Origin of the sequence: Gracilibacillus timonensis, from assembly GCF_900086715.1 — a bacterium.
In the GTDB taxonomy this organism is placed as follows: Bacteria; Bacillota; Bacilli; order Bacillales; family Amphibacillaceae; genus Gracilibacillus; species Gracilibacillus timonensis.
This window is the reverse complement of sequence record NZ_FLKH01000010.1, coordinates 1-57,671: the sequence shown is the minus strand read 5'-3', so window position 1 is coordinate 57,671 and position 57,671 is coordinate 1. Positions and strand designations below refer to the sequence as shown.

The following is a 57,671-nucleotide window of genomic DNA, read 5'->3' as shown; positions in this document are numbered from 1 at the left end:
AAGAGCATGGCATTCCGATCCCGATTGATTTGGACAGCCCGTATAGTGTGGACCAGAACCTTTGGGGACGTGCTAATGAATGTGGCATACTAGAAGATCCATGGGCAGAGGCACCAGAGGATGCTTTTGAATTGACGGTATCTCCTCTTGAGGCACCTGACGAGCCAGAAACGATTGAAATTGAGTTTCAACAAGGTAAACCAGTTGCACTAAATGGTCAAACTTATCCATTACATGAGTTAATCTTGAAGTTAAATGATATTGCTGGTAAGCACGGTGTTGGCCGAATTGACCATGTTGAAAATCGTTTGGTTGGTATTAAATCACGTGAAATCTATGAGGCCCCTGCTGCGATCACCTTAATTAAGGCACATCAGGAGATTGAATCGATCACCTTGCCAAGAGAGGTAACGAAATTCAAGCCAGTCGTAGAGCAGCAATTAGAACAAGCGATTTATGACGGTCTATGGTTTACGCAATTAACAGACGCTTTAAAAGCATTTATTGAAGAAACACAGACATATGTCAATGGTGTAGCCAAGGTACAGTTATATAAAGGACAGGCTTTTGTGACAGGACGTAAATCAGATAATTCCTTATATGATCTAGAACTGGCAACATACAGCCATGGTGATCAATTTGACCATGAAGCGGCCTTAGGATTTATCAAATTATGGGGCTTACCAACGAAAATGCATTCCACGGTTAACAATGTACACGCCGATAAGGCAAAGATTATGGAAAAAACAAAAATTGATATGAAGGAATCTGTGAAGCAATGAAATTATGGGGCGGACGTTTTACCAAACCAACCAATGAATTAGTAGATGAATACACGGCTTCGATCGGCTTTGATCAAAAGTTGGCGCAGTATGATATTCAAGGCAGTTTGGCGCATGTAGAAATGCTGGCAAAATGCGAGATTATCTCACAAGCAGACGCCGAAACGATTAAGCAGGGGCTGGAGAAAGTCGCTAAGAAAATCGAAGCAGGTGAGGCGGAATTAAGCGAGATCAACGAAGATATTCATATGAATGTCGAGAAGCTGTTGACCGATGAAGTCGGTGCTGTTGGTGGTAAATTACACACTGGCAGAAGCCGGAATGACCAAGTGGCCTTAGATATGCGTTTATACTTGCGGGATTCTTTAGTAACACTGGTTGATCTATTGGCTGCCTTACAGCAGGCGCTGTTAAAACAAGCAAATGCCAATCTTGATACGATTCTGCCGGGGTACACACACCTGCAGCGGGCACAGCCTGTCTTGTTCGCCCACCATATGATGGCCTATGTATCGATGTTTGAACGTGATATCGAACGTTTGCGAGACAGTTTTAAGCGAGTGAATCGCTCTCCCCTTGGTGCGGGGGCACTAGCGGGGACTACCTTCCCGATCGACCGTCATTATGTGGCTGACAAGCTCCATTTTGATGGAGTCGTTGAGAACAGCCTGGACGCAGTAAGTGATCGTGACTTTGTCGTGGAATTCTTATCCAATGCTTCCTTAGTCATTATGCACTTATCTCGTCTTAGTGAAGAGTTTGTTCAGTGGTCCAGTGCCGAGTTCAAGTTTATTGAACTAGATGATGCCTTCTGTACGGGAAGCAGTATGATGCCGCAGAAAAAGAATCCGGATGTGGCTGAACTGGTAAGAGGCAAATCAGGCCGTGTCTATGGCAATCTTATCGGTATGCTGACAACACTAAAAGGCCTGCCGATTGCCTATAATAAAGATATGCAGGAAGACAAAGAAGGCATGTTCGATACCTTTGAAACAGTAAAAGGAGCGTTGGCGTTGTTCGCTCCGATGGTGGAAACGATGGATGTAAAGAAAGACAATATGTATGCCGCCGTCGCAGAAGATTTCTCCAATGCTACCGATTTGGCAGACTATTTGGTCAACAAGGACCTGCCATTCCGCGAGGCCCATGCGGTGGTTGGACAAGTCGTCTTGCATTGTATTCAGGAAAATAAGTATCTATTAGATTTAAGTCTAGCCGATTTTAAAGGATTTTCTGACTATATTGAAGAAGATATCTACCACGTATTAGCGCCAGAAACCGTGGTGAACGCTCGTGATATCGTGGGCGGGACCGCCAAGAATCGAGTAGAAGATCAGATCAGCAATGCCGAGCAGCGGCTAAGCGATACCCAGTCGTGGGTCAAGACCTATGAGGAAAAAGTGAACGTGCTGAAAAAAGCTTCTTCTTAAGGAAAAACGATAATTACTAGACAAAAAAGACAGTTCCAGATTAGCGGAGCTGTCTTTTTTCATCAAATAAAATTCCTATCTGTAAAAGATGTGATTTTCTGTACGATAATAATGATTCTTATCATTGTGTTGACCATCCATAAACTCTCCTCTTTCAGATTCCAGAAGATCAAAGAAATGAAGTGAAGCATAAAGGAAGTTTCTACTTTGACAGACTCCACAGTTCAGTAAAATGAAGCTAAAGTTATGTGCAAAGCAAAATTTCTCAAAAAAATTTGCTGAAATAAATGCATAAATATAAATTATATAGTATAATTATAAATATAGAAAAAAAGGGATGTTATTTTGCTAGTTAGGGGAGGAAATAGATCATGCAAACAACAAAAGGTTATCTTGTGTTAAATACAGGGGATGTATTAGAAGGTAAGTGGATCGGATCACCAATACACACCGAGGGTGAATTGGTGTTTAATACAGCGATGACAGGATACCAGGAAGTCATGACAGACCCTTCTTACGCAGGTCAAATCGTTACGATGACCTATCCATTGATCGGGAACTATGGCTGGAATGATATGGATTATGAAAGTATCAAGCCATCTTTAAAGGGGTTCCTTGTATCAACAATCAGTCAGAATCCAGAACATTATGAATCAACCCATACATTAATAAATATGCTGGAAGAATATCAGATTCCAGCCTTAGCAGAGATTGACACCCGGGCGTTAACACGTATTATTCGGGAGCATGGCGAGGTGTATGGTAAGATCACCTCTTATGTAAACGATCAGCCGGCCGTGACGGAAGTTGAATCCAATCTTGTTTCCACCGTATCGATTGCAGAAAAGGTAACGTATCACACGGGATTGCCAGAGGCACCACATGTGGTCGTTATCGATTTTGGCTATAAGCATTCGATCGCCAAGTCATTAGTAAAACTAGGCTGCGACGTAACGGTTGTGCCATACCACACGTCCTTTATTGAGATTCAATCGATCGATCCAGATGGGGTGCTATTATCCAATGGACCTGGTGATCCACAGGCACTTGCTCATCTGTCGTCGAACATTAAACAGATATCGGAAAACTTCCCGACCATGGGGATCTGCCTGGGTCATCAATTGATTGCCCTAGCACATGGTGCGACGACCAAGCGTTTACCATATGGTCATCGAGGAAGTAATCATCCGGTCAAGGATTTGCAGACAGGCAAGGTGATGATGACCTCACAGAATCATGGCTATGTCGTCGATGATACAACCGTGAATATCGAACAATGGGACGTATCCCATATTAATGTGAATGATCAATCCGTGGAAGGATTAAAACATAAAACCAAACCCTTGATGAGTGTTCAATTTCACCCGGAGGCACATCCAGGTCCGATTGACGCCCACCATTTATTCGTCGACTTTATCCAGCAGTACATTACCAAGGGAGAGAAACAGCATGCCTAAGAAAGAAGATATGAGAAAAGTACTTGTAATCGGCTCCGGTCCAATTATCATCGGGCAGGCCGCCGAATTTGATTATGCCGGCACACAGGCATGTTTAGCCTTAAAAGAAGAAGGGGTAGAAGTTATCCTAGTCAACAACAATCCGGCAACGATTATGACGGATGAGAATATTGCCGACAAGGTATACTTAGAACCGCTTACTTGTGAGTCGATTACCAATATTATTGAAAAAGAACGACCGGATGGCATCTTGCCGACATTAGGAGGCCAGACAGGTTTAAATATGGCGATCTCATTAGGCGACGCCGGAGTATTAGAGAAGTATGGCGTCACCTTATTAGGGACCCCGCTGGAAACGATCCAGAAAGGGGAAGACAGAGAAATTTTTAAATCGATGATGAAAGAGATTAACGAACCTATCGCCGAAAGCTTATCTACGTCATCGATGGAGGAAGCTGTCAGCTTTGCTGAGCAAATCGGCTATCCCATTATCGTTCGTCCTGCTTATACACTTGGTGGGGCAGGGGGAGGCATCGCCAATGATGAATCTGAATTACGCACGATTGTAAAAAATGGTTTGCATTACAGCCCGATTGATCAAATCCTGATTGAACAGAGTGTGAAGGGATGGAAGGAAATCGAATATGAAGTCATGCGTGATGACAATGATACTTGCATTATCGTTTGTAATATGGAAAACTTTGATCCAGTCGGTGTACACACCGGTGACAGTATTGTTGTGGCACCATCGCAGACATTGACGGATCGCCAGTATCAAATGTTACGAACCTCATCCGTAAAAGTTATTCAAGAACTTGGTGTGATAGGCGGATGCAACATTCAATTTGCCCTTAATCCAGACAATGATGACTATATTATTATCGAGGTAAACCCGCGAGTGAGCCGTTCGAGTGCCCTAGCGTCGAAAGCAACGGGGTATCCAATTGCCCGTATTGCGGCCAAAGTGGCACTAGGCTATCGCTTGGATGAAGTACTTAATCCGATTACGGGTGACACTTATGCAAGCTTCGAGCCATCGATTGATTATATTGCAGCCAAGATTCCGCGCTGGCCTTTCGATAAATTCACGCAGGCCGATCGTCTCTTAGGAACGCAAATGAAAGCAACCGGTGAGGTGATGGCCTTGGCCCGTAACTTCCCCATGGCAATTAATAAGGCGATCCGCTCCTTAGAGATTGGCCTGGATTCCTTGCATTTACCAGGCATAGAAAAGCTGTCCGATCAAGCATTAGAACGGGCATTAGACCAAGCAACCGACCAGCGTCTGTTTATGGTAGCAGAGGCATTACGAAGAGGAATGAGCGTGGAACAGATCCATACGATTACGCTGATTAATAACTACTTTTTATATGAACTGGCCGCCATGATCGAGAAAGAACAGGCCATCAAGGAAAAACAATGGCAGCATATGACGGCAACAGATATCAAAGAAGCCAAGTCTTTTGGTATTTCTGACCAGACACTGGCAGATCTGCTTCAAGTAAATGTGCAGCAGATCCAGCAGAAGATCAAGGAAGAGCAGCTAGCCCCTTCCTATAAAATGGTGGATACCTGTGCGGCTGAGTTTTCAGCAGAAACCCCTTATTTCTACAGCACATGGAATGAGTATGATGAAGTAGAGCCGCTTAGCGGAGAAAAGCGAATGGTAGTGCTCGGTTCGGGTCCGATTCGGATTGGCCAAGGGGTGGAATTTGATTATTGTTCGGTACACGCAGCAAAATCCTTACAAGGTCAAGGCGTAGATGCCGTCGTGATTAATAACAACCCCGAGACGGTTAGTACCGATTTTAATACGGCAGATCACCTGTATTTTGAACCTTTGACGACAGAAGATGTCTTACATGTGGTGGAAAAAGAACAAGCAGAAGGAGTACTGGTTCAGTTTGGTGGACAAACTGCTATCAATCTGGCAGATGGACTGCAGAAGGCCGGTGTACCGATTGCCGGTACTGCATTATCGGCGATTGAAGCGGTAGAAGATCGTGACCTATTCTATCAATTATTGCAACAATTAAATATACCACATATTCCCGGAGATACGGTTACAGCAGTATCTGAAGCCAAGGCCGTTGCACGGCAAATCGGTTACCCTGTGTTAATGCGCCCTTCCTACGTTATTGGCGGACAAGGAATGGTGATCCTATATCATGAGGAACAGCTAAGCGCCTACTTGGAAGAATTACAATCTAATGCCCAAGGGCAGCGGATTTTTCCATTATTGATTGACCGTTATGTGGAAGGATATGAGGTGGAAATCGATGCCATTTGTGATGGGGAAGATGTTATCATACCAGGTATCTTTGAACATGTAGAAAAAGCCGGCATCCACTCCGGTGACAGTGTCGCTATTTTTCCAGCACCAAACTTGACGGTCAGCCATAAGAAACAAATTGAGCAGTATACGCAGGCTATTTCTAAAGAATTGTCTGTCAAAGGGATTATGAATATTCAATTCGTTTTGAGTGCCGATCGGGAAACGATGTATGTGTTGGAAGTCAATCCACGTGCTTCGCGTACGGTGCCCATCGCCAGTAAGGTGACAGGCGTGCCGATGGTCGATCTCGCTACTCGGGTACAAATGGGCGAAGCCTTAAACGAGCAGGAATGGAAGCTTGGCTTACATGAAGAAGTTCCTTTCTATGCCGTGAAAATGCCGGTATTCTCCTCGAATAAACTACCAGGCTTGGATCCCATCCTTGGACCAGAGATGAAATCAACAGGTGAAGCCATTGGTTTAGGCTCTACAGTAGATCAGGCAATGTCCAAGGCATTTGGTTGGAAAGAAGGCAGTTTGAAGCAAGTTACTAGTGAGGATGTCATTTTCTTATCATTGCAGCAACTGGATGAGAGCCTAGCTGTTCAGTTACAATCGGTCGAAGCGGTATTGGAAACGGATCAAGCTACCTCTGTTTTATTAGCTGAAAAGGGCATCCAGCATCAGGTCATTTCGTTGGCCAGCGCAGAACAGCATTGCCTCGACGAAAGCTATGCCTTGATTGCCGATACCCATCGTAACGGGGAAAGGGATGAGCATATGTTATTACGTGAAGCGGCTTTACGATCAGATACCCTGCATTTCACCGCCAATGATACGTTAACGGCATATCTTACAGCAACAAAGAAAACGTGGGAGACGCCAATTTCCATGCAAATGTATCGGAGCAACAAACCAGATTTGAATAAAAAGGAGCGGATAAAGTCGTGAGTTTTAAAGAACAATTAAAAGGAAAAGATATGCTGACATTGGCCGACTACTCCAAGGCAGAGATTGCTTATTTGTTGGAACTAGCAGCTCAAATAAAGAAAAAACATAAAAACGGAATACCTTATCAGCCACTAAACGGAAAAACATTGGGAATGATCTTTGAAAAGTCCTCGACTCGAACGCGGGTATCGTTTGAGACAGGGATCTATCAACTTGGAGGAATGGGTTTATTCCTGAGCTCCAATGATATTCAGCTTGGCAGGGGGGAGACTATCTCCGACACGGCCAAGATATTATCCGGTTATCTTGACGGAATCATGATCCGTACCTTTTCTCAGCAGGATGTCGAAGATCTAGCCGAAAACGCCACGGTTCCAGTCATTAATGGTCTGACTGATGATTATCATCCATGCCAAGTATTAGCGGATTTACAGACGATTCAAGAAGAGAAGGGTTCTTTAGAAGGTCGTAAGCTTGCTTATATAGGGGATGGCAACAATATGGCCCACTCACTGATGATCGGCTGTGCCAAAATGGGGCTGGATGTCGCCATTGCTGCACCGAAAGACTATCAGCCAAAGTCTGAGATCATCGAGCTGGCTTCTTCTTTCGCTAACGGCAGTGAGGTAATAGTAACCGAAGATGCAACAGAAGCAGTAAAGGATGCCGATGTGATTTATTCGGATGTTTGGGCCAGTATGGGGCAGGAAGCCGAGCAAAAGGAACGAGAAAAGTCTTTTGCTAACTATCAGGTCAATGATGCATTATTTGCCCAGGCAAAAGCAGACGCCATCTTTATGCATTGCTTACCAGCACATCGCGGGGAAGAAGTAACGGCATCGATTATTGATGGTCCGCAATCCGTGGTCTTCCAGGAAGCGGAAAATAGACTTCATGCGCAAAAGGCGTTAATGGTGGCATTAATGAGCTAGATCTCTTAGGAGGTCTAGTTTTTTTATGTCAGATGTGTCATCTTTTTAACATCATTCGATAAGCTAGCAGCAAGTGAAGCAAAGCCGTCATAATTTTTAGCACGCTGACGAAGCATTTCAATCGATTGCTTTTTGGTATGTGGAGGTCTGTTTTTTTATCTTTAACAAGGATGAAATGAAATTTGCAGTTCACAATCGCTTCTTGCTATAATATAGATTAATTGTGACAAAGACCAAGCATGATGATCAAGCATAGGTCATATAATAAATCAATATGCAAAGAAGACGCAAGGGGAGGCGTATATCCTCGCTGTGTCCACTTATATATGTGTTTTTTGCTAGAGAAAACTAAAGGATGGATTACCATGAATAAACAGTTAATTATAAAAGAATTAGAAAAAATAGTACGGGAAGGGCACATCTTGATCGATGAACCTTTAAAGAATCATACCTATACCATGTTAGGCGGGGAAGCCGATTTTTTTGTGATGCCAACAACAGTGGAAGAGGTGCAGGCGGTGATTCGTTATGCTAATCAATCAGCGGTACCCTTCACATTGCTCGGAAACGGCTCCAATGTCATCGTGCGAGATGGTGGTATCCGTGGCATTGTGATGAGTCTGAAGCAATTCAAAGATATATACAGCGAAGGTAATAAAGTAATAGCAGGAAGCGGTGCGCGTATTATTGACGCCTCCCGTTTTGCCTTGGACCAGAGCCTGAGTGGTTTGGAGTTTGCCTGTGGTATTCCAGGTACCGTTGGCGGCGCTTTGTATATGAATGCCGGCGCTTATGGTGGAGAAATCAAAGATTGTTTAGAGAGTGCACTGATCGTTGATGCAGCAGGTGATCTTTATCGTTTGCCGGCGGAATCCTTTGATCTGTCCTATCGCACAAGTAACATTCCAACGAAAAACTACATCGTATTAGAGGCCACCTTTTGTTTAGAGCAAGCCAATTATGATGAAATCAAGGCAGTGATGGACGATCTAACTTATAAAAGAGAGTCGAAACAACCGCTAGAATACCCTTCTTGCGGTAGTGTCTTTAAGCGGCCGCCGGGTTATTTTGCCGGAAAGTTGATTCAAGATAGTGAATTACAGGGAAAAGGGATAGGTGGCGCCGAGGTATCGATGAAACACGCAGGATTTATTGTGAATAAACATAATGCCACGGCAACCGAGTATATTGCCGTGATCGAAATGGTTCAACGTGAAGTAAAAAACAAATTTGGCGTTGAACTAGAGCGGGAAGTTCGGATTCTGGGGGAGGACTGAGTTTTATTAGGTAGAAGATGAAACGAGAAGTAACCCTTTAATTAACCTGGTTTTCTTTGTACGACTTTTTTTTGATACGATACCTTTAACTTTTGGGAAAACGTTTTTCACCGTTTGATAGTGCTGCTTGTTATCAGAGGTTGGAAATGGGTCGAGGATAATCTGCGGCAACAAAAGGACGAATGATTGGAGGGTTGATGATGGATATTAGAAAGGTGAAACGATTGGATTATGATAGATTATCCCCATTAATCAATCAATGGTGGGGTGGACGGCAAATGTCAGAAAAACTGCCGAAATTATTTTTTGACCACTTTACTGATACAAGCTTTATCGTTGAGGAGGATGGGGAAATTATCGGTTTTCTGATTGGTTTCTTATCACAAACGTATGCAAAGGAAGCGTATATCCATTTTGTAGGTATTCACCCGGAGCAGCGCAAACGAGGGATCGGTAAGGAACTTTATCACCGCTTTTTCTCCAAAGTGCAAACTGAAAATAGAACCAAAATACGATGCGTCACTTCTCCCGTCAATAAAACATCGATTGCCTATCATACAAAAATGGGTTTTGCTATCGAACAAGGGAATAAAATCGTAGACGGTATATCGGTGCATGCGAATTATGATGGCGCTGGTCAAGATAGGGTGTTGTTTGTAAAAGAGCTTGTTACGTAGTGATTAGCACAATGATGCAAGTTGGCGTGTGTCTTTGGCGATAACTAATCTAAGAAGGATGGTTTTTCAAGCATGCACCAACATTGAGGGAACAATCATCTGTTGTCCTTGAAGAAAGCGAAAACGAGCCAGCATATTTTGACTATGAAACATTTGAATCGATACGTCATGAAAAAGATCCCCATTTTGATGATTTTTTCATGTATTGGTACCAATTCGTGACTAATCTGCCTAGAAAATAAAAGAGGAGCGATCAAATGAGCGATTATTTCCGCATGATAAAAGATGGAGAGAAACAGCCGCAAGTTACTTCTGATAAGATCGACTGGGAAGTCTTGGCTAAATCCGAAAGAGACTATGAAAAACACCTACAGGAGAGAGAATGCGAGGAAAATAAGACTGGAAAATGATAAGGTTATCATAAAGGAAGTAGAGCACGAAATGGTTGGAAAAATCCACTGCTATATCGTTGACAATTATCCAGTTATCCTATAATTTATAAAGAATAGAACGCACCACGCCTCTTAACAATGCGAACCAGGGTGGGTTATTTTTTAACATCGTTTAGAAAAATATTGCCCCAATTTAATGAAAAGGAGCATACATGTTTAAAAGACTTAACCGCTATCTTATATTTTTATTATTCACATTTTTATTGTTAGGAACACAGACGGGTGTATGGGCAGTTTTGTTAGCAGACTTAGTGGCAGCAATACAAATCAGCGAAAGTCAAATTGGTATAGGCTTGATGATACACTCTTTGATAGGTCTGTTGAGTGCTTATATCGGTGGAAAGATAGCTGATAAAGTTAGCAGAAAAGTGGTCTTGCTGTTTGCATTTTTTGGAGCGGCTGTATTTTATGTCGCGTTAACCTTTATTGATAGTTTCTATCTGTTACTGCTTATTTTTGCGGTAGGTGATATTTTCGTTAGTTTCTACGATCTAATTGCAAATACACTCGGTGGTGATTATGAAAGCGATCACAATCAGCCGATATTAGGGCATTTACCCTGCTTATAGGTTGTGCAATGTTCATCATCTTGTTGTCCTTATTTGTCTACAAGAGAAAGGAACTGCGTGTTGGGTGATCCAATTTTAATACCGAAAAAACCGACTTCCAGAAAACCGCCATGGTTGCTAAAAAAATCGTATACGAAATAACAGAGCAAAAATCCGAATGTGCATTCCATTCTGGATTAGTATGATGCATGTAGAAAAGAGGTGATTACATGCATCAACCATCCATTGGGGTGTTTCAAGGTATTGCTTTATATATGGCGACGGTTTTAGGATCAGGTGTGCTTTTTTTATCAGGAGTTACGGCTTCCATAGCTGGACCAGCCTCCATTGTCGCTTGGCTTATGGTGATCCTTATCAGCTTTCCGCTTGCGTATTCCTTTGCTTGCTTAGCGAGAGAGCATCCAGACGCTGGAGGAGCTGCCACGTTTGTACGCTATGCATTTGGGAAGCATGCAGGAAATATGGTAGGCTGGTTTTATTTTGTTACGGCAGCAGTTGGACAAACGATCGTTGCCTTAACCGGTGCCTATTATTTGGGCAATGCTCTGAATTTTTCTTCGCTACACATAACTTTATCTGCGGTGTTGATACTGGTTATTGCCGGCAGCACTAATTATTTTGGTATTCAAGTAAGTGGCAAACTAGCATTATGGTTAAGTGGATGTTTATTTCTTTTGTTAATAACAGCGATTGTATTGGCTCTCCCCCATATCAGCTGGCAGTCATTCAGTCCTTTTTTGCCTCATGGAATTGGTTCAGTAGGGGCTAGTATAACTGTTATTTTTTGGGCATTTTTTGGTTGGGAGGCCATTTGTAATCTTGCCAATCATTTTAAACAACCGAAACAAAATATCGTAAGAAGTACGATGTATAGTGTCATCATCATCGGTGTCCTTTTTCTTGCTCTTAGCTTTATTACTATTGGAACGGGAACGTATGGTGAGGAGGAGAGTGATCTATCTCCAATCGCGATAATGATAAATGACGCACTGGGGTTAAACGCCCAATTGCTTACTGGTATTCTTGCTTTCATCATTTGCACAGGAACAGCGAATGCATTTGTTGCAAGCCTGACCCAGCTTGGTTATTCCCTAAGCAGAGACGGTGCCTTTCCTGCTTATTTTTCTAAACGGCATCCAACTATCCATCTATCTAGACCTATGGTTTGCTTTGTTGTGATGTTTGCTGGTGCTGGAGTTTTGATGACAAGTGCTCTTTCACTTTCGTTTAACGATGTCTTATTTATTCCTACATCTTTAGGAATAATCGTGTATATTCTATCAATGGCTGCGGGTGTTAAACTGTTTAAAAAAGGAACATGGCCATGGTGGTGTTCACTAACTGCCTTTGTTTTATGTATGCTGGTTTTTCCGTTCTTTCAATCCTATATCATGGTTCCTTTCATCGTAATGTTCATCTATATCGCTTATATGTTTTATAAGAAAAACAGAGACAGGAGGTGAACAAGTTGGTGTTCCCTACCACATTTTCTTTTAACGAGATGGTCAAAATCGCTAATAACTGTGACGATGCCTATGATGGTCTATTTTTCTACGCAGTGAAAACAACAGGAATCTTTTGTCGTCCGTCTTGTAAATCCAGAAGTCCTAAAACAGAAAATATCACCTTTTTTCAAACGGTGGAGGAGGCAAAAAAAGCAGGTTTCCGTCCTTGCAAAAAATGTCAGCCGGATAAGATACATTTTAATCCCATGATGGATATCGTTCATGACGCAGAGAGATATATTCTAGGACACTACACAGAAAATCTTACTTGGAAACAAATAGCGCAAAACATCGGCATAAGCCCCTATCATCTAGGACGGATCTTCAAAAAACAGACAGCCAGAACGCTACGTGTTTACCTAGAGAATATTCGTGTGAATAAGGCCGTTCATCTGTTGAGAAACACAAATTTATCCCTTAGTGATATTTGTTATGAAGTAGGATTTCAAAGTTACTCCAGTTTTTATCATGCGTTTCAAAAACAGACACAGTATGCACCGCAGCAATATAGAAAGCAAATAGATAAGTGAAATGGTTTGCCGTTGCTGACGGATTAAGTATGGTGAATAGTATTGTATTAAATGGTAAAGCGAAAGAAAATAAAGAAGCGAAATAACCCTTTTTACATAAAGGTTAATAAGGCCGTAGCATAAACCATTAATCAAATAAATGTTTTCATGCCCAACTGTCCAATGGTTTGTCAGTTGGGTTTGTTTTAGCCATCTTGCCATCAACTAAAAGTAAGGGTTGAGTGATCATAAATAAGGGATTAGAATGTAAATAAGGAGGTAAGCAACTAATATGAAAAAATTCATTAACCTATCCATGTCATCATTCTTTATTTCCCTTATCCTTTTGTCCGTTTGGTTAGATCGAGAAACACTTACAATCGATACGAATGGGTTATCTTCCCTATCAACGATGTCTTACTCCAGTTATTTCTATATGCTATTACAATATTCTATTGGCATCACGATCCTTGTCGTAATGATTCGTTTCCTATTAAGTTGGATAAAAAAGAAGGGTAAAGAAGATAATAAACATCCACTTAGAACTTATCACTAACATGATGGAGCACTTAAGTAATGTTGTGTAGAACCCTTTTTACAATCGCTGAGCAGTGAAAAGAAGGGTTAGTTCTAACAACGTCTACTTTAACATTTGATAAAAAACTTCTCATGCATGAAAAAGCACGCTCTTGTATGCTAAAATAATGATAAAAATAAACGGGAGGATGGTTATGATCAGAATAATCGACAACAGAGGAGAAGATCATGAATGGACACTTATCGTTATCACCATCTTATCCTTACTTACGTTCAAGAAAATAAAAAGATTAGAACGGTACAAACATAAATTAAAAGGTACATTCACGCCATACTAAACGCCAAGGATTAGAAGAACATCAGGTCATCTTCCCTTGGCGTTTCGTATAAGGGAAACGACTACTCAATAGAAAAGGGTGAAGAATGTTGCAAGGATATGAGAATAAACAGGCTTTAATCGATGAAATGACGAAAAGAGCAACCCTATTTATAGATGAATTTGATTCTATTGATGATCATGATAAAGATACGCTTGTAAATGAAGTGGACAGAACACCAGCACAAATGATTGCCTACCAATTGGGGTGGATGAACCTGATTCTGTCTTGGGAAGATGATAACAAAAACGGAAAAGAGGTTATCACGCCGACAAAAGACTATAAATGGAACAAGCTTGGCGGCCTTTATCAGCACTTTTATGATCAATATGCTGATTATTCACTAGAAAAATTAAAAGCTATGTTTCAACGTGATGTGAAGAAAATGATAGACTTGGTAGATAGCTATAAGGATACTGAATTATTTGAACAAGGTGGCAGACAATGGGCTACAACCACGCCGTCTAGCTGGCCGATCTGGAAGTGGGTACATATCAATACCGTTGCACCATTCCAATCGTTTAGGACGAAAATTAGGAAATGGAAAAAGGTCAGAGGGGTATAAATTATTGGGAGTGGTATAGATGGATATGGAAGGAAAAAGTGCGTTTGTTACTGGTGCAAGTTCGGGAATAGGACGAACAGTCGCTATCGAATTGGCAAATCGAGGGGCAAGTGTTCTTATTGCAGATATTGATGAGGAAGGTGGACAAGAAACAGTCTCCATCATAAAGGATAATGGAGGAAAAAGCCAATTTCAACGAACAGATATTACCAATGAACAAGATGTTATCGACTCTATTTCCCTGTGCTATCAACTGTATAATAAAATGGACATTGCTATAAATAATGCCGGTATTTTAATCGGTTCCAAGTTAGCTGATTATCACGAAGCGGATTGGGATAACGTCATCCAGGTTAATTTAAAGGGGACTTGGCTGTGTATGAAGCACGAAATTCAATCGATGAAAAAACAGCAATTTGGTTCCATTGTAAATACATCGTCAATAGCGGGACAAATTGGATTAAATCAACATGCAGCATACGTCGCTAGTAAACATGGGATGATTGGCTTGACTAAGACTGCAGCCATAGAATATGGTGAATATGGTATCCGAGTGAATGCCGTTTGTCCGGGTACGGTACATACTTCTTGGGTTGGCCGGGTAACCAAAAAAATGAATAACAAGCATCCATTAGGCAGGCTAGGTACAACGGGAGAGATAGCAGAAGCCATCATCTGGCTTAGCTCGGATAAAGCGTCTTATGTAACTGGACATTCATTGGTGGTTGACGGAGGGCGAACGGCTGGTGAATAATATAATATCATGCTAAAAGTAGGATTCGTATGAAACAATTAACATTTCATGAGCTACAGAACTATCTATCATTAAAGTATAAAGACGGCCGAACGTCGACTGCATTATTTATGAAACTAGTGGAAGAGGTTGGTGAGGTAGCAGAGGTACTTAATCAATTAGAGGGAAGAAAAGAGAATACTGGGAACGAATCACTAGAAAAAGAATTAGTAGACGTTATACATTATGCAGTAGCTATTGCTAGTATAAATAATATCGATTTAACGGAAGCTATGGTAATAAAGGATAAACAAGCAGCAGTGAAATATAATCAATCGCCAAATTTAGAAGCGTTTTTAACAGTAAAAAATGAAGGCCGTTAAGTAATGAAGTGAATAAAGCAGCATAATCTATTAGAGTTTTTTAGACAATATATTAGATAAAGAGGTGACGCATGGTTGATAAAAGGAATAAACCATTTTCTATTTTCTGTTTCTGATTTGGAGAAATCGATCCAATTTTATCAAGAAGTCTTTGAGGCAAAATTATTGGTCAAAGGGAAAAATACAGCCTATTTTGATTTGAATGGTCTCTGGCTGGCGCTTAATATGGAAAAAGATATCCCTCGGAATGAAATAAAACAGTCCTATACACATATTGCCTTTTCCATAGAAGAAACTGCGTTTGACCGTATGTATGATCAATTAGAGAAATTAGGTGTTAACATCTTAACGGGTCGTCCCAGAGATGAAAAGGATAAAAAGTCCATTTATTTTACCGATCCTGATGGTCATAAGTTTGAATTTCATACCGGCACATTGCAAGATCGATTGAATTATTATAAACAGGAGAAGCCATATATGGATTTTTACATATAAACAGTATGTCGGAATACTATCTAATGGATCTCCACATACTATTTTTGTTCAGCATAAGCAATCATATAAAAAAATACTCTGGTCCATTTTCTATTGGATCTTGTTTTCATTTCATGTAAATAAGATGAAGTGTAATCTTTTAAGGAGAGTTTGACATGAGTGCTACATTCTATAAACGGGCTTTTATCATTGATTTAATCATGATTGGTATTATTCGATTCGCTGAGATAACTTTTTTTGATTTTTCAAATACTGGAAAAATAACGAAGGCGATCTTATATATCATTGCTATTTTTCTTCTGGTAATGTTTGTTTGGAAAAAATCAAAGTCTTCAAAGTCAAATGTTGAATAGCCAATCTTGCTAAAAATAAGGATATCGTATTACCTAAAGGAGATGGCCCTAATGATAACAGAATGGAATAAAGCCGATTTTCATAAATGCAGGAAGCTGCTTCATGAACAATCTCACTTAGAAGCAATGGCCGTTGTGGAGAAAATAAATCCCGGTCGTATTTTTGTCGATGATGTTGATCATCCTGCATCCGGAGTTATTTGGCTGGGGAATAATGATGGGTTTATATTTTTCGGAAGCGAACAAAATGAAGGATTTAACCATCCATTAAACCAGTTTATTGATCATGTAATCATACCAGAAGCAAAAAAGGTTGGATTAAAAGAGTTTGAGGCCATTGGAAATCATCAAAAATGGAATGAAACAATCGAAAGAATTTTTGCACATCGCAAGCTGGGGAGTTGGAATCAAAGGGTTTACTCCTTGCCTCAAGACAGTGATATAACGAGCAATAAGCCTGCCATAGAGCAAGGATATCAAATGGTATCTATCACAGAAAAACTATTGAAAAATACGGATAATGCTGTAACAAACATCGAGTTTTTGCAGGCAAAGATAACAGAATTCTGGTCATCGACGGAAGATTTTTTACGTAATGGAATGGGATATGGTATGGCTTATCAACGTGAGCTAGTTAGTGTGTGCTTCTCTGGTTTTGTCGCTGGTAATATACATTGCATAGATATTGAAACATTAGAGGCACATCAAGGGAAGAAGCTCGCTCAAATACTTGCTCATTGTTTTGTAGAAGAGTGTTTAGAAAATAATAAACTTCCATATTGGGATTGCATGGAAATGAATAAAGCCTCTGTTGCTGTTGCTGAACATATAGGGTTAAGAAATGTATGGAATTATGTGGGGTATGATTTTTCGCTTGAATCAACTTGATAGTACAGTCGCTAAATTTGACAATGGACCGCTAACATCATATAGTGGTGAACACTTCGTTTCATGTAAATGAAAAAATATCTATAGGAGGTGAAAAAAACGAATGATAAGTTTAGCGAAGGAGGCCGATGCTTCGATTGTTCATCAGATAATGAGAAGTGCCTTTTCAGAGTACCAAGATAAAATACCTCCATCGAGCGCTTTAGAAGAAACGGTGCAATCTGTATCAGAATCCATACAAAATGGAGAAAATGTATTCATTGCCTATGATGAGAAAGAGCCTGTTGGTATGGTTCGCTTTAAACAAGAAAAAAATGCATTATATTTTTACCGCTTGTCTGTTGTACCAGAAAAACAAGGCAAAGGAGTTGCAAAAAAACTACTGAAATCCTTGGAAGAAACTGCTTTAAAAAAGAATATAAACGAAATTCAATGCAAGGTTCGCATGGATGTTCAGAAGAATGTAGTGTTATATAGCTCCTTAGGTTACACTATTTTTGATGAAGAAGTGGTACATAAGCCAAATGGAATAAAACTCCATGTGGTTTCCATGAAGAAAGAGCTTTAGTAGGTAAACTTATGGGAATGAGAATATGAGGTAATTAATGATGAGTCCACACGTACGCGCATTAAACCTATCCCAAGACCCAAAACGGGACTTGGGATTTAGAGTCTCTCTATTAACGTTTCCATCATGTCTCGGCGATTTCAGAAATTAAATCTAAAGAAAATCTTTCCTTCCAGATCACTACAACATCCTCTTTTTTGGCTAAGTACGGTTTTACTATTTATAATATTTTAACAGCAAACACTTGTTCTTTTTGATTGGTGATGTTATACTAGGTTCAAGAACTTCATCATTGTTATTCCTCAATCATTCCACAAGGGACGTGTTACAATGACCGTATTACTACTAGTCTGTGAAGCCTCTCTATGTTCAGAAATGATCAACTATTCCAAGCAATAATCCACAAAGTTTTTGAATGAGACCATTATTTTTAGCTGTATTCCGTTTATGCATAATATATTACGTTCATTATACGAAAAGCATAAACGTAAGTCAGTCATTATGAGGAGTGATGCATGATGAAAAGGTAATAACATCTACTATATTGACATCAACTATCCATCATATAACTTCATGTGAAAACAGGAATATTTTAAGCTGCACTGGATGAATGGTATCGTATGAAAGAAGAGCTTTATCATAGTGCAACCACAGTGAAGAACGGGGAAAAGTCCTCACTGATGGAGAGCTTACTTTACCTTTTGCCCATTTTCATTTTGTGTTATGATAGATTAAATAATGCTAAAGGTAGAGAATTTGAGAACTCTTGTTTATCATCAAAATAATGGATTTTACAGGAATAACTTATTATCGGTCAAAAAATAGAAATGTAGATATGAATGGATCTCTTACGATTGATTAAGGTTTGGTTTTAATGGAAAAACCCGAAAAAAATATAGGAGCTGATACGATTGGATGATTTTCAAAAAGTGGTCAAGTTGTTAGGCGATATGAACCAACGTCAGAAAGAAATGCAAAATGATATAACAGATATGAAAAGCGATATGTCCAGAATGAATGGCGACATAACGAATATGAAAAACGACATAACGAATATGAAAAGCGACATGTCCAAAATGAATGGCGACATAACGAATATGAAAAGTGACATATCAGAAATGAAAGAGGAACTTGCTACCGCAAAGCAGGAGAGAGAAGTGATTAGGAAAACCGTTGTTCAAAATGTGGAAAACATCGAAGAATTAAAAACGACTGTAAATGAAATAAAGGACGACCAAAAATCTTTTTTCGAGATTGTAGGCGAACACGAAGTCGCCATTAGAACATTGCGAAGAAAACCAGTTTAATCTTTTTAAGGAAGGGCAGGGGAAATCTGCTCTTTCTTTGTTACAAGCGTCGTTCATAGTGTGATCATTCAACACATTTTTATCAACTGCCACGATTTCGATTTAATGAAATACCCAAATAGATACGCTTCAAAAATAAAAGACCTTTGATGGCACCTCTTTTCTTTTCCCCAAACATCATTTTTTAGCATGTTGGTAACTCTGAATAGCAATATAAACGAGGCACAAAATAAATAAAACAGTATACACCATACGTAATGGAATATGATTATTTTTGTGTGATGAAGCATCTTTTTGTATTTTAAAAGGGTCACTCATTTGTAACCACCATTTTAACCAAAGTGCTAACCTGCTTGCTCATGGTACGCTATTTGTGCAGATGGAGCTCCTAAAGTTTGTTTTTCTTCTTCCGCCAGTAAAAAAACACTACCATGGATACAAACAAGGTCACGGGTGGTGGAAGTATTAATTAAATATATTGGATGAAAGGTAAGGAAGTTTCAAATTAGCGGGTGGCCCAAAACCACTCGGAATAATCATATATTTCCCTTCCTTAGTAAACCATATCTATGTATTATCCGTATCGCTCATTCCGTCCAGCTTTCATAAAAACTACATCTTTTGTTTTTTTACATTGGCATGATCCTTGTCTTTATGTTTTTCCCCGTACCATTCGCTCTTGTCGACTCCAAATTTTATTCTAAACTCTTCAGAGTATTTATTAAGGTAGTAGCTTCGGAGCATGACACGATTTAAATACAGAAATCCTAGGATAGCTAGACAGGCAGATAACGGAACAAAATCGATCAGCCCTCCCATTAAACGGGTTTCCAAGTCTCCTGCTGAAGGAAAAATAACCTTGCCAAGATAATACAGACCACCAGCACCTGCCAATACACTTAGAATACTTTTCCTATTTCTGCTAAAGCCTTCCACGATAGCACTTCTTTTCTTTTTCTCTCCAAATACCATTTCTTTAGCATTCTGGTAACTCCGAATAGAAACATAAACGAGACAGAAGATAAATAAAACAGTGTACACCATACGCAATGGAAAAGAATAAACGATTAATTGTGTAAACTTAAAATATAAGAACATAAACAGGAGTACAAAAACTGTAAAAGAAGTATTATAAATAATATACCCTTTTACATTGTTTTTTTTCCTATAATATAAGCCTCCAAATAAAGTAATTACCATTAATATACTTTGTAAGATTAGGTACCAAATGTTTGATAAAAATGGGACGTACTCATTATTCGTATCAAGCACAATTGTGCCGGTATCCAAATTGCCTCCCATCCATATACTAACTCCATAAAAAGCTGAGAACCCACCCATAAAAAATAGGATAAATATAATAGATTTTCCAAAAGAAAACCTCTCTATCGTATCAATAGAATTTTTTGCAAAGCTCTCACTAACTGTGTCTTCCACCTGTGAGAAAGAGCCTGAGAATATGTTTTTCATATAACCTTTCCTTTCCTCCGTAAAACGTATCTATGTATTATTCGTATCGCTCATTCCGTCTTGATTTTTTACATTGGTATGATCCTTATCTTTATGTTTTTCCCCGTACCATTCGCTCTTATCTACTCCGAATTTTATTCTGAACTCTTCGGCGTATTTATTAAGATAGTAGCTTCTGATTACAACATTATTAAAGTACAGAAATAATAAAATACCACCACATACAAACAACGGCAAGAAATCGATCAACCCTCCCATTAAACGGGTTTCCAAGTCTCCTGCTGCAGGAAAAATAACCTTGCCAAGATAATACAGGCCACCAATACCTGCCAACACACTTAGAATAGTTTTCCTATTTCTACTGAAGCCTTCTACGATGGCACTTCTTTTCTTTTTCTCTCCAAATACCATTTCTTTTGCATTTTGATAACTTCGAATAGAAACATAAACGAGACAGTAGATAAATAAAAGAGTGTACACCATACGCAATGGAAAAGAATATACAGCTAATTGTGTTATTTTAAAAACCAAGAATAGAAATAGAAGTAAAAAAATTGCAAGCAAAGTATTGGAAATAAAAAATGCTTTTACACTATTTTTCCTTCTAAAATATAGAATGTTAACCAAGGTAATTAAAATTACTATCCCTTGTACGATTGGATACCAAATATTTGTTAAGAATGGAATGTACTCGTTATTCAAGTCTAGTGACACGGACGTCCCATCCATATTGTTTCCAAAGTATATACTAAATCCATATACAGCATAGAAGACATCCGTTAAAAAAATGAGTAGAATAATAATTCTTCCAAAAGAAAACTCCTTCATTCCATTAACTATATTTTTTACATAACTTTTACTAACTGTGTCTTCTACTTGACCGAAAGAGCCTGAGAATATATTTCTCATGTAACATTCCCATCCTTTTTTAAACATGTATTGCTTATAGTCATCCAAATGTAGTATAAAAAATCCCCATTTAGTATGTCCAATGATTCGACTAACATCATTTAATAATGATTAATAGCCCTTTTGAGTCACGTAATATAAGGTATCGATCATTTATCTAATCGGCGGAAAAATATGGTGAAAATGTTTAAAGTGAAGCTGATTTTCCAATCTTAATACTAAATTATTTCAACGCTTAAACATGGATCTAATCCCTTGCATTTAGATTTTTATACTGCTATTATAGAGGGGAACATAATAGTATATGTGGCAATCATATTGGCAGGGTTTTAGCTGATACATCAGGATATTGTCGAATGCGGATAATTTGTTCAAAAGCTTGCAAATCCTGATAGAATGCCACTTCAGAGTGTGTAAAGTAACAAGAGGAAATCAAAAAATTGAATACAAGCGATAAGATTCCTTTGGGGCAGGGTGTAATTCCCGACCGACGGTGATAAAGTGGAGAACCGCTTTTCAGTCCGTGACCCGGAACACTTGCAAGAGTGTGAAGGTGGATTTGGTGAAAATCCAAAGCCGACAGTGATAGTCTGGATGGGAAAAGGAATTGGCGGAATAGTGTTCTTTTCAGATAGGAAAGGTTTATTTCTGTTAGCCAACTATTAAGGTAATGGAAAAAATGAAGATGCCTATCAGAGGAAGAAGCTGTTTTCTTAATGATGGAAAAAATCCACCATGAGGGCCCACTATCCAGCCAACTTTTTTTACAATATCTGAATCTATAAAACCCCAGGTCGAATCGCCTGGGGTTTTTTGTGTATAAAAAAAGGAGAGCGACCTATGAAAACAAAACAGGAATGGATGAATCTGGCATTGAACCTGGCCGAGGCAACGATTGGCCAGACTAGCCCCAATCCATCAGTGGGGGCAGTGATGGTCAAAAACGGTGAATTGCTAGGCGTAGGCACACATCTGAAGGCAGGAGAAGCTCATGCCGAGGTGCACGCCATCGAACAAGCCGGTTCAAAGGCCAAAGGGGCAGAGCTGTATGTCACCTTAGAACCTTGCGCCCATTATGGTCAAACACCGCCCTGTGCAGAGCTGATTGTACATCATCAATTGAAAAAGGTCTATATCGCTTGCCTTGATCCTAACCCTAAAGTAGCGGGAAAAGGTGTGGAAATACTCGAACATGCCGGTGTGGAGGTTGAAGTGGGATTGCTGGAACAGCGTGCCTTAACGATCAACCAACATTTCTTCCATTACCAGCGTAAGCGTCGTCCTTTTGTTACCTTGAAGGCGGCAATGACATTGGATGGAAAAACAGCGACCAGCACAGGGGACAGCAAGTGGATTACCTCAGAGTTGGCTCGTATCGATGTGCATCGGCAACGCCATCGTCATGATGCGATTTTGGTTGGGCGCAACACTGTCATCGAGGATAATCCCAGCCTGACTACCCGTTTAGCCGGTGGTGGGAAAGATCCGATCCGGGTGATTCTGGATACCAATCTATCGCTGCAAGGGGATCTTGCTATCTTTGACGAGCAGGCAGATACGTGGTTGGTTTGCGGCAATCAAGCAGACAAGGAAGCTTTTTGCCAGCAACACCCTGATGTGAAAGTGATTCAGCTGTCAAGCGCTCGGATCGATATGACGGATCTGCTGGAAATATTAGCAGAAGAAGGTATTCAATCTCTCTATGTCGAAGGTGGAGCCACCGTCCATCGCAGTTTTTTGGAAGAGCAATTAGTCGACGAATGTCATTGGTACATTGCCCCGAAACTGCTAGGTGGCCAAGACGCACAAGCGGTAATCGGCGGAATATCGCCACAATGGATGCAAGAAGCAAGCGACTTTACCTTTTCCCAAATCGAACAGATCGGGCCTGATCTGAAAATTATCGCAACACCAAAGGAGGATGTCTGATGTTTACTGGCATTATTGAAGAAAAAGGGCGTCTGCAAGCCATCAAGCAGGATAATCAATCCCTGCAACTAGTCATGCAAGCTAGCAAGGTTACCACTGATTTGAAGGTGGGGGACAGTATCTCGGTTAATGGTGTCTGCCTAACGGTCACCGATTTTACGGCTACCAGTTTTCAAGTAGATGTGATTCCTGAAACCTTTCGTGGTTCCTCATTGGCGCAACTTTCTCGGCAGTCATCGGTTAATTTGGAAAGGGCGATGGCTGCAAATGGCCGCTTTGGTGGTCATTTTGTCTCGGGTCATGTCGATGCAACAGGGAAAATCACTCGGGTTTGGCAGGAGGATAACGCGAAATATTATCAAATAGCCGTGCCAGATTCCCGCTATATTTCTAATAAAGGCTCGGTGGCGGTCGATGGCACGTCATTGACGGTCTTTGGCGTGACGGATCACCATTTTACGATTTCGTTAATCCCTGAAACGCAGCAGGCGACCGTATTGGGAGAGAAAAAAATCGGAGATACCGTCAATGTCGAATTTGATATGCTGGCCAAATATATGGAGCGACTACTGCAGCAACCTGCCGAGGGATTAACGGAAGATAAGCTTGAGCAATATGGATTTTAGGAGGTGCATCAATGAAACATTCTGTAGAAACTGCCATTACGGCGTTACAACAAGGGAAAGTCATTATTGTGGTGGACGCACAGGATCGGGAAAATGAAGGAGATTTTGTTGCCTTAGCAGATCACACGACTCCCGAGGTTATCAATTTTATGGCGAGGGAAGGGCGCGGGTTAATCTGTGTGCCAATGGCTAAGCAATATGCCGATCATTTCCAGCTGAAACAGATGGTCAGCCATAACACCGATGACTATGGCACCAATTTCACCGTGAGTATTGATTATAAACAGACACATACCGGTATTAGCGCGCAGGAACGGGCCTTAACTGTACAAAAATTGGTCGATCCAACCGCTCAGGCGGCTGACTTTAACCGTCCGGGTCATATTTTTCCTTTGATCGCCAGAGAGGCAGGGGTATTGGAACGTACGGGGCACACGGAAGCGGCTGTTGATTTGGCGCGATTAGCTGGGGCCAGTCCAGTAAGTGTGATTTGTGAGGTAATGAAGGAAGACGGTACAATGGCTCGTCAACCAGATTTGGAAGAGATCGCCGAACAATATGATATGCCGCTGATCACGATTCAAGAGTTGATTCAATACCGCAAACGTTATGATCAACTGATTATCAAGGAGGCAGATATTCATTTGCCTACTGCCTTTGGCGATTTTCGCTTAGCGGCCTATACGGAGAAGTATACTGGTCAAGAACATGTCGCCTTATATACTGGAGAGATTATGGCAGAAGAGCCGACGCTTGTCCGCGTGCATTCGGAATGTCTAACCGGGGATGCCTTTAGCTCGGAGCGTTGTGACTGCGGCCCGCAATTGGTCAAGGCCTTGGAGGAGATCCAAGCCGCTGGAACCGGAGTCCTTGTTTATATGCGCCAGGAAGGCAGGGGGATCGGCTTGGTGAATAAAATGAAGGCTTATCACTTACAGGAGCAGGGTTTTGATACGGTGGAGGCTAATCATCAGTTGGGCTTTCCGGATGATTTAAGGGATTATGCCATCAGCGCACAGATATTGCGAGATTTAGGTGTGGGTAAGCTGCATTTACTAACCAATAATCCGCGTAAGCTTTCCAGTATCGAGTCCTATGGTTTGGAGTTAGTTGGGCGAAAAGCGATTGAAATGCCCCCTAATAAAAATAATCAAAAATATTTAGCTACTAAAGCAGAAAAATTGAACCATCTTTTGCAACTATAAATGAGTGGAGGAATGTAACATGGGAAGAATATTAGAAGGAAATCTAGTCGGAACAGATCTGAAGGTAGGCATTGTCGTGGGAAGGTTTAATGAATTTATTACTGGAAAATTGCTAAATGGTGCAGAGGATGCCTTGCGCCGGCATGGTGTGGCAGAAGTAGATGTCGATATTGCCTGGGTGCCGGGGGCTTTTGAGATTCCCTTGGCGGCGAAGAAGCTGGCGGATTCTGGCAAGTATGATGCGGTGATTACTTTGGGAACGGTCATTCGTGGTTCAACACCGCATTTTGATTATGTCAGCAATGAGGTATCCAAAGGGGTGGCCAGTGTCTCCATGGACGCCGGTCTTCCTGTTATCTTCGGTGTACTTACAACCGATACGATTGAACAGGCAATTGAGCGTGCCGGTACGAAGGCTGGTAATAAAGGAGCAGAAGCTGCCGTAGCGGCGATTGAAATGGCAAATCTGCTGCGTGAAATGTAACCAATCCCATACCTGATCGCAGACCACCTTTTGAGCAGGGTGGTCTGCTTCCTGTTTACAACAAGGTTTGAATATCCTTTTCCATATCCTTAGGTTCCGTTTTGGGCGCATATCGTTTGATGACCTGGCCCTCTTCATCGATTAAAAATTTGGTGAAATTCCATTTGACTTGATCAGAAATAATCCCAGGTGCTTCTTTGGTTAAATGCTGAAACAGTGGGTGTGCGTTTTTGCCACGTACGTCAACCTTGGCAAACATCGGAAAGCTGACACCATAATGTTGTCGGCAATATTCCTCGGCCTCTTGACTAGTCCCTGGTTCTTGATTCATAAATTGATTGCTGGGAAAACCTAGTACTTCTAAGCCTTGATCTTTATATTTTTTATATAATTCCTGCAAACCATCAAATTGAGGGGTGAAGCCGCATTTACTAGCCGTATTGACCACAATCATCGCTTTACTTTGATAATCGGCTAGCTTCTTTTCCTCTCCCTGGATAGTTGTAATAGGAATATCATAAATAGACATAAGATCGCCTCCTTGCTCCTAAGGATAGCACATGTTAGAATACGTTTTCAAAAAAATCGTGTCTGGACATAACGTAAGGGACTGGAAACCAGTATAAAAACATGATAAAATAATTCCTTGCAAGATTATAAAAGATTAACCAACCTAAAAAGATTTATATCTTGCAAATATGAATTGATAGGTGGTAAAAAACGAATGGAAAAGTATCAAGTATTATTGTATTACAAATTTGTAACGATGGAAGATCCGGAGACCTTTGCGCAAGAGCACTTACGTTTTTGTAAGGAGCTTGGTTTGAAAGGTCGTATCCTCGTTGCGGAAGAAGGAATTAATGGTACCGTGTCGGGAACGGTGGAGCAGACGAACCAGTACATGGAAGCGATGCACGCCGATCCGAAATTTGCCGATATGATGTTCAAGGTGGACGAAGCAGAACAGCATGCCTTTAAGAAAATGCATTGCCGACCACGTGCTGAATTGGTCAGCTTGCGTTTAGGTGAAGAATATGTTGACCCTCGCGATGATAATGCGGAATTGTTAGATCCACAAGCCTTCTATGAGGCGATGCAAGAGGAAGATACGGTGATTTTGGATACGCGTAATGATTATGAATATGAATTAGGTCATTTCCGTGGTGCGATTAATCCAGATATCGAGACGTTCCGTGATTTACCGGAATGGATTGAAGAGCACCGGAAAGAGCTAGAGGATAAAAAGGTATTGATGTATTGTACAGGCGGGATTCGCTGTGAGAAATTTTCGGGCTGGATGAAACAGAAAGGCTTTGATGATATCGGCCAACTGCATGGTGGTGTGGTCACTTACGGTAAAGATCCAGAGATACAAGGGGAACTTTGGGACGGTCAGCTTTATGTCTTTGACGAACGTATCTCCGTACCCGTTAATCGCAAGGAGCATAACGTTGTCGGGCGCGATTATTTTGACGGGAAGCCTTGTGAACGTTATGCCAACTGTGCCAATCCAGATTGCAATCGCCAAATCCTCTGCTCTGAGGAAAATGAGCATAAATATATGCGCGGCTGCACTCATGAGTGCCGTGTTCATCCGCGTAATTTATATGTGCAGGAACACAACTTGTCCGAGGAAGATATCCAAGCACGGCTAGATCGGATTACCAAAGAAGATGGTGTGACGCAAGAAGCTTAATAGGAAACAGCAAACACAAAGGAGAATGGTTCCTTTGTGTTTTTGTTAGAAATGCAATGGGATGATCAATTTTTTAATTCTGTCCGTAAGAAAACGTGTGAATCTCGCGGACTGAAGAAAGCAAATTCCGTTCTACAGTCCGTAAGAATGAATCTAACGGACAAAAACCGGCCAACCAGCAAAGTTTTGTCCGTAAGAATGGATCTAACGGACAGAAACCGACCGACCAGCAAAGTTTTGTCCGTAAGAATGGATCTAACGGACAGAAACCGACCGACCAGCAAAGTTTTGTCCGTAAGAATGGATCTAATGGACAAAAACTGGCCAATCAGCAAAGTTTTGTCCGTAAGAATGAATCTAACGGACAAAAACTGGCCGACCCGCAAAGTTTTGTCCGTAAGATAAAGTCGATTCCACGGTTCCCACCACAACCGTCATTCGTAACGGTAAGCCTTGTTTCATTATTCTGTTTCTTCCCAGTTCCTTGTATACCACTTGATCAAGGCCTGTGTACCGCGATCTTCCATGCCTCTTGCCGCCAACTCTTCATAAAGCTCTAAGGAAAGCGCAAGACCAGGAGTATCCAAACCTAATTTTTTCGCATTTTGCAGGGCGATTTTCATATCCTTAATAAAATGTTTGATATAAAAGCCGGGATCTGTATCGTTTTTGATCATACGGGGTCCCAGATTAGAGAGGGACCAGCTTCCGGCCGCACCGGTGGCAATACTCTTCAAGACACGTACCGGATCAAGACCAGCTTGTTTGGCATACATAATTGCCTCGGCTACTCCGATCATATTAGAGGCAATTGCTACTTGATTGGCCAACTTAGTATGCTGTCCGGCTCCGGGTGGTCCTTGTAAGACGATATTTTCTCCCATTAATTCTAAAATAGGTAGTACTTCCGCATAATCTTCCTGTGTTCCGCCAACCATAATCGTAAGTTCGGCATTTTGAGCACCAATGTCTCCACCGGATACGGGAGCGTCTAAGCTATGCAATCCTTTTTCTGTTGCTTCTTGATAAATTTTTTCCGCTAAGCCGGGATCAGAAGTGGTCATATCGATGAGAAAAGACCCAGGATGGGCGTGGGCCATGATGCCATCGTTCCCGAAATAGATCTCTTCTACGTCGGTTGGATAACCAACCATTGTGATTACGATATCTGCTTTTTCTGCTACCTCAGCAACAGTTTGTTCCCAAATAGCACCTGATTGCAAGAGGTTAGCTGCCTTATCCTTGGTGCGTGTGTATACGTGGACGGTGTGTCCAGCATCCATAAGCTGTTCTGCCATACTTTTTCCCATGACGCCCGTCCCGATAAAACCTATTTTCTGCATAGAGAGTCATCCCTTCTTTGTTATTTATTTCGGTGTAAATGGCCCGTAACTCTAAGCCTTAAAGCGTATACAAGTGAGGCGAAAAAAGAGTTAACAAATGCCAATGCCCGGTTCCTCTTCCTTTATTAATAATGTATCAGATTAGGAGAGGAAATAAAAAGAAAACAAGCTTGTTCATTGCGAGCTTGTTTTCTTTTTTTGCTGCGGAGTGCCTTATTTCCAATAAAGCCATCTTGCTTTATTGAGCGTTTTGTTGTTCTGCCAACTCTAAAGTGGTAGTTTGCAAGTTTCCATCACGATAGAAAGTAATGTCCACTTCTTCACCTACACTAGTTTCACTATAGAGATATTTTTTCAGTTCTAACATCGATTCAATGTCTTTATCATTAATTTTGGTAATGACGTCATATCGTTGAAGCCCGGCTTGTTCTGCTGGTGCATTTGGTTCAATTTGGGCGATGACGACCCCATTTTCTACACTTTCATCTAAATTCAATGTTTCTTGTAAATTGCGCTCAGGAACGGTAGATAAGTCAACAGCACTTAGACCTAGGAACGGACGTTGTACTTGTTCACCTTGTTCTAGTTGGTCAATAATCGGTTTGGCATCGTCAATCGGAATCGCGAAACCAATTCCTTCTACTTGGGATTGGGCAATTTTCATCGAATTAATACCAATTAATTTGCCGTCTGTGTTGATCAGCGCACCACCACTATTACCAGGGTTAATTGCCGCATCGGTTTGAATAACGCTGGTTGTCCAGTCTGGCTGGCCATCTTGGTTAAGGTCGATATCCACTGAACGATCTAATCCGCTGATAATCCCTTGTGTAACGGAACCAGCAAATTCTTGACCTAATGGATTACCGATCGCAATGGCTGTTTCGCCCACTGTAATGTCTTCGGAAGATCCCATTTCGGCTACCGTGGAGATCTGGTCACTTGCAATACGTAACACGGCTAAGTCAGATAATTGATCAGAGCCAAGCACGTCTGCCTGTACATGTTCTCCATTGGTTAAGGTGACTTCTACTTCTTGGGCTCCTTCTACCACGTGGTTGTTGGTCACCACATAAGCATATTCACCATCTTTTTTATAAACGACACCTGATCCAGTGCCGGCCGCGTCGGCTTCTTCCCATAGGTTGGACTGCTGAATGTTGGAAATGCCTACAACGGCGTCAGAAACTTGACTGACCGCGTTACTTACTACATTGGCACTTGCTTCATTGTTTAAGGTAGTCGTTGTTGCGGCGGCGCCATCTTCCTGCGCTCCTTCCGTTTCCTCTGTAGGTGTCTGTTCTTCTCCAGCTGTCGCCTCACTATTGTCATCCTGAATGATATTTAGAAATATTCCACCGGTGAATAAGGCGGCTATGACACCCCCAGCGACCCCGCTCAATAACATGGGTAATGTGTTTTTTTCTTTTTTGGGTTGAGGGTTTGTTTGATTTTGTTCCATTTATTTCACAACCTTTCGTCGATTTGTTGTTTGATTTCTTACTATAATCATACCCTTTTTTTGAGGTACAAACATGTGATAATTGTAGAAAATATGTGTAAATGTAACTATTTATGCATCCGTGCTTAATTTTTTTTCGGAAATATGCGAAAATATGTGTAAGATAAGATAGATACCTATGTGTGAAACCCGCGAGTCAAATCAGGGAGGTTTAATGGGATGAATCAAATGATATATATAGTAGAAGATGATCGGAATATTCGAGATATAGTGAAGGCCTATTTAGTTAAAGAGGGTTATCATGTTCATTTATTACAAGATGCAGAAGAGGCTTGGGAGAAAGCGCAAGATGGTCAGCCAGATATGTGGATCCTCGATATTATGCTGCCAGGTATGGATGGGTATGAATTATGTAAGAAGATCCGTCAGGTAAGCGAGGTGCCAATTATTATTATCTCGGCGAAAGATGAGGAAGTGGATAAAATTCTAGGTTTGGAGTTGGGCAGTGACGATTATTTGACCAAGCCATTCAGCCCGAGGGAGCTAGTTGCACGCATTAAACGATTATTCAAACGAACAGAAGCGCGACCGCTCTCCGATAATCCCGATGAGCAGATGCTTCGGCTCGGAGGGTTAGAGATTGATAAAGCCGGTCGTTTGGTTCATTGGCATGGAGATGAAGTTGATGTGACGTCAAAGGAATTCGATATGCTCGTTATTCTAACGCAGCATCCCAATCGGGCCTTTTCCCGGGAAGAGCTCTTATTAAGGGTTTGGGGTGATGATTATTTTGGTAGTGATCGTGCCGTAGATGATTTAATCAAACGCTTGCGAAAGAAGCTGGAACATTTTCCGATCGAAACGGTCTGGGGATATGGTTATCGGTTAGAATATGAGGATGAACGATGAAGCTGCAATATCAATTAACCATTGCTTTTACCACCCTATTAGTTGTGATCATGACAGTGGCAGGGATTACCATTTACTCGCAAATGCTGCAAATGCTGATTAAGGACGAACAGCGTCAATTAGCGGATAAAGGAGAACTGGTTGTCGATTTTATCATGTCACAGGATTTAAATGATACCACGAATGAACAGCGATTATTACAGCTGCTGGGCGAATATAATTTAGAGGTTTTTGCCTATGATCAGGATAGTGATCAGATTATTTTTTCTTCAATTGGCAATATGAATATTTTGGAAAGCTGGCTAGAGCAGTACGACCTAAACAGCAGATCACAGCCTTTGTGGCAAGGGCAGGAGGATCGTTATGTGGTATCAATTATTCCTTTCCTCTCTCCTGTATCTACCCAGCAGCTGGTGCTCTTGACACCGCTCGATGATTTGCAGGGGGTACAGAAGAGCCTGATTAATCGTCTAGTCGTCATCTTCTTAATTGGGATTGCGGTAACGGTTTTGCTTAGTCATTATTTAACCACCAAGCTGGTTACACCATTGACGCAATTACGCCATCAAATGAAGAAAATTGAGAAGCGGCAGTTTGATGATATGGAAACGATCAAGGCAACGGGAGAAATCAAAGAGGTAGAGGAAAGTGTGCGAGAAATGGCGGACGAATTAAACAGCTTTATTCAGTCACAGCGCCACTTTTTCCAAAATGCCAGTCATGAGCTGAAGACACCGCTGATGACGATTCAAGGTTATGCGGAGGGGATTCGTGACGGTATATTTGAAGGCGAGGAAAAGGATCGAGGCTTAAATGTCATGGTAGTGGAGATTAATCGCTTAAAGAAAATCATTAATGAGATTATTTTGTTGGCCAAGCTGGATAGTGAGGCCGATATTTACCATGCGGAACCGATAGATGTCTCTGACTTCATGGAGAAGGTGATGGAGAGGGCATTACCTATTGCCAATGAGCGAGGGATTGATATCACACTGGAACATAGTGAAGGCGTGCAACTGTATGCCGATGAAGAAAAACTACTTCAGGCCGTGATGAACCTGGTGGCCAATGCGATCAGACATGCAGAAACAAAGGTTGAAGTGATGGCTGTTATGGAAGAGGATAAGTTAAAAATGAAGGTGCAAGATGATGGCCCGGGTATTGAAGAAGAAATTATTAAGAAAATCTTCCACCGATTTATCAAAGGCGATAGTGGAGAAACGGGATTAGGCTTAGCGATTGCCAGGGCGATTGTCGAACAATCAAATGGAACGATCAAGGCGGCTAATCGACCAGAAGGCGGGGCGCAATTCACCATTTCTTTTGCGAAATTCGAAAAAAATCCTAAAAAATGATACAAATTCTCTTAATTGTGGTATACTAGGTTAGTTGTGGAACATATTGAATGATAAAACACGGTACGTTTTTTAATAATAAGGAGAGAAAAAAATGACGCAATTAAGAGAAAATCTTCGTAATATTGCAATTATTGCCCATGTTGACCATGGCAAAACGACATTAGTGGATCAGTTACTCCGCTATTCTGGTACTTTCCATGAACATGAGCAGGTAGCAGAACGTGCTATGGACTCTAACGATATCGAAAAGGAACGCGGGATTACGATTTTGGCGAAGAACACAGCGATTAACTATCAAGATACGCGTATTAATATCTTGGATACACCTGGACATGCCGATTTTGGTGGTGAGGTAGAACGGATCATGAAGATGGTAGATGGTGTATTGCTAGTGGTGGACGCTTATGAAGGCTGTATGCCACAAACCCGTTTTGTGTTGAAAAAGGCATTAGAGCAAAAATTGCAACCTGTCGTTGTCTTGAACAAAATTGATCGTCCGAATGCCCGCCCTGACGAGGTAATTGATGAGGTGCTGGACCTGTTTATCGAGCTTGGCGCCGATGATGAGCAATTGGAATTCCCGGTTGTTTATGCTTCCGCATTAAATGGAACGTCCAGCTATCCTGATGAAGAACAACAGGAAACCATGGAACCGATCTTTGAAACGATTTTGGAGAAGATTCCAGCGCCAATCGATAATGCAGAGGAACCATTGCAGTTTCAGATAACGATGTTGGATTACAATGACTATTTAGGTCGTATCGGAGTTGGACGTGTATTCAGAGGTTCAATCAAGGTAGGACAACAGGTATCCCTAATGAAAACCGATGGCTCGATCAAAAACTTCCGTGTAACCAAGCTATTTGGTTTTATTGGCCTGAAGCGAATTGAAATCAAGGAAGCAACGGCCGGTGACATCATTGCGGTTACAGGTATGGAGGATATCAACGTAGGAGAGACGGTTTGCCCGACGGAACATCAGGAAGCATTACCGATCTTACGAATTGATGAGCCGACCTTGCAAATGACTTTTGTCGTTAACAATAGTCCATTTGCCGGAAGAGAAGGCAAGTATATCACTTCTCGCCAAATCGAGGAGCGGTTGTTGTCTCAATTAGAAACCGATGTAAGTTTACGGGTGGATCCAACTGATTCTCCTGATGCATGGGTTGTTTCCGGACGCGGGGAGTTACACCTGTCTATTTTAGTAGAAAATATGCGCCGGGAAGGCTATGAGCTTCAGTTATCAAAGCCAGAGGTTATTATTAAAGAAATCGATGGTGTCAAATGTGAACCGGTGGAACGAGTGCAGATTGATGTGCCAGAGGATTACACTGGACCAGTAATGGAGTCTTTAGGTTCTCGTAAGGGTGAAATGCTTGATATGGCTAATCATGGTACAGGACAAGTCAGGATGGAATTTAAAGTACCATCTCGTGGGTTGATTGGTTATGCAACAGAATTTATGACGCAAACACGTGGTTATGGTATTATGAACCATACCTTTGAAGAGTATGCCCCATTTGTGAAAGGTCAGGTTGGTGGTCGTCGTGAGGGTGTCTTGGTTTCCTTAGAGAATGGGAAGGCTTCTACCTATGGTATTATGAACTTGGAGGACCGTGGGATAATCTTTGTCGAGCCGACCACAGAGGTATATGCTGGCATGATCGTTGGCGAGCATAATCGTGAGAACGACTTAACGGTTAATATCACGAAGGAGAAACATTTAACCAACGTGCGTTCTGCAACAAAGGATCAGACCGCAACGATTCGAAAGACACGTACTTTGTCCTTAGAAGAAGCGATTCAGTATTTGGATGATGACGAATATTGCGAAGTAACCCCTGATTCGATCCGTTTACGCAAGAAAATCTTAAACAAAAATGAACGAGAAAAAGCAGCCAAAAAAAAGGCCTAAGGTGATAAAGCGAGACTTATTTAGGATGAATAGAGTCCGATGTTTCTCAGCTTCTATTCGTATGAATACTTTTTACAGCAGGGGAGCTTACGGACGCTTACCGCTGTGATAAATGAATCCTCAGTTAGCAACCATGCAGCTGAGGATTTCCTCATGAAAGAGGCTATGTATGGAAGTTAGCTGATCAAACAAGTATGATGAAACCATGAAAAGTAAGGAGGGGATCGTTCTATAACGATGACCCGCTAACATAAGCTAGAAGTGAGGTGGAAGGATGCGGTTCATGCGGCGAATGAAATTCCTTTTTCGATTTCACCAATCGATCCCATTTTTTAAAGAATTTTTTCTTTCGAAAGAAGTAAATCGTCTGGCAAAAATCATCTCGACCCTTTTTATTGCAGTTTATCTTGTTTTCCCTTTTGATATCATCCCAGATTATCTGCTCGTATTAGGTTTGTTTGATGATGTTTTTATTGCTACACTTATTTTGCAACAGATGGTAAAGATGGCACCTGACAGCCTAAAAGAAAAATATGACTTAGGGGTAAAATGACCTTCATTTAGTGAGGATTTCACTGAATGTTAGTTGAGGCGATTGGATGGTTACAGTCAGCTAAACGGTGAAAAATTTAGTGAAAAAGTGAGAAATCCATGCCAAACCATGTTAGAATGTAAGAAATCTGCAGCAAGGAGTTTATAAGATGAGAAAGTTTTGTTTTTTCAGTCTGTTTGTTTTCCTGCTGCTGACAGCCTGTGCAGAAAATGATGGACAAGAAGCAGGTCAGCAGTCTGACTATCATTCTTCCGTAGAAGAAAAAGCTTCAGAATGGTTGACACCAAGTATTACGGTGGCAGCGGTTGGGGATGTTTTGATTCATGACAGGGTCTATGACGGCGCCTGGAACGGAGAGCGCTATGATTTTCAACCAATGTTGGAAGAGGTGAAACCTTTTTTATCCGAACCGTCGATTACGATGGCTAATCAAGAAACCATCATGGGTGGTGAGGAGTTAGGTTTATCCGGTTACCCACAGTTTAACAGTCCGTATGAGATTGGTGCCGATTTACAAGACGCCGGCGTGGATATGGTGACCATGGCTAATAATCATACCTTGGATGCTGGTGAAGAGGCGATACAGAACGCAATCAGCCAGTATGAACAAATTGGAATGCCTTATACAGGTGCCTTTAAGAGTGAGGCGGATCAGGATAATATTAGGGTGTTAGATACTGAGCAAGGTATTTCGATCGCCTTTCTCAGCTATACATATGGAACCAATGGGATCCCTGTTCCAACAGGGAAGGATTATTTAGTTAATTTTCTTGATCGCGAGCAAATGGCAGATGAAGTAGAAAGGGCAGAGGATTTGGCGGATATCACGATCGTCAGTATTCATGCTGGACAAGAGGAGCAGCGTACGCCGAATCAAGAGCAGCGAGATTGGGCTCAGTATGCAGCGGATCTTGGCGTTGAGGTTGTGATCGGTCATCATCCCCATGTGCTGCAGCCAGTTGAGTGGCTGGAGGGTAAAGATGGACAACCAACCTTGGCGGCCTATTCATTAGGTAATTTTCTATCTGGCCAATATCAGTTCTATAATCGGATTGGAGGGGTTCTGCAATTTGATGTCGTCAAAGAGGATAACCAGACAAGGATAGAGGCTCCCCGATTTTTATCAACGTTTGTGGAATTTGAGGAAGACGGGGATATATTAAGAGATCTGCGTGTTGTTCCGCTGGAGGCAGTGGCAGTGGAGCAAATGGAAGAAGATCCAGAACAAACGTTGACGGATATCGAGGCACATATGTCGCAATACATGCCGTCGTTAGAATTTATTCGTAAAGGAGCAGAATAAGGATGGAATGGCGTAATATTTTTCGTGGGTTATTGATGGGGGCAAGTGATGTCATCCCAGGGGTGAGTGGTGGAACGATTGCCGTTGTATTAGGTATCTATGAACGCTTAATTGCAGCGATTAATGGGATATTCAGCAGAGATTATAAGAAGCATCTTTCCTTTTTAATACCATTGGGGATCGGGATGGTGCTGGCCGCTTTTGCATTAGCCAATCTGATTGAATGGCTGTTTGAACACTACCCACAGCAGACACAATTCGCCTTTTTAGGGTTAATTATTGGGGTATTGCCGTTTCTATTTCATAAATCACAGGCAAACAAAACATTTAAGTTGCAACATGTTGTGTTGTTATTAATTGGTGCAGGACTTGTCAGCCTGATGTTGTTTTTTCGCACGAGTGAGGGAGATGCTGTCACTGATTTGACGATGTCCACTTATTTATGGCTGTTCGGATCCGGTTTTCTAGCCAGTACGGCCATGATTTTACCAGGTATTAGCGGATCTTTTCTGCTGCTGATTATGGGTTCTTTCAGTACGATTATGACTGCTGTATCTGATCTGGATTTACCAATTATATTGGTGACGGGGACTGGCATTTTGCTCGGATTGATTTTTATGAGTAAGATTATTAATTACTTTCTGAACAACTTTCCTATTATGACCTATGCCTTTGTGATTGGAATGGTGATTGGCTCAATCTTCGTTATTTTTCCGGGGTGGACCTCCAGCATGCTTGGGAACGTGATGTGTGGCGTGATGTTTTTCGTGGGGCTATTGGCTGCATTTTTGTTAGGAAAGATAGAGTACCGTTAAATCAGAAAAGTTGCACTTCGAGTAGAAACATGCTAGTTTTTGATTATGATAGATGATAAAAGGAGATTGACATATGGAATCCATACAAACAGTAGATCAATTTAATGAAGTTATTGCTTCCGATAAACCAGTAATTATTAAATTTTTTGCCGATTGGTGTCCGGATTGTAAGCGTATGGACATGTTTATTGGTGATATTTTAGAGCAGTATAATCAGTATGAATGGTACCAGGTAAATAGCGATGAAGTGGCAGGATTAGCAGAAAAATACGAAGTTATGGGGATTCCGAGCTTGCTCATTTTCCAAAATGGTGAGAAGATTGCCCATCGCCACAGTGCTTATACCAAGACACCTGATGATGTGCTGACCTTTTTACAAGAGGAATTAGCCTAAGTCAACCATGAGCTTTTATCGGTTTTGGCCGGTAGAAGCTCTTTTTTATGAGGCTGGGAGTGGAGGTTGCGAGCAAGTCTTATGGACAAAAAATCATTGAATCGTGAAATTTTGTCTGTAAGAATGAATCTCGCGGACAAAAAACGATGAACTGGCAAAGTTTTGTCCGTAAGAACGAATCTAACGGACAAAAAACGGTCAACTGGCAAAGTTTTGTCCGTAAGAATGAATCTAACGGACAAAAGCCGGCCAACCCGCAAAGTTTTGTCCGTAAGAATGGATCTAACGGACAAAAACCGGCCAACCCGCAAAGTTTTGTCCGTAACAATCTTGCGGACTGAAAAGAGCAAATTCCATTCCACAGTCCATAAGAGTAAAGAACTACCCACCACTCCTGAGCCCGCAAAAATGAATCTTAAGGAAACCTTTTGTGTTGTGATTTCGTAAATAAAAACAAATCAAACGAGAAAGGAGTTGACGCTTTTGCTAGATGTCAAAGGGCTGCAAGTAGCCATTCAACATCAACCGATCTTGACAGATATTACATTTACCCTGCCCCAAGGATCGATAACGGCATTGATCGGGCATAATGGTGCTGGTAAGTCAACGATTATGAAGACAATTAAGGGGTGGCAGGAAAAGAAAAAAGGTCAAATTCACTTAAATCACATGGATTAAGATCAGCACTTTATCCCATTTAAAAGACAATTAGCATACATACCTGAAGAACCTTTTTTACTGCCAGAACTAACCACAATGCAGCATGTTCAACTCTATGGGCAAAGCTATCAGATGGATGAGGATACATTCGAAAATCGGGTGCGAATGTTAACCGAAACCTTTGAGATCAACGACAAATTAAACGAGTACCCAGAAGCCTTATCAAAAGGGATGCGTCAAAAAATCCAGACGATCTGCGCGCTTTTACCAGATGTTTCCTTGTTGTTGATCGATGAGCCGTTTATGGGGTTGGACATTTATGCAACCAATGATTTATTAAAGCTATTACAAGAAAAAGCGGCAAAAGGAACCAGCATTTTGTTAACCTCCTACCAATTAGCATTGGTAAAGGACCTCGCTGATCGCTATATGATGCTTACACATGGAAAAATAGAAGAAGAAGAATGGATAGCCGGTTTCCAGTTATTTCCAAAGATAACGACGGAATGAAAGAAACAAGACAAATATTACAGTTTTTACGGAAACATCGTATGCAGAAAAAGAAATTGCTGTATAAAAAAGCAGCAGGTGTTGCCTTTGATTGGGTGATCATGATCTATTTAGCGATTTTTGTTGGCATTGGTCTATGGGCTGCTTATGACGTTGTGCAAGAATCTATCCCGATACTAGCAACCTACCAAGCCGTTATCCATGATGTGCTACATCTGATGTTAATGGCATGGATCGTTTTAATGATAACCTTCTCTTTTGTTGCACCAGTGTTGCCTATAACCAGTGTAGAGTGGAAATTGACTGGATTGCCTTTCACGGTGAATAATATTTGGCTACACCTTTTTTGGAGAAGGATTGGTTTAAGAGTATTTCTTTTTTCTCTTGTAGCTATTGGGATCGCATCATTTGCACGGACTCCTCATTGGATTTGGTATGGTAAATTGTTAGCTATTCTGGTACTGACGGTCTTGCCACAGTGGTATTTTTTTAACTAGGTGTATGGAAGAAATTATTGCTTGCTATCGGTGGAGTGACTGCTATGGCTGGGACGAGAATGCTATGGTTTTTTTACGAAATGGATATTACCTGGGGATGGATAACCATACTGGCCTTCGCCAATCTGTGGATATGACTGCAGAAGTTAACCCATGTGAACTGGAAAACGGTAATCGAAAAAAATGAGGATAAGGTGTGGAATATGTTCTTTGTGCAAAAGATGAGTGGACAGGTGCAAAGAAAACCTCATATGCTAAAAGGACTGATGAATTCCAAAAATTCGAGATTACTCTTTGATTATCAAGATCAATGCAAGGTATTACGCAAATTTTGGCGAAAAGCTTTTGAGCAAGAACTGAGTCATCTGGTTTCATTTATTCTGTGTTTATTCATTATTATTACTACTATCATCTTTTTACCACCAATGATGCAAGGAATGGTGGCGATGATTGTCATCTTATTATTTGTGAAGATGACATCCAGTTTCTTCCCTATTTCTTCTTCAGGATAAATTGCTGCAAAGTATTCCGTGGAATATCCCAGCATTATTACGATCTTGTTGGCAGATGATGATAGGTCCTGCTCTGGTCGTTGTCTTGTTATTAATTGGTGCCGTTGTGATCAGTAATCCATGGAGTATGTGGATCGTTGGCCAAGGTTTCTACTTTCTGATCGCAATGTTATATCTGCTGTTTGATTAGTTGCAAATCAAAGTATATTTACTAAATAACAAATGGTATCAGCCAGCTTTTATAGATGTCATGATCAGGCATTCATGTGGCTGTTGTTTTTATTTATCCTATGATGATAGGGTTAAGTCTTATCATAATAGGGTATTAGAAGTTAAGAATCAAAAAGTCACATCTTATATAAATAATGATGAGCTATCAAGGAAGGTGAAAGGTATGGACCAGGAGAAAAAAGAATATTTGATAAAAAAACAAGATCCTTCACTGAAATTGTTTGTGGTATTATCCAAGGCATATCGGGCTGTGTCTGATCAAGTCGCGAAGGATATAAGAGGTTATGAATTGAACACCACCGATTTTGGCGTATTGGAATTATTGTATCATCAAGGAGAACAAACATTACAGAAGATCGGTGATAAAATATTGTTGGCTAGTGGAAGTATTACTTATGTGGTGGATAAATTGGAAACAAAAGGATTAGTGCGAAGAATCCCTTGTCCTAATGATCGGCGGATTACGTATGCGTCGATCACCAGTACTGGCGAACAGCTATTAAATGATATTTTCCCACAGCATTGGGAACAGATTGAGGCGATTACAGCTGGTTTAACAGAGAAAGAAAAAATACAGGCCATCGAATTATTAAAGAAGTTGGGCATGTACGCAGATCGTTTGACGCATAAATAAGTCGTTATAGAAGCAAGCTCTGGGCTAAAAACGATTTTACTATCTGTTCATTGAAACATCTCATCTAAATAAGTTTTGCTTTTATATAAAAAAATAGTTTTAATCCTTTTAGTAGTGGGTATATTTATCTATGAACACTTACTGAGGGGGTACATCCAGTGGAAGATCAGCGAATAGATGTATACATCAGCGATAATAATACAGAATGTGAAAGGTTAGTCGACTTTTTACAAGAAGCAGATATCTCTTTTACATTAAAAAACACAACGGAAAACAAACAACATTTAACCGATTTACAAAAGAATAACATTTATCTTACACCAGCTATTATTATTGATGATCATTACCAAGTGATTGGTTTTCAGCCAAATAAGATACGACGTTTTTTAAGGAAATAGTGTCAAAATCCCTCTGTCTTGCATAGGTTACAATAAGATAAATTACACTTTTGCAATGAAAATCTTATTAGAAAAATTAGTACGCTCGCTCGAAAAAACATAGAGATGCGAGTTTTTCTAATGAGGAAAAGGTGGAGGGATAGAATGGATTATTATCGATATAATAATGAGTATCCGACGTATATGCCCAATCAGCCGGAGTGGCCTGTTCATCAGCCGCAAGCATACACTTCACCATTACCAATGACACCCTTTCAATATTATCAAAAGCCAACTATACCAAACCCTTATCAAGGATGGCAGTCAACCAATACGGCAGCTTCAGGTAAACAGTCGAATGCCATGTTACAATATTTTCAAGATAAGAATGGGGAGATGGATTTTGATAAGGTTTTTCATACCGTTAACCAATTAGCAAGTACTTATCAGCAAGTCTCACCATTAGTAAAAAATATGGGGACGTGGCTCAAGGCCTTTCAAAAATAACGGGCATAGTATATCCTTGTCAAACCAGGCAAGGATTTTGTTGCTTGTCGTGAGAAAAGAACTGTGAAGAACATTTTTCAAAGGAGTTTGATATGAGGTGACTGCATGTCTGATCATTCATGGTTTTACCGGGGGCCCCTATGAGGTAGGCCCACTGGCAGATTATATTAGAGAGCATACTGACTGGCAGGTTGAAGTGCCAAGTTTGCCTGGTCACGGATTAGGTGAGGAAGGGCGGGACTTAGAGCTACTGGGCGTTTCTTATCAAGATTGGATAAACGAAGCCGAGCAGGCCTACTTAACCTTGACCAAAAATCATGAAGACATTTACTTAATCGGTTTTTCCATGGGAGGTATGATCGCTGCTTACTTAGCTGGCAAGTATACGTGCGAGCGCTTAGTGCTTTTATCAACTTCCAGAAGATATATTAGTGTCCCTCAAATGGGCATTGATTTTTTTCGCTTTACGCAAAAGGCATTAAGGAAAAAACTGAAAGAGGATCAACTATATAATCACTATCGAAAAAAATATGGTTCTGTACCGTTGCATGCAATACGAGAGTTTTTGCGCTGTATGAAATTCACCCGCCCTTATTTAAAAAAACTGTATTATCCTATTCTGATTGGACAAGGGTTACAGGATGGTATGGTACCTTACTCCACTGTCCATTATTTGGATAAGGAAATCCCGGTGGAGTCAGAGATCATCTATTTTCATGATTCGAAACATTTGATCTGTTTAGGGGAGGATAAAGAGGTTGTCATACAGGCGGTGTTCCGTTTCCTCACGAAGGAAATGGACAAAACCTAGAGATAGGAAAAGCGGCATATGTACCGCTTTTATCCATTGGGGGTTTTTTAGGACATGCTAAAAATGTTTATCCTAATCATGAGAAATCGTAATCTTCATTTTTCGGTTACGCCGCGTACTGGCAACAAACAATAACAGACCAAAGATTACTACCGTTCCCCCCAGCCATTGTGACCAGCTAACCAGCTCATGTAGGATCAAGTAGGCTAACAGGGAAGCACCAATCGGTTCGAATAAAATAGCCATAGAAATCACGGAGGCACTTAGCCATTTTAATGCCCAGTTTAAAAGGTTTAACCCAAGAATAGTTGGAATGATTGCTAAAGCAAGGAATATCAACCATTCATTTGGCTGGAAACCCGTTAAGGGGTTCTGGACGATAAGGTTGTATATTAATATAATTACTGCTCCACTGGTGTAAGCAATAAAGGTATAGCTCATCACAGAAATTTGGGTGCGAACCCCTTGCCCGAACAAGAAATAAATCGTAATAAAGATGGCGCCAAGTAAGGCAAGTAGATCTCCGTATAACGCCTCTCCGGCTACTTGAAAATCTCCCCAGGCAATGATGCAGCTCCCAAAAATGGCAATGATCATACTGATAACCGATCCAGCCGAGAAACGCTCATTAAAAAAAATATAAGTGCCAATAAAGGCGAAAATAGGCTGTAAAGTAACAATTACTGTTGAGCTTGCTACTGAGGTATATTGAAAAGATTCGAACCAGACAATGAAATGAATACCGAGACTGGCTCCGGCCATCAGGGTGAGCAGCCATTCTTTTTTTCCTAATTTACGTAATTCTTCCCTTTTACGATAGCCTATGTAAGGAAGCAGAATAAGGCTTGCGAATAACAGTCGATAATTAGCGGTGACTGCTGCTGGAACATCCCCTGCCATTTTGACAAATACGGCAGCAGTAGAAACGGAAAGAACGCCGAAAATAATTGCTATATATGGAAAAAAAGATTTATTCATTCATATCACCTACATTAAATGATTCTTTGTTTTATAAGTGTGGGTTCAAAAAATTGCTATGTCATTTTATCAGATTTTTTGAACTCCTTTTACAATCGATATTTTTTAGTATAACAGTATCTCTAGGATAATAACATTATTTGTTGAATATTCTATAGAATTATTTATGATAATGTGTTATGATAAAATAATCCATTGAATGGTCATTTATGAGCCTCTTCCGAAGTGGGAGGAAGGCTTTTTTCATTGTACGTTAGGGAATATATTTTTGTTCCATATTAGCAGAGGATCCGCCATAAGAGGGTTTCTTGGAGTGGACAACTTACGTAGCGAATAGTCAAGGGGTAGCTGGTCATCTGGGCTTTTCTTCACAAAGTCGTTCCTAAAATAATTGTATGTATTTTCGTTCGAGCGGAGGCTAATGATAAGTAGCACATATGCCAGAAATCGAAACGGCAAAAATGTACACTTATGTCATTTCTCTAACTTGGATATATTAGAAATAGCGATGAAAATGATGATAATAAAGATGAGATATAGATAGTAAAAAGGAGTAGAATAGAATAGTGACAAATTTTAATCAACTAGGTATTTCAACACCCATTATGAAAGCATTGGAGAACATGGGATTTGAGGAAGCAACACCAATCCAATCACAAACAATCCCACTAGGAATGGCAGGGAAAGATGTCATTGGACAAGCACAAACTGGTACAGGTAAGACAGCGGCATTTGGTATACCGATGCTGGAGAAGATTGACCAAAGTCAACGAAAGATTCAAGGTCTTGTCGTAGCACCGACCAGAGAACTTGCTATTCAGGTAGCAGAAGAACTTCACAAGTTAGGGAAAATTAAAGGAGTACGTACATTACCGGTATATGGTGGACAGCATATGGAACGTCAAATCCGTGCCTTAAAAGATCGTCCACATATTGTCGTCGCAACACCTGGACGTTTATTGGATCACTTGCGTCGTCGTACAATTCGTGTAGATGAAGTGCATACGGCGGTTTTAGATGAAGCAGATGAAATGCTTAACATGGGTTTCATTGACGATATTCGTGATATCTTGAAGGCCATCCCTGAGGAAAGACAAACCTTACTATTTTCAGCAACGATGCCAAAGGAAATCCGTAATATTGCCACTACCTTGATGAAACAACCGGAAGAAGTAAAGGTAAAAGCAAAAGAAATGACCGTTTCTAATATTGATCAGTTTTTTGTAGAAGTTCATGAAAAGCAAAAATTTGATACGTTAACCAACTTATTAGATGTTCACGTGCCGGAATTAGCCATTGTTTTTGGTCGTACGAAGAAGCGTGTTGACGAATTGACAGAAGGATTGCAGGCTCGTGGATTTCGTGCAGAGGGGATTCATGGTGATTTAACACAAGGCAAACGTACGTCAGTCTTGAATAAATTTAAGTTTGGCAGAATTGAAATCCTCGTGGCGACAGATGTTGCCGCAAGAGGTTTGGATATTTCCGGGGTTACACACGTATATAATTTTGATATTCCGCAAGATCCTGAAAGTTATGTCCATCGTATTGGACGTACGGGGCGCGCAGGGAAAACAGGAGAAGCTATTTCCTTTATAACACCGCGCGAAACGCCACATTTACAATTGATTGAAAAAGTAACCAAAAGTAAAATGAAGCGTATGACTCCTCCTAGTTTCGATGAAGCGAAGAGAGGTCAACAACAGCTTACCGTTCAAAAGCTGATGAAAACCATTGAAAAGAAAGATTTACAGGACTATCGTGAGTCTGCAAGTGAATTTTTAGAAGAATATGATTCTGTAACAGTGGTTGCCGCTGCGTTAAAAATGTTAACAAAAGAAAGACGCCAAGCACCGGTAACACTCTCTTCAGTACAACCAGTTAGTGTGAAGAAGTCCCACAACAAAAAGGGCGGTAATAATAAATTCCGCAATGACAAGCGTGGCTATGGAAGAAAAGGCGGTAAGCCAGGTGGCGGACGCAATCGCAAGTTCCAAAATAAACGTAATAATAATCGTTAAGTCGGATATTAAAAAGGTAGAACTCATCACTTTGGATGAGTTCTACCTTTTTTTGATGGGAGGAAAGAATCTCGCGGACTGAAGAGAGTAAATCGGGTTCCACAGTCCATAAGAATGGATCTCGCGGACTGAAGAAAGCAAATCCCATTCCACAGTCCATAAGAACGGACTGGAAAGCGCTAAATCCACTCCGGGCTCCATAAGAATTGTCTAACTTCCACCCATTTTATCGAAAAATCGTCAGAAAAATCTGGCAATCACACCGAGGGCTACGAGTATGATAAAGAACCAAAAAATGATTTTACGTATATAAGGCTGCCAGCGATAGCGTTTTTTATTCCAACGATTTGGGTCAAATCCGACACCGCCTGGTCGAACTCTGGGTCTTCGAGGGCGTGGAACAAAGGTTTTTACATTTTGCAGCACGATTGGTCCGAGCGCGAAACCGGCGATAAATCCAAATAAGTGGCCGGTGATATTGATATTGGGGCGTAGGAAAGTCATCACAAGGCCCACTGCAGAAATAATAAAAATCAATTGTGCACTTTGTTGGTCAATGAGCTTTTTTTCAAAGAAAATCATAAATATATATAAACCAAATAGTCCAAATATCGCTCCAGAAGCCCCGACGTGCGCATAAAATGGATCGGACACTACAAAAAAAGTAAGAACATTGGCAGCGATTCCTGCTGCAAAATAAACGAACAGAAATTTAACTTTACCAAGCATTTGCTCTAACGCAGGCGCGAATAAGATAAGCGAAAAAGAGTTGAAAATCAGATGAGCGATCCCTCCATGTAGAAAAATGGGGGTGACAAGCCGCCAATATTCCCCTTGTTCGATGCCATAATTGAACCCGACGCCTGTATAGTAGAGCCATTCCCCCCAGCCCGGTACAAGCGAGGTGAATAACCATATAACGACTTGCAATGCAACAATAATGGAAACGACAGGATAAAAACGTATAAAATCCTTAAAACTTTCTGTCCGAATAAACATAGCATACTCCTTTTACTTTTTCATTGATAAACCTCTCTTTATTTTAGCATACTGGCTGTTATTTTAAACACTTAAAACTGTAGGGGAAGGCTGATTGTGATCATTTTTCATTTTTTTGATAATAAGCTATACTAGCGATAGGAAAACTAGATGGGAATGAATGATGGAATGATAGAGGGAATTGGTATCGATATTATTGAATTACATAGAATCCGTGCTATCCTTGAGCGACAGCCGCGAATCGTGAGCAGACTGTTGACAGAAAGAGAACAAACTCGCTTGGCTGGCATGCATTCTGCTCAACGAAAAATTGAGTTTATAGCAGGCAGGTTTGCGGCAAAAGAAGCTTTTTCAAAGGCGCTGGGAACCGGAATAGGAAAAATTAGTTTTACTGACATAGAAATTGGGACGGATTATCAAGGAGCACCAATCTTAACATCGGCTGTTTTAGCGGGTGCTTCTTGCTTTGTATCTATCTCTCACAGCAAAGAATATGCAATTGCCCAAGTGATAATTGAAAGGGAATCTGCATATTAAGAGAGGTTGTCTCATACTATTTAATGCGGGTAGGAGGGAACAAGATGTACATCGTAACCGCGAAAGAAATGTACGAAATAGATCGGTATGCGATAGAAGAAACGGGAATAGCTGGGAAGATCCTAATGGAAAATGCCGGATCCAAGGTAGCAGGTGCGTTGTTGCGTGATTATCAACATTGTCACCAGGTAGCTATTGTTGTAGGAAGTGGTAATAATGGAGGAGATGGCTTTGTTGTTGGCCGTTATTTGCAGGAAAGTGGCTTGAAAGTAACGCTTTTTCAGGTGGTGGAGGATAAAAAAATCAAGGGGGATGCCGCCTATCATAAGCAATTGTCGCTTCAATCCGGCGTTACACTTGTCCATGTGGATGCAGTTAGCCAACTAAAAGAACAGTTGCTAACGTTTGATATCATCGTGGACGCCATCCTGGGAATTGGCGTTCAAGGAGATATTCGTCAGCCTATACATGGTATCATTGACAGCATCAACCAAACGCCACGACCAACGATTTCAATTGATATTCCAAGCGGACTTCCAGCTACAGATAGCGAACCTGTTGATATGGCAATTCAGGCAAATCATACCTATATCATTGCCACTCCCAAAGTATCTCTTTTCTGTGAGCCGCTTCAAGGTTACTACGGCAGTTGGCAGGTACTATCCATTGCTATTCCGAATCAGGCTTATGTCCCGATAAAAAAAGGGGTATGGCAAGAACAGGATGTACTAGCTACCTTGCCGAGACGAGGTATTTTTTCCCATAAGGGCTCGCATGGCAAAGGTGTGGTGATTGGTGGACAGCAGACAATGCCTGGTTCAATTGCCTTAGCAGCGAGGGCGGCACTTCGTTCTGGTGCGGGTTTGATAACAGCTGCTACAGTAGTAGCGAATATTCCAGTAGTGGCCAATTACTGCACGGAAGCGACCTATCAACCCCTAGCTAATATGACAGAAGCATTATCCGAAGAGGCTTTATCTGCTCTTGCTAGCCATGACGCGATAGCTGTTGGAATGGGAATGGGCAGGAATAACTCTCAGTTATTGCCCGGTTTGTTATATGATACGGATAAGCCATTATTGATTGACGCCGATGGGTTGTATCATTTAAAAACATTGCTGTCATCGAAGTGGAAACGAACGGCCCCAGTTGTGATTAGCCCTCATTATGGGGAGATGGCTATGTTGACCGATCAAAGACTGGAAATGGTGAAACAGGCACCCTTTACCTTGAGTAAACAATTTGCGGAGGAGCACCAAGTCTATATCGTATTGAAGGGCAAGCATACGATTATTACCAGTCCCGATGGCCAGCAAATTGTCAGCAGTCAAGGCAATGCCGGCTTAGCCAAAGGAGGGACAGGTGATGTATTGTCAGGCGTTCTGTTAACCATGCTTATGCAGCAGGAGAACGTGATGACTGCCTTGGCAAATGGCTGTTATCTGCATGGTCGTTCAGCAGAAATATTGGTCGAACAGCAGCACTCTGAGGTTGATTTGCTAGCTTCCGATGTCATTGAAGGTTTGTCGCAGGTGTTTCGTACATTATCTTAGCGTGTGATTGTTCCCTTTGTCCACTTTAGAGGAGACAAAGGAGAGGTAGCGCGATGAAAAAATATATCGTTCTGATGATGGCAATCATCTTAAGTTTGGTATTGGCCGCATGTGGGGAGAAGTCACAAGAGAATGTTGTCGAAAAACTGGAAGAGATAGCAGAGGATTTAACGAGCTATCAGTCACAAGCGATGATGACCTTGGAAACAGGTAAGGAGGAACAAGTTTATCTTGTAGAAGTCTCTCACCAGAAAGATGACTTATATCGAGTTCTGCTAAAGAATGAACAAGATGAAGAAGGTAGTCAGATTATTTTGCGTAATAATGATGGGGTATTTGTGTTAACTCCTGCTTTAAATAAGAGCTTTAAGTTTCAGAGTGAGTGGCCAAGCAATAATAGCCAGCCATATTTATTTCAATCGTTGATACAAGATATTATCAATGATAGCGACGCCCAATTTAAAACGACGGAGAACTATTTTGTATTTGAAACAAAGACAAGTTATGAGAACAATAGTAACCTGCCGTTTCAAACGATTTACTTCGACAAGAAGACGTACACCCCAGTGTTGGTTGAAGTAATGGATCAAGACAAAAATCCATTGGTGAAAGTGGAATTCAGCAGCTTTGAAATAGATCCAGAATTACCTGATAATACGTTTGACATGGAGACAAACATGACAAGCAGTATCTTTGGTGTACCTGTTATGGCGCAAGATGAATTACCTAGTCAGTTAAAGGTGCTGTATCCATCTGAGCATTTCGGGTCTGAGTTAGTAGAAGAAAATCAAATGGATACGGAGAATGGAAAACGAGTGATGTTGTCCTATCAAGGAGAGAAAAACTTTACTATTATCCAAGAAACACTGGATGTTTACCCAACCAGTGCTGTCGTACCAGAGACCGTTTCAGGCAATCCGGTTGACCTTGGATTTACGGTTGGAGCATTTTCAGAGAACTCGATTGAATGGCATCACCAAGGTGTCAATTATTTTCTGGCCAGTGAAGAATTGACGAAGGAAGAGATGCGTGAGGTTGCACGCTCGATGTCGACTGAGGAAGCGATGAAATAACATGTCTTTGATAACATACATCTGTCGTGAAGCTGTTGGGAAATAATAATCTCAACAGCTATTTTTTTCATAAACACTATGATTCATTCCCCTTTCTTTGCGCTGGCTAGATAATCGGTTTATAATGAAAGACGTGCTAACTTAAACAGAGGAGACATACAATGAATAAGAAATTTTACCGAGATTCTTGGGTAGAAGTGAATTTGGATCATATTATATATAATATACAGCAGCTTCAAAATCGATTACCAGACAAAACAAACATTTATGCCGTTGTTAAAGCGAATGGATATGGGCATGGAGATGTGGAAGTAGCGAGGGCTGCCTTGGCAGGAGGAGCAGATCGACTGGCTGTAGCTTTGCTGGATGAGGCCTTACATTTAAGAGAAGCGGGAATCACGGCACCTATCCTTGTCATGGGCTGGATTCGTCCAGAGGATGCGATAATAGCTGCTAACGATGACATCACGGTTACATGTTTTCAAAAAGAATGGTTGCAGGAAATACAGCAGTATGCCTTACCTGTTCCACTAAAGGTACATTTGAAATGGGATACTGGGATGGGCCGTATTGGCATTCGCGAGGAAGAGGAACTGGTTGAGATTTTGCCATACCTTGCACAAGATGGTATTGAGCTGGAGGGGGTTTTTACCCACTTTGCGACAGCGGATGAGGTTAGTACGGAACACTTTGAAGCACAACGAACGCAGTTTCAAGTTTTATGGGATGTCTTTCAAAGGGAATGGAAGGGGTCAAGTGTATTAGTGCATACCGGGAATAGCGCAGCAAGCATGCGTTTTCCAGAAAAAATGTTTGATTATGTTCGTTTTGGGATTAGCATGTATGGTTTATACCCATCGCCTGTGGTTAAAGCAGAAAGACCAATCGATCTGCAGCCTGCCCTATCTTTGCATAGCCGCCTAATTCACGTCAAAACGGTGGAAGCAGGGGCAGCCATTAGCTATGGAGCGACTTATGTAGCAGAGGAAAAAGAATGGATAGGTACGGTACCACTAGGGTATGCGGATGGAATCAAGCGTGCCTTGCAAGGGGCAGACGTATTAGTCAATGGAGAACGTTGTGAGATCGTGGGACGTATCTGTATGGATCAATTTATGGTTCGGCTGCCACGTCCTGCTCAGGTGGGCGATCAAGTAACCTTAATTGGTACACAAGGGAAAGAAATGGTTGAAATGGATGAATGGGCGGATATCTTAGAAACCATTAATTATGAAATTGCTTGTATGATCAGTTATCGTATTCCAAGAATTTATTCTGAAGCTCGCAACCATGAAAGTCTTGCTTCCGAGGATGTAAATTCCAGCCTTAGCTAAGGATACCACCCAATCAAAATCGAAAAAAGTGTCGAAATAAATCGATAAATAGTTGGCAATTGAAGAATCTGTAGAAAAATCAATAAAAAATTGAAAATCCCCTTTGCAATGCCTGTTTTTCAATGGTATCATAAAATTATTGAATGAATTAGGTATGTTTATGTCGGTGGAGGTGGATGGTTTTGTCTGAAGATCTGAAAGAAGTTGCGGTACGATTACCAAAAAACCTGCTGAATGAGGTGGATGGCTTAATGAAGAGTGAAAATAGTAATTTAAGTGATTTTATTTGCCAAGCAACCAAAACTTACTTGCAGGAAACAAAAAAGCGTCACATTCAAGAATCCATGCAAAAAGGTTATATGGAGATGGCCCATATCAATTTGAATATTGCTTCGGAAGCTTTTCAAGCGGAAGAGGAGGCAGAAAACACCCTAGAGCGCTTAGTGAGCGGGGTGTAGCTATTGAAGGTTAAAAGAGGCGACGTGTATTTCGCCGATCTCTCTCCCGTGGTGGGATCTGAACAGGGCGGTGTACGTCCTGTATTAGTTTTGCAAAACGATATTGGAAACCGTTTTAGTCCTACCGTGATTGTGGCGGCTATCACGGCTCAAATACAAAAAGCGAAACTACCGACGCATGTAGAAATTGACGCAGAAAAATACGGATTTGAGCGAAATTCCGTAATCTTATTGGAACAAATAAGAACGATTGATAAACAACGATTAACAGATAAAATTACACAATTAGACAATACCATGATGGAAAAAATTGATAAAGGTTTAGAAATCAGCTTAGGCCTAACTGATTTTTAAGCCAACGACAACTAGAGGCCCTTGCTTTCAAATGATGAAAGGCAAGGGTGTTTTTTTTATCTCGAGGCAACTTTATCAATAGTTCAACAATAGAAAAGTTTTGAACATGTTAGGTGATAAACCTAACAGTTAATAATGACCGAATAATCTAGCTAACATTCTTTAGGGGCTGCAAAGGGCATTCTCTACTAACGAAGTTTCATTAGTGAAAGAATTTATGAAACCGCTTTGCCGATCCCCTTACTAGGTACTATCCAACATGTGTAATTCATATAAAGCATATCTTATGATCCTTATGGACAAGTTCAAGTGTTTGATGTATGTTGATACGTCCAGCATGTGCATAGCAACAAAAAGAAGAAGAGATAATTAATTCAAACATCCAGGAAAGCAACAATCTAAAGAAACCATATCGTGCCGTAATTTTAGTTTCTTATTTTGCCTATAACAATGAAAGTAGTTCAACTGCTGCTTTTGATTTTATTGGGGGTCAATAGATAGCAGTGAATCTAAAATAGAAAGGGAGGATTGTTATAGCTGATAGATACTCCCAAAATTTTTATGGTTCATGAGGATTAATGAAAGGGACCTAAGCTGGTGGAAGATGTGTCATTTTTGGAAAAGCTTGGAGGGATGCCGTCACAAAACACTGGGGGTAAACGAAATGCTATCATGAAACGGCATATTTTGTAGAATAACGGAAGAAAACAATAAAATAAAACACTCGAAATATAGGGAATTAGAAGGATTGCTATCCTATCAATCGTCAAAATGCATTTTTTGTTGTAAAATTAGAGATATAGAATCATGATGGAGGTTATGAAATGCCAGAAGTTTTACGAAAGATTGTTATATCTAATAGTGACGTCATCTCGAAAAATTGGCTGGAGGAGATAAAGGCAAAACGAGAATCAGATTATACAACTAGTATCTCAGATAGCTTGTATCACACGACGAATCAAGAGTTTATTAATGTGATTTTTTCTAGTATCAACCGCCAAGGGAATACGGGTGCCATGGACGATTTTGCTGAGCGATTGATTAACCTTGGCTGGCCACTCAGCTATATCACGGATGGTTTACAGACCTTTCGCAGGGTAACGATTGATTTTATACTGAGCCAGTCGGAACAGGTGGATACCGAAGAATTCTCTCGTATTTTGAATATTGTAGAGAACTGGGTGGAGCCGATAATCAATCAGTTGGTCAACCAATATTCCGGCAGTTGGGAACATACGGTATCTTTACAAAGATTAGCGTTAAGAGAATTATCGGCGCCTTTAATTCCAGTAATGGATAACATTACGGTGATGCCACTGGTAGGAACGATAGATACGGAAAGGGCAAAATCGATTATGGAAAACTTGCTGGAGGGTGTGATGAAACATCATGCAGAGGTGGTATTAATTGATATTACTGGTGTGCCTGTAGTAGATACAATGGTAGCTCATCATATTATTCAAGCAGCAGAGGCAGTGCGATTGATTGGATCCAAATGTATATTAGTAGGTATTCGTCCGGAGATAGCCCAGACCATTGTTAATTTAGGGATAGATTTAACCAAGTTTCCAACTAAAAGCACGTTAAGAAAAGGTTTTGCGACAGCACTGAAGGAAACGAATCGGGAAATTGTTAACTTAGAAGATTCGAATGAAGATGTTACGAAGATTCTAAACTCATTGAAATAAGGGGGGTGCTACTATGAGAATACCAATATTAAAGTTACACAATTATCTATTGGTATCCATTCAAATAGACTTGGACGATCAAACGGCAATTGATTTTCAAGAAGATTTACTCAATAGGATACATAAAAGTGGCGCAACGGGAGTGGTAATTGATTTAACATCTGTAGAAATCATTGATTCCTTTATAGCAAAAGTATTAGGCGATGTTGTGTCTATGTCAGATTTAATGGGAGCGAAAGTTGTTTTAACCGGTATACAGCCTGCTGTTGCAGTAACGCTGATCGATTTAGGTATACATTTACAAAATGTTCCTACAGCTCTTGACTTAGAACAAGGCTTAATGAAACTTCATCAGGAGCTTGAGGAGTGATGACGATAACTAAGTCGAATGTTCAGATTAGAAAAGAGTGGGATATTGTTGGTGCCAGACAAATGGGACGAGAACTTGCCAAAGATGTTGGATTCGGAACGGTCGATCAAGCACGAATAGCTACAGCAGTGTCAGAGTTAGCTCGTAATATATACCTTTATGCTGAGAAAGGTCAGATTATTTACGAAATTATAGAAGACATCAACAAAAAAGGATTAAAAATAATTGCTACAGACGATGGACCAGGAATACAAGATGTCAGCAAGATAATGGAAGACGGCTTTTCCACTTCGGGGGGACTTGGAGCTGGACTGCCTGGTGTAAAACGGCTAATGGATTATTTTGATATCGACTCTGTTCCAGGGAGAGGGACGAATATCATTACTGTAAAATGGGTTCGTTAGCATAACGCAAAAAGAGATTCCGTCTTTTCATTTTACTCCTAGTTTAGCAAAGTGAAGATACTTTGCAGTGGTTCAGGATAGTAGTAGTTAGGAGGTCATAAAATGGAACCTTATCAAATGAATTTTAGCAATTATCGCAGCTTATTGAAGAAATATATTGAAACAGAAGATGAATCATCGTTATATCAGGCGGAACAATTTAGCAAGTTATCCATGCAACACAACATTTCTCCGGAAGAGATTGTTAATATTCACATCCAGGCATTACAGGAAATTTATCCTGATATGCCTGGAGATATTCATACGGCAATGAACTTTCTATTGGAAACGATGATTTCTTATGGACTTGCCTATCAAGAATTCCAATCTTTGCGTGAGAAACAAGTGGAATTGGAATCCGAGATATCGATTGCTGCGAATATGCAACAAACACTGCTGTCCACGACAGTACCAGATGTGGAAGGGCTAGAAATCGGGGCCGTCAGTGTACCCGCTCATCGAATGAATGGTGATTATTTTCATTTTGTTACAGATGGTTCCAAAAACATTGGAATTGCCATTGCCGATGTAATTGGGAAAGGCATTCCGGCAGCATTGGCCATGTCTATGATCAAATATTCACTAGACAGTTTTCCTGACACGATGCGCAGTCCGAGCATTACCTTGGAGAATCTAAATCGAGTGGTAGAACGGAATGTCGATTCGAGTATGTTTATTACGATGTTTTATGGATTATTTAATTATGAAACGAATGTATTATCCTATTCGTCAGCTGGCCATGAGCCAGGTTTTTATTATTGTGCAGCGAAAGATGAATTTATGGAGATCAAAGGAAACGGAATTGTGTTAGGTGTCCTGGATCAAACAAATTATGAAGAATTTGAAGTGGAGATGTCGGACGGGGACATGGTGGTGTTATTAACAGATGGTGTCACGGAATGCCGTTTGGGTGATAACTTTATTGAATCCAATGAAGTGCTTGAGGTGATCAGACAATATATGCACTTACCGGCACAAGAAGCGGTGGATAGTGTATTTCGTCATTTTGAGCGATTGCAAGAATTCCAATTAAGGGATGATTTTACACTGATTTTTTTGAAGAAGTAAGTTTACTGACTGGAGTACAAGGGTAATGATGAAAGAAGCCTAGTTCGTGGTGTGTTACTAAAGGAGGTTGCTTGTGAATTTAAATATGGAAGTGCACGATAAAGGTGAAATACAAGAATTAAAATTATTTGGTGAAATTGATGCTTATACTGCTCCAGATTTAAAGGAAACAATTTTACCATTGACGCATAAGGAAGGAATGACGGTGTTAGTAGACTTAGCGCAAGTGAATTATATGGATAGTACAGGATTAGGGGTATTTATTAGTGCCTTGAAATCAGCAAATGAGCATAAGTGTGAGTTGCGCCTGGTATCCTTGCAAGATCGAGTTCGCCGTTTATTTGATATTACAGGGCTAGACAGCATCATTACTATTGACTCAACAGTACGAGGTGGGGAATAAAATGGAACCGTTTGACTTCATTGAACTAAAAGTTCCGGCAAAGGCAGAGTATATAGGTGTAGTGAGATTAACCACATCCGGTATTGCTAATCGCATGGGTTTTCGGTATGAAGATATCGAGGATCTAAAGGTTGCTATATCGGAAGCGATGTCCAATGCTGCGGAGCATGCGTACGGAGAGGAACAAGGAGAAATTACGGTAGGGTTTGGTTTATATAAAGATCGTTTAGAGGTTATGATAGCTGATCGGGGGGAAAGCTTTGATATGGAAGAAGTGAAAAAAAACGTAGGCCCCCATCAAGCTGTTCCTTCGATCGAAGATTTGCGTGAAGGAGGTTTCGGTCTGTTCTTAATTGAGGCACTAATGGATAAAGTAGAAATCAAAAATGACTATGGTGTAATTGTATTAATGACTAAATACCTCCATGAAAATGAGGTGGATATTAATGACGACCAAATCTCGACCACACAATAATCGTGAGGATGAGATTTACCAATGGATCCGAGAATTCCAGGAGAATCCTGATAATCAAGAGATTCAAGAGAAGATTGTTTTAACCTACCAGAAGTTGGTTCGATCCCTCGCTCGTAAATATGCTAAAAATGAAATCATTTACGAAGATCTCGAACAGGTCGGTATGTTAGGGTTGCTGGCAGCGATTAGAAGGTATGATCCAGAAGTAGGTAAATCATTTGAATCGTTTGCGATCCCCACGATTATAGGTGAAATTAAACGATTTATCCGGGATAAGACATGGAGTGTCCATGTTCCTAGGAGAATCAAAGAGTTAGGGCCAAGAATTAAGAAAGCGACAGAAGAATTGACCGCAGCCAACCAAGAATCTCCAACGGTAAAGGAAATTGCGGATTACTTAGAGGTTTCGGAAGAAGAAATGTTAGAAACGATGGAAATGAGTCAAAGCTATAATGCCCTGTCCGTAGATCGGAAAATCGAGGCCGACTCGGATGGAAGTGAAGTGTCTATCCTTGATTTAGTAGGAAATGACGAAGCTGGTTATGACTCTGTCGATCGTAAGCTGCTGTTAGAAAAAATACTGCCTATTTTAAGTGAAAGAGAACAACAGATTTTGACTTACACCTACTTTGAGAATAAGAGCCAAAAGGAAACAGGAGAACTACTTGGTATCTCTCAAATGCATGTGTCTCGTATCCAGCGTCAGTCACTTAAGAAATTGCGAGAGGCCTTACAGTCTGAAAATATGGGGGTCATTCGTTAATGAATTACGGTCAGCATGTCGAGGTTTCTATCTTTCAGAAGCCGAAGCAAGGAAACTTTTATTGTGGCGATAGCTACTATTATAAAGAATTTCCTGATCGTTTTATTTGTGCCTTGGCCGATGGTTTGGGCAGTGGAGAATATGCTCAGGAATCCTCACAAATCGTTATGGATGTGATAGAGGCGAATGAACATGCCTCCGTAAATGAGATTATGAAGAAAAGTAATCAAAAGTTATTAGGAAAACGAGGTGCTGTATTAGGAGTGTTGCAACTTGATTTTGTAAGTGGGAGTTATACCTATTCCTCCATTGGGAATATCGGTTTAATGACGGTGACTGCTGATGCTATTAAAAAGCGGAATATCCCACAAGTAGGTTATCTAAGTGGTTATCATCGACCTTTTAAAGTCATGACAGACGATCTGGAAGAGGATATGGTTTTTATTATGTTCTCGGATGGTGTTACCGCTAAAGAGTTAACGACTCCATATTTCTTACATAAAGAGGTGCAACGTATAACAGAGACATACGACAGCCTATATCAGCACAAATTAGATGATGACACCACATTAATTGCAATGAAATATACAGGTAGTGTAAAAAACAACACTGCCAAACGTTTAAAGTAGAAGAATGATAAAGAAAAGGGGGAGAGGAACGATCTCTCCTCTTTTTTGTATGATTAGAAAAGCATAGAATCCTAGGCATAATAGGATTTGGAATGATTTTGACCTTGAATGAACAAGGGTGCCGATAAGATAGATTATGTTAAGTAGACTCCTTATGTGGCAGTTGACTTTGTCCGTTTTTTTGTGCTAAGCGAGCGCTCCGGGAATATGCTGCGCTTTCCGTGGGGCCGGCTTCAGCTAACTTGCAAAAGAAGAGCACTTTTACAAGTGGATCTTCAGCTCGTCCTGGTCCCACAGGAGTCTCCGCATATTCCCTCCGCTAGATGGAGTACAACAATGGTTGTTACTGCAAGAAGGAAGCATTCTAGGTACCTAGACAATGTTGTAGCA

The 57,671-nt window shown here is 40.8% G+C and carries 64 protein-coding genes, 1 pseudogene and 1 riboswitch (1 of these 66 running past the window's edge); of the genes and pseudogenes, 58 read left to right on the top strand and 7 right to left on the bottom strand.

Annotated features, from left to right (window positions below; translation table 11 throughout):
• From BN6556_RS04175 to BN6556_RS04085, 21 genes are all read left to right on the top strand, one after another.
• Positions 1-782: the 3' portion of an argininosuccinate synthase gene (locus tag BN6556_RS04175; protein ID WP_066187599.1), read on the top strand. 478 nt of this gene lie to the left of the window's left edge; 782 of the gene's 1,260 nt are visible here — the last part of the coding sequence; its start codon lies off the left edge, out of view; its stop codon occupies positions 780-782.
• A complete protein-coding gene (gene argH / locus BN6556_RS04170) occupies positions 779-2,212 on the top strand; it encodes an argininosuccinate lyase (protein WP_066187596.1) in 1,434 nt (477 codons plus the stop codon). Before BN6556_RS04175 ends, argH begins: the two co-directional genes overlap by 4 nt.
• A gap of 371 nt (positions 2,213-2,583) precedes the next feature.
• Entirely contained in the window at positions 2,584-3,669 is a 1,086-nt protein-coding gene (locus tag BN6556_RS04165) for a carbamoyl phosphate synthase small subunit (RefSeq protein WP_066187593.1), read from the top strand.
• Positions 3,662-6,895: a carbamoyl-phosphate synthase (glutamine-hydrolyzing) large subunit gene (carB, locus tag BN6556_RS04160; protein ID WP_066187591.1), complete on the top strand. Its 3,234-nt coding sequence runs from the start codon at positions 3,662-3,664 to the stop codon at positions 6,893-6,895. The genes BN6556_RS04165 and carB overlap by 8 nt, the downstream gene beginning before the upstream one ends.
• A 29-nt stretch (positions 6,896-6,924) precedes the next feature.
• Positions 6,925-7,827 carry an ornithine carbamoyltransferase gene (argF, locus tag BN6556_RS04155; protein ID WP_066188964.1) on the top strand — a complete coding sequence of 301 codons (903 nt, stop codon included), beginning with the start codon at positions 6,925-6,927 and terminating at the stop codon, positions 7,825-7,827.
• Between the two features lie 365 nt (positions 7,828-8,192).
• On the top strand, positions 8,193-9,104 hold the full coding sequence (gene murB, locus BN6556_RS04150) for a UDP-N-acetylmuramate dehydrogenase (protein ID WP_066187589.1): 912 nt from the start codon (positions 8,193-8,195) through the stop codon (positions 9,102-9,104).
• Between the two features lie 200 nt (positions 9,105-9,304).
• Positions 9,305-9,781 carry a GNAT family N-acetyltransferase gene (locus BN6556_RS04145; protein WP_066187586.1) on the top strand — a complete coding sequence of 159 codons (477 nt, stop codon included), beginning with the start codon at positions 9,305-9,307 and terminating at the stop codon, positions 9,779-9,781.
• 257 nt (positions 9,782-10,038) lie between these two features.
• Entirely contained in the window at positions 10,039-10,191 is a 153-nt protein-coding gene (locus BN6556_RS22035; protein ID WP_161485669.1) for a hypothetical protein, read from the top strand.
• Positions 10,192-10,385: 194 nt separating this feature from the next.
• Positions 10,386-10,802 carry an MFS transporter gene (locus tag BN6556_RS04140; RefSeq protein WP_066187582.1) on the top strand — a complete coding sequence of 139 codons (417 nt, stop codon included), beginning with the start codon at positions 10,386-10,388 and terminating at the stop codon, positions 10,800-10,802.
• 209 nt (positions 10,803-11,011) lie between these two features.
• Complete coding sequence (locus tag BN6556_RS04135) at positions 11,012-12,265, top strand: APC family permease (protein WP_066187579.1); 1,254 nt, start codon at positions 11,012-11,014, stop codon at positions 12,263-12,265.
• An 8-nt stretch (positions 12,266-12,273) separates the two neighbouring features.
• Positions 12,274-12,837, top strand: a complete 564-nt coding sequence (locus BN6556_RS04130) for a bifunctional transcriptional activator/DNA repair enzyme AdaA (protein ID WP_392388588.1) — start codon at positions 12,274-12,276, stop codon at positions 12,835-12,837.
• A 271-nt stretch (positions 12,838-13,108) separates the two neighbouring features.
• Entirely contained in the window at positions 13,109-13,372 is a 264-nt protein-coding gene (locus BN6556_RS04125) for a hypothetical protein (protein WP_066187576.1), read from the top strand.
• Positions 13,373-13,547: 175 nt separating this feature from the next.
• Positions 13,548-13,691 carry a hypothetical protein gene (locus tag BN6556_RS22270; protein ID WP_162840588.1) on the top strand — a complete coding sequence of 48 codons (144 nt, stop codon included), beginning with the start codon at positions 13,548-13,550 and terminating at the stop codon, positions 13,689-13,691.
• An 88-nt stretch (positions 13,692-13,779) separates the two neighbouring features.
• Positions 13,780-14,295, top strand: coding sequence for a ClbS/DfsB family four-helix bundle protein (locus BN6556_RS04120; protein WP_148436690.1), 516 nt, complete (start codon positions 13,780-13,782; stop codon positions 14,293-14,295).
• Positions 14,296-14,314: 19 nt separating this feature from the next.
• Positions 14,315-15,049, top strand: a complete 735-nt coding sequence (locus BN6556_RS04115) for an SDR family NAD(P)-dependent oxidoreductase (protein ID WP_205410311.1) — start codon at positions 14,315-14,317, stop codon at positions 15,047-15,049.
• A 29-nt stretch (positions 15,050-15,078) separates the two neighbouring features.
• The gene (locus BN6556_RS04110) at positions 15,079-15,411 is read left to right on the top strand and encodes a MazG nucleotide pyrophosphohydrolase domain-containing protein (RefSeq protein WP_066187571.1); all 333 of its coding nucleotides are present in this window, start codon (positions 15,079-15,081) and stop codon (positions 15,409-15,411) included.
• 75 nt (positions 15,412-15,486) lie between these two features.
• Positions 15,487-15,906: a fosfomycin resistance protein FosM2 gene (locus tag BN6556_RS04105; protein WP_066187568.1), complete on the top strand. Its 420-nt coding sequence runs from the start codon at positions 15,487-15,489 to the stop codon at positions 15,904-15,906.
• A 155-nt stretch (positions 15,907-16,061) separates the two neighbouring features.
• Positions 16,062-16,259 carry a hypothetical protein gene (locus BN6556_RS04100; protein ID WP_066187566.1) on the top strand — a complete coding sequence of 66 codons (198 nt, stop codon included), beginning with the start codon at positions 16,062-16,064 and terminating at the stop codon, positions 16,257-16,259.
• 51 nt (positions 16,260-16,310) lie between these two features.
• Positions 16,311-17,147, top strand: coding sequence for a GNAT family N-acetyltransferase (locus BN6556_RS04095; RefSeq protein ID WP_066187563.1), 837 nt, complete (start codon positions 16,311-16,313; stop codon positions 17,145-17,147).
• A 103-nt stretch (positions 17,148-17,250) separates the two neighbouring features.
• On the top strand, positions 17,251-17,715 hold the full coding sequence (locus BN6556_RS04090; RefSeq protein WP_066187561.1) for a GNAT family N-acetyltransferase: 465 nt from the start codon (positions 17,251-17,253) through the stop codon (positions 17,713-17,715).
• Positions 17,716-18,626: 911 nt separating this feature from the next.
• Complete coding sequence (locus BN6556_RS04085) at positions 18,627-19,022, top strand: hypothetical protein (RefSeq protein WP_066187558.1); 396 nt, start codon at positions 18,627-18,629, stop codon at positions 19,020-19,022.
• A gap of 612 nt (positions 19,023-19,634) precedes the next feature.
• Here the strand turns inward: BN6556_RS04085 and BN6556_RS04080 are convergent.
• Both BN6556_RS04080 and BN6556_RS04075 read right to left on the bottom strand, forming a co-directional pair.
• On the bottom strand, positions 19,635-20,492 hold the full coding sequence (locus BN6556_RS04080; RefSeq protein ID WP_066187555.1) for a hypothetical protein: 858 nt from the start codon (positions 20,490-20,492) through the stop codon (positions 19,635-19,637).
• A 30-nt stretch (positions 20,493-20,522) separates the two neighbouring features.
• Entirely contained in the window at positions 20,523-21,401 is an 879-nt protein-coding gene (locus tag BN6556_RS04075) for a hypothetical protein (RefSeq protein ID WP_066187551.1), read from the bottom strand.
• A 456-nt stretch (positions 21,402-21,857) separates the two neighbouring features.
• A riboswitch (FMN riboswitch) is annotated at positions 21,858-22,011 on the top strand.
• 230 nt (positions 22,012-22,241) lie between these two features.
• Between BN6556_RS04075 and ribD the strand changes: the two genes are divergently transcribed.
• From ribD to ribH, 4 genes are read left to right on the top strand one after another with little or no spacing between them, the layout of a single operon-like run.
• Positions 22,242-23,330 carry a bifunctional diaminohydroxyphosphoribosylaminopyrimidine deaminase/5-amino-6-(5-phosphoribosylamino)uracil reductase RibD gene (gene ribD / locus BN6556_RS04070; protein ID WP_066187548.1) on the top strand — a complete coding sequence of 363 codons (1,089 nt, stop codon included), beginning with the start codon at positions 22,242-22,244 and terminating at the stop codon, positions 23,328-23,330.
• Positions 23,330-23,956 carry a riboflavin synthase gene (gene ribE / locus BN6556_RS04065; protein ID WP_066187543.1) on the top strand — a complete coding sequence of 209 codons (627 nt, stop codon included), beginning with the start codon at positions 23,330-23,332 and terminating at the stop codon, positions 23,954-23,956. The genes ribD and ribE overlap by 1 nt, the downstream gene beginning before the upstream one ends.
• Positions 23,957-23,967: 11 nt before the next feature.
• The gene (locus BN6556_RS04060; protein ID WP_066187539.1) at positions 23,968-25,161 is read left to right on the top strand and encodes a bifunctional 3,4-dihydroxy-2-butanone-4-phosphate synthase/GTP cyclohydrolase II; all 1,194 of its coding nucleotides are present in this window, start codon (positions 23,968-23,970) and stop codon (positions 25,159-25,161) included.
• A 19-nt stretch (positions 25,162-25,180) separates the two neighbouring features.
• Complete coding sequence (ribH, locus tag BN6556_RS04055; RefSeq protein ID WP_066187537.1) at positions 25,181-25,645, top strand: 6,7-dimethyl-8-ribityllumazine synthase; 465 nt, start codon at positions 25,181-25,183, stop codon at positions 25,643-25,645.
• Between the two features lie 55 nt (positions 25,646-25,700).
• Here the strand turns inward: ribH and BN6556_RS04050 are convergent, their stop codons facing one another.
• Complete coding sequence (locus BN6556_RS04050) at positions 25,701-26,174, bottom strand: glutathione peroxidase (protein ID WP_066187534.1); 474 nt, start codon at positions 26,172-26,174, stop codon at positions 25,701-25,703.
• Between the two features lie 195 nt (positions 26,175-26,369).
• Between BN6556_RS04050 and trhO the strand changes: the two genes are divergently transcribed.
• Entirely contained in the window at positions 26,370-27,341 is a 972-nt protein-coding gene (trhO, locus tag BN6556_RS04045) for an oxygen-dependent tRNA uridine(34) hydroxylase TrhO (protein ID WP_066187531.1), read from the top strand.
• Positions 27,342-27,377: 36 nt separating this feature from the next.
• Positions 27,378-27,746, top strand: a complete 369-nt coding sequence (locus tag BN6556_RS04040) for a hypothetical protein (protein WP_066187529.1) — start codon at positions 27,378-27,380, stop codon at positions 27,744-27,746.
• A 56-nt stretch (positions 27,747-27,802) separates the two neighbouring features.
• Here the strand turns inward: BN6556_RS04040 and BN6556_RS04035 are convergent, their stop codons facing one another.
• Entirely contained in the window at positions 27,803-28,684 is an 882-nt protein-coding gene (locus tag BN6556_RS04035; RefSeq protein ID WP_066187525.1) for an NAD(P)-dependent oxidoreductase, read from the bottom strand.
• Positions 28,685-28,922: 238 nt separating this feature from the next.
• Positions 28,923-30,146, bottom strand: coding sequence for a S1C family serine protease (locus BN6556_RS04030; RefSeq protein WP_066187522.1), 1,224 nt, complete (start codon positions 30,144-30,146; stop codon positions 28,923-28,925).
• 219 nt (positions 30,147-30,365) lie between these two features.
• Between BN6556_RS04030 and BN6556_RS04025 the strand changes: the two genes are divergently transcribed.
• The 16 genes and pseudogenes from BN6556_RS04025 to BN6556_RS03955 all read left to right on the top strand — a co-directional run bounded on the left by BN6556_RS04025 (position 30,366) and on the right by BN6556_RS03955 (position 42,135).
• Complete coding sequence (locus BN6556_RS04025; RefSeq protein WP_066187520.1) at positions 30,366-31,055, top strand: response regulator transcription factor; 690 nt, start codon at positions 30,366-30,368, stop codon at positions 31,053-31,055.
• Positions 31,052-32,410 carry a sensor histidine kinase gene (locus BN6556_RS04020; protein ID WP_066187518.1) on the top strand — a complete coding sequence of 453 codons (1,359 nt, stop codon included), beginning with the start codon at positions 31,052-31,054 and terminating at the stop codon, positions 32,408-32,410. Before BN6556_RS04025 ends, BN6556_RS04020 begins: the two co-directional genes overlap by 4 nt.
• Before the next feature lie 94 nt (positions 32,411-32,504).
• The gene (gene typA / locus BN6556_RS04015) at positions 32,505-34,331 is read left to right on the top strand and encodes a translational GTPase TypA (protein ID WP_066187515.1); all 1,827 of its coding nucleotides are present in this window, start codon (positions 32,505-32,507) and stop codon (positions 34,329-34,331) included.
• Between the two features lie 283 nt (positions 34,332-34,614).
• The gene (locus tag BN6556_RS04010) at positions 34,615-34,884 is read left to right on the top strand and encodes a YkvA family protein (RefSeq protein ID WP_316245309.1); all 270 of its coding nucleotides are present in this window, start codon (positions 34,615-34,617) and stop codon (positions 34,882-34,884) included.
• A 148-nt stretch (positions 34,885-35,032) separates the two neighbouring features.
• Positions 35,033-36,187, top strand: coding sequence for a CapA family protein (locus BN6556_RS04005; RefSeq protein ID WP_066187509.1), 1,155 nt, complete (start codon positions 35,033-35,035; stop codon positions 36,185-36,187).
• Between the two features lie 2 nt (positions 36,188-36,189).
• The gene (locus BN6556_RS04000) at positions 36,190-37,002 is read left to right on the top strand and encodes a DUF368 domain-containing protein (protein WP_066187506.1); all 813 of its coding nucleotides are present in this window, start codon (positions 36,190-36,192) and stop codon (positions 37,000-37,002) included.
• Between the two features lie 73 nt (positions 37,003-37,075).
• A complete protein-coding gene (locus BN6556_RS03995; RefSeq protein ID WP_066187501.1) occupies positions 37,076-37,396 on the top strand; it encodes a thioredoxin family protein in 321 nt (106 codons plus the stop codon).
• A 146-nt stretch (positions 37,397-37,542) separates the two neighbouring features.
• Positions 37,543-37,737 carry a hypothetical protein gene (locus BN6556_RS21860; RefSeq protein ID WP_148436662.1) on the top strand — a complete coding sequence of 65 codons (195 nt, stop codon included), beginning with the start codon at positions 37,543-37,545 and terminating at the stop codon, positions 37,735-37,737.
• Between the two features lie 133 nt (positions 37,738-37,870).
• A pseudogene (locus tag BN6556_RS03990) lies at positions 37,871-38,566 on the top strand (ABC transporter ATP-binding protein).
• A complete protein-coding gene (locus BN6556_RS03985) occupies positions 38,521-39,063 on the top strand; it encodes a hypothetical protein (RefSeq protein ID WP_148436660.1) in 543 nt (180 codons plus the stop codon). The pseudogene BN6556_RS03990 and the gene BN6556_RS03985 overlap by 46 nt, the downstream one beginning before the upstream one ends.
• Positions 39,064-39,218: 155 nt before the next feature.
• Entirely contained in the window at positions 39,219-39,575 is a 357-nt protein-coding gene (locus BN6556_RS03980) for a hypothetical protein (RefSeq protein WP_066187493.1), read from the top strand.
• Position 39,576: 1 nt separating this feature from the next.
• Complete coding sequence (locus tag BN6556_RS03975; RefSeq protein ID WP_066187490.1) at positions 39,577-39,765, top strand: hypothetical protein; 189 nt, start codon at positions 39,577-39,579, stop codon at positions 39,763-39,765.
• 204 nt (positions 39,766-39,969) lie between these two features.
• The gene (locus tag BN6556_RS03970) at positions 39,970-40,440 is read left to right on the top strand and encodes a MarR family winged helix-turn-helix transcriptional regulator (protein WP_066187487.1); all 471 of its coding nucleotides are present in this window, start codon (positions 39,970-39,972) and stop codon (positions 40,438-40,440) included.
• A 158-nt stretch (positions 40,441-40,598) separates the two neighbouring features.
• Positions 40,599-40,838, top strand: a complete 240-nt coding sequence (locus tag BN6556_RS03965) for a thioredoxin family protein (RefSeq protein WP_066187485.1) — start codon at positions 40,599-40,601, stop codon at positions 40,836-40,838.
• Positions 40,839-40,982: 144 nt separating this feature from the next.
• A complete protein-coding gene (locus BN6556_RS03960) occupies positions 40,983-41,324 on the top strand; it encodes a YppG family protein (protein ID WP_066187482.1) in 342 nt (113 codons plus the stop codon).
• A 97-nt stretch (positions 41,325-41,421) separates the two neighbouring features.
• Complete coding sequence (locus BN6556_RS03955) at positions 41,422-42,135, top strand: alpha/beta hydrolase (protein ID WP_066187479.1); 714 nt, start codon at positions 41,422-41,424, stop codon at positions 42,133-42,135.
• A 72-nt stretch (positions 42,136-42,207) separates the two neighbouring features.
• On the opposite strand, the gene BN6556_RS03950 is transcribed toward BN6556_RS03955, so the two are convergent.
• Positions 42,208-43,113, bottom strand: a complete 906-nt coding sequence (locus BN6556_RS03950; RefSeq protein WP_066187477.1) for a DMT family transporter — start codon at positions 43,111-43,113, stop codon at positions 42,208-42,210.
• Positions 43,114-43,679: 566 nt separating this feature from the next.
• Between BN6556_RS03950 and BN6556_RS03945 the strand changes: the two genes are divergently transcribed.
• Complete coding sequence (locus BN6556_RS03945; protein ID WP_066187474.1) at positions 43,680-45,134, top strand: DEAD/DEAH box helicase; 1,455 nt, start codon at positions 43,680-43,682, stop codon at positions 45,132-45,134.
• A gap of 240 nt (positions 45,135-45,374) precedes the next feature.
• Here the strand turns inward: BN6556_RS03945 and BN6556_RS03940 are convergent, their stop codons facing one another.
• Positions 45,375-46,133 (bottom strand): rhomboid family intramembrane serine protease, encoded by a 759-nt coding sequence (locus BN6556_RS03940; RefSeq protein ID WP_066187471.1) that lies wholly within the window; start codon positions 46,131-46,133, stop codon positions 45,375-45,377.
• 168 nt (positions 46,134-46,301) lie between these two features.
• Here BN6556_RS03940 and acpS point away from each other — a divergent pair, with 168 nt between their 5' ends.
• The 14 genes from acpS to BN6556_RS03870 all read left to right on the top strand — a co-directional run bounded on the left by acpS (position 46,302) and on the right by BN6556_RS03870 (position 57,281).
• Positions 46,302-46,670: a holo-ACP synthase gene (acpS, locus tag BN6556_RS03935; RefSeq protein ID WP_066188955.1), complete on the top strand. Its 369-nt coding sequence runs from the start codon at positions 46,302-46,304 to the stop codon at positions 46,668-46,670.
• 44 nt (positions 46,671-46,714) lie between these two features.
• A complete protein-coding gene (locus BN6556_RS03930) occupies positions 46,715-48,223 on the top strand; it encodes an NAD(P)H-hydrate dehydratase (protein WP_066187464.1) in 1,509 nt (502 codons plus the stop codon).
• A 53-nt stretch (positions 48,224-48,276) separates the two neighbouring features.
• On the top strand, positions 48,277-49,296 hold the full coding sequence (locus BN6556_RS03925) for a LolA family protein (protein ID WP_066187462.1): 1,020 nt from the start codon (positions 48,277-48,279) through the stop codon (positions 49,294-49,296).
• 161 nt (positions 49,297-49,457) lie between these two features.
• Positions 49,458-50,630, top strand: a complete 1,173-nt coding sequence (gene alr, locus BN6556_RS03920) for an alanine racemase (protein WP_066187461.1) — start codon at positions 49,458-49,460, stop codon at positions 50,628-50,630.
• 176 nt (positions 50,631-50,806) lie between these two features.
• The gene (locus tag BN6556_RS03915; RefSeq protein ID WP_066187458.1) at positions 50,807-51,088 is read left to right on the top strand and encodes a CopG family ribbon-helix-helix protein; all 282 of its coding nucleotides are present in this window, start codon (positions 50,807-50,809) and stop codon (positions 51,086-51,088) included.
• Positions 51,089-51,091: 3 nt separating this feature from the next.
• Positions 51,092-51,442, top strand: a complete 351-nt coding sequence (locus tag BN6556_RS03910; RefSeq protein WP_066187451.1) for a type II toxin-antitoxin system PemK/MazF family toxin — start codon at positions 51,092-51,094, stop codon at positions 51,440-51,442.
• Between the two features lie 824 nt (positions 51,443-52,266).
• A complete protein-coding gene (locus BN6556_RS03905) occupies positions 52,267-53,130 on the top strand; it encodes an RsbT co-antagonist protein RsbRA (RefSeq protein ID WP_066187449.1) in 864 nt (287 codons plus the stop codon).
• A gap of 13 nt (positions 53,131-53,143) precedes the next feature.
• Entirely contained in the window at positions 53,144-53,500 is a 357-nt protein-coding gene (locus BN6556_RS03900) for an STAS domain-containing protein (RefSeq protein WP_066187446.1), read from the top strand.
• The gene (locus BN6556_RS03895) at positions 53,500-53,904 is read left to right on the top strand and encodes an anti-sigma regulatory factor (protein WP_066187442.1); all 405 of its coding nucleotides are present in this window, start codon (positions 53,500-53,502) and stop codon (positions 53,902-53,904) included. Before BN6556_RS03900 ends, BN6556_RS03895 begins: the two co-directional genes overlap by 1 nt.
• Before the next feature lie 102 nt (positions 53,905-54,006).
• Positions 54,007-55,011, top strand: coding sequence for a PP2C family protein-serine/threonine phosphatase (locus BN6556_RS03890; RefSeq protein ID WP_066187437.1), 1,005 nt, complete (start codon positions 54,007-54,009; stop codon positions 55,009-55,011).
• A gap of 73 nt (positions 55,012-55,084) precedes the next feature.
• Positions 55,085-55,414 (top strand): STAS domain-containing protein, encoded by a 330-nt coding sequence (locus BN6556_RS03885; protein ID WP_066187428.1) that lies wholly within the window; start codon positions 55,085-55,087, stop codon positions 55,412-55,414.
• A gap of 1 nt (position 55,415) precedes the next feature.
• On the top strand, positions 55,416-55,889 hold the full coding sequence (gene rsbW / locus BN6556_RS03880) for an anti-sigma B factor RsbW (protein ID WP_066187426.1): 474 nt from the start codon (positions 55,416-55,418) through the stop codon (positions 55,887-55,889).
• On the top strand, positions 55,861-56,652 hold the full coding sequence (gene sigB / locus BN6556_RS03875) for an RNA polymerase sigma factor SigB (RefSeq protein ID WP_066187423.1): 792 nt from the start codon (positions 55,861-55,863) through the stop codon (positions 56,650-56,652). Before rsbW ends, sigB begins: the two co-directional genes overlap by 29 nt.
• Complete coding sequence (locus tag BN6556_RS03870) at positions 56,652-57,281, top strand: SpoIIE family protein phosphatase (protein WP_066187421.1); 630 nt, start codon at positions 56,652-56,654, stop codon at positions 57,279-57,281. The genes sigB and BN6556_RS03870 overlap by 1 nt, the downstream gene beginning before the upstream one ends.
• Positions 57,282-57,671: the final 390 nt, after the last annotated feature.

What these genes read in the sequence shown, in the direction of transcription:
- murB (WP_066187589.1), top strand. Translation starts at nt 8,193, where the DNA reads ATGAATAAACAGTTAATTATAAAAGAATTAGAAAAAATAGTACGGGAA.
- BN6556_RS04075 (WP_066187551.1), bottom strand. Translation starts at nt 21,401, where the DNA reads ATGAGAAATATATTCTCAGGCTCTTTCGGTCAAGTAGAAGACACAGTT.
- BN6556_RS04095 (WP_066187563.1), top strand. Translation starts at nt 16,311, where the DNA reads ATGATAACAGAATGGAATAAAGCCGATTTTCATAAATGCAGGAAGCTG.
- BN6556_RS04125 (WP_066187576.1), top strand. Translation starts at nt 13,109, where the DNA reads ATGAAAAAATTCATTAACCTATCCATGTCATCATTCTTTATTTCCCTT.
- BN6556_RS04135 (WP_066187579.1), top strand. Translation starts at nt 11,012, where the DNA reads ATGCATCAACCATCCATTGGGGTGTTTCAAGGTATTGCTTTATATATG.
- BN6556_RS03970 (WP_066187487.1), top strand. Translation starts at nt 39,970, where the DNA reads ATGGACCAGGAGAAAAAAGAATATTTGATAAAAAAACAAGATCCTTCA.
- BN6556_RS04050 (WP_066187534.1), bottom strand. Translation starts at nt 26,174, where the DNA reads ATGTCTATTTATGATATTCCTATTACAACTATCCAGGGAGAGGAAAAG.
- ribE (WP_066187543.1), top strand. Translation starts at nt 23,330, where the DNA reads ATGTTTACTGGCATTATTGAAGAAAAAGGGCGTCTGCAAGCCATCAAG.
- BN6556_RS04010 (WP_316245309.1), top strand. Translation starts at nt 34,615, where the DNA reads ATGCGGCGAATGAAATTCCTTTTTCGATTTCACCAATCGATCCCATTT.
- BN6556_RS04140 (WP_066187582.1), top strand. Translation starts at nt 10,386, where the DNA reads ATGTTTAAAAGACTTAACCGCTATCTTATATTTTTATTATTCACATTT.
- BN6556_RS04100 (WP_066187566.1), top strand. Translation starts at nt 16,062, where the DNA reads ATGAGTGCTACATTCTATAAACGGGCTTTTATCATTGATTTAATCATG.
- BN6556_RS04060 (WP_066187539.1), top strand. Translation starts at nt 23,968, where the DNA reads ATGAAACATTCTGTAGAAACTGCCATTACGGCGTTACAACAAGGGAAA.
- BN6556_RS03890 (WP_066187437.1), top strand. Translation starts at nt 54,007, where the DNA reads ATGGAACCTTATCAAATGAATTTTAGCAATTATCGCAGCTTATTGAAG.
- BN6556_RS03985 (WP_148436660.1), top strand. Translation starts at nt 38,521, where the DNA reads ATGGATAGCCGGTTTCCAGTTATTTCCAAAGATAACGACGGAATGAAA.
- BN6556_RS03930 (WP_066187464.1), top strand. Translation starts at nt 46,715, where the DNA reads ATGTACATCGTAACCGCGAAAGAAATGTACGAAATAGATCGGTATGCG.
- argH (WP_066187596.1), top strand. Translation starts at nt 779, where the DNA reads ATGAAATTATGGGGCGGACGTTTTACCAAACCAACCAATGAATTAGTA.
- BN6556_RS04145 (WP_066187586.1), top strand. Translation starts at nt 9,305, where the DNA reads ATGGATATTAGAAAGGTGAAACGATTGGATTATGATAGATTATCCCCA.
- BN6556_RS04115 (WP_205410311.1), top strand. Translation starts at nt 14,315, where the DNA reads ATGGATATGGAAGGAAAAAGTGCGTTTGTTACTGGTGCAAGTTCGGGA.
- BN6556_RS04030 (WP_066187522.1), bottom strand. Translation starts at nt 30,146, where the DNA reads ATGGAACAAAATCAAACAAACCCTCAACCCAAAAAAGAAAAAAACACA.
- carB (WP_066187591.1), top strand. Translation starts at nt 3,662, where the DNA reads ATGCCTAAGAAAGAAGATATGAGAAAAGTACTTGTAATCGGCTCCGGT.
- BN6556_RS04090 (WP_066187561.1), top strand. Translation starts at nt 17,251, where the DNA reads ATGATAAGTTTAGCGAAGGAGGCCGATGCTTCGATTGTTCATCAGATA.
- rsbW (WP_066187426.1), top strand. Translation starts at nt 55,416, where the DNA reads ATGGAACCGTTTGACTTCATTGAACTAAAAGTTCCGGCAAAGGCAGAG.
- ribD (WP_066187548.1), top strand. Translation starts at nt 22,242, where the DNA reads ATGAAAACAAAACAGGAATGGATGAATCTGGCATTGAACCTGGCCGAG.
- BN6556_RS03895 (WP_066187442.1), top strand. Translation starts at nt 53,500, where the DNA reads ATGACGATAACTAAGTCGAATGTTCAGATTAGAAAAGAGTGGGATATT.
- BN6556_RS04110 (WP_066187571.1), top strand. Translation starts at nt 15,079, where the DNA reads ATGAAACAATTAACATTTCATGAGCTACAGAACTATCTATCATTAAAG.
- BN6556_RS04025 (WP_066187520.1), top strand. Translation starts at nt 30,366, where the DNA reads ATGAATCAAATGATATATATAGTAGAAGATGATCGGAATATTCGAGAT.
- BN6556_RS04080 (WP_066187555.1), bottom strand. Translation starts at nt 20,492, where the DNA reads ATGAAAAACATATTCTCAGGCTCTTTCTCACAGGTGGAAGACACAGTT.
- BN6556_RS04005 (WP_066187509.1), top strand. Translation starts at nt 35,033, where the DNA reads ATGAGAAAGTTTTGTTTTTTCAGTCTGTTTGTTTTCCTGCTGCTGACA.
- BN6556_RS22035 (WP_161485669.1), top strand. Translation starts at nt 10,039, where the DNA reads ATGAGCGATTATTTCCGCATGATAAAAGATGGAGAGAAACAGCCGCAA.
- BN6556_RS03960 (WP_066187482.1), top strand. Translation starts at nt 40,983, where the DNA reads ATGGATTATTATCGATATAATAATGAGTATCCGACGTATATGCCCAAT.
- BN6556_RS03940 (WP_066187471.1), bottom strand. Translation starts at nt 46,133, where the DNA reads ATGTTTATTCGGACAGAAAGTTTTAAGGATTTTATACGTTTTTATCCT.
- argF (WP_066188964.1), top strand. Translation starts at nt 6,925, where the DNA reads ATGCTGACATTGGCCGACTACTCCAAGGCAGAGATTGCTTATTTGTTG.
- BN6556_RS22270 (WP_162840588.1), top strand. Translation starts at nt 13,548, where the DNA reads ATGATCAGAATAATCGACAACAGAGGAGAAGATCATGAATGGACACTT.
- BN6556_RS03995 (WP_066187501.1), top strand. Translation starts at nt 37,076, where the DNA reads ATGGAATCCATACAAACAGTAGATCAATTTAATGAAGTTATTGCTTCC.
- BN6556_RS04020 (WP_066187518.1), top strand. Translation starts at nt 31,052, where the DNA reads ATGAAGCTGCAATATCAATTAACCATTGCTTTTACCACCCTATTAGTT.
- BN6556_RS03925 (WP_066187462.1), top strand. Translation starts at nt 48,277, where the DNA reads ATGAAAAAATATATCGTTCTGATGATGGCAATCATCTTAAGTTTGGTA.
- acpS (WP_066188955.1), top strand. Translation starts at nt 46,302, where the DNA reads ATGATAGAGGGAATTGGTATCGATATTATTGAATTACATAGAATCCGT.
- BN6556_RS04000 (WP_066187506.1), top strand. Translation starts at nt 36,190, where the DNA reads ATGGAATGGCGTAATATTTTTCGTGGGTTATTGATGGGGGCAAGTGAT.
- BN6556_RS03915 (WP_066187458.1), top strand. Translation starts at nt 50,807, where the DNA reads ATGGTTTTGTCTGAAGATCTGAAAGAAGTTGCGGTACGATTACCAAAA.
- sigB (WP_066187423.1), top strand. Translation starts at nt 55,861, where the DNA reads ATGACGACCAAATCTCGACCACACAATAATCGTGAGGATGAGATTTAC.
- BN6556_RS03900 (WP_066187446.1), top strand. Translation starts at nt 53,144, where the DNA reads ATGAGAATACCAATATTAAAGTTACACAATTATCTATTGGTATCCATT.
- BN6556_RS03950 (WP_066187477.1), bottom strand. Translation starts at nt 43,113, where the DNA reads ATGAATAAATCTTTTTTTCCATATATAGCAATTATTTTCGGCGTTCTT.
- trhO (WP_066187531.1), top strand. Translation starts at nt 26,370, where the DNA reads ATGGAAAAGTATCAAGTATTATTGTATTACAAATTTGTAACGATGGAA.
- typA (WP_066187515.1), top strand. Translation starts at nt 32,505, where the DNA reads ATGACGCAATTAAGAGAAAATCTTCGTAATATTGCAATTATTGCCCAT.
- BN6556_RS04035 (WP_066187525.1), bottom strand. Translation starts at nt 28,684, where the DNA reads ATGCAGAAAATAGGTTTTATCGGGACGGGCGTCATGGGAAAAAGTATG.
- alr (WP_066187461.1), top strand. Translation starts at nt 49,458, where the DNA reads ATGAATAAGAAATTTTACCGAGATTCTTGGGTAGAAGTGAATTTGGAT.
- BN6556_RS04165 (WP_066187593.1), top strand. Translation starts at nt 2,584, where the DNA reads ATGCAAACAACAAAAGGTTATCTTGTGTTAAATACAGGGGATGTATTA.
- BN6556_RS03905 (WP_066187449.1), top strand. Translation starts at nt 52,267, where the DNA reads ATGCCAGAAGTTTTACGAAAGATTGTTATATCTAATAGTGACGTCATC.
- BN6556_RS21860 (WP_148436662.1), top strand. Translation starts at nt 37,543, where the DNA reads ATGAACTGGCAAAGTTTTGTCCGTAAGAACGAATCTAACGGACAAAAA.
- BN6556_RS03870 (WP_066187421.1), top strand. Translation starts at nt 56,652, where the DNA reads ATGAATTACGGTCAGCATGTCGAGGTTTCTATCTTTCAGAAGCCGAAG.
- ribH (WP_066187537.1), top strand. Translation starts at nt 25,181, where the DNA reads ATGGGAAGAATATTAGAAGGAAATCTAGTCGGAACAGATCTGAAGGTA.